At 61.5% G+C, this 57671-nt stretch carries 49 protein-coding genes and 1 pseudogene (1 of these 50 running past the window's edge); 23 read left to right on the forward strand and 27 right to left on the reverse strand.

Annotated features, from left to right (window positions below; translation table 11 throughout):
• Window positions 1-144 precede the first annotated feature (144 nt).
• The 14 genes from BMX62_RS06085 (at window position 145) to BMX62_RS06150 (ending at window position 15337) form a co-directional block, all read left to right on the forward strand.
• Complete coding sequence (locus tag BMX62_RS06085) at window positions 145-771, forward strand: CheR family methyltransferase (protein ID WP_274377159.1); 627 nt, start codon at window positions 145-147, stop codon at window positions 769-771.
• Window positions 768-1298: a chemotaxis protein CheD gene (locus BMX62_RS06090; RefSeq protein WP_090205955.1), complete on the forward strand. Its 531-nt coding sequence runs from the start codon at window positions 768-770 to the stop codon at window positions 1296-1298. The genes BMX62_RS06085 and BMX62_RS06090 overlap by 4 nt, the downstream gene beginning before the upstream one ends.
• A complete protein-coding gene (locus tag BMX62_RS06095) occupies window positions 1295-2374 on the forward strand; it encodes a protein-glutamate methylesterase/protein-glutamine glutaminase (RefSeq protein WP_090205958.1) in 1080 nt (359 codons plus the stop codon). Before BMX62_RS06090 ends, BMX62_RS06095 begins: the two co-directional genes overlap by 4 nt.
• A 119-nt stretch (window positions 2375-2493) precedes the next feature.
• A complete protein-coding gene (locus BMX62_RS06100; protein WP_090205961.1) occupies window positions 2494-4563 on the forward strand; it encodes a sensor histidine kinase in 2070 nt (689 codons plus the stop codon).
• Window positions 4564-4730: 167 nt separating this feature from the next.
• A complete protein-coding gene (locus tag BMX62_RS06105) occupies window positions 4731-5078 on the forward strand; it encodes an ATP-binding domain-containing protein (protein WP_338011471.1) in 348 nt (115 codons plus the stop codon).
• A 14-nt stretch (window positions 5079-5092) separates the two neighbouring features.
• Window positions 5093-5398: a hypothetical protein gene (locus tag BMX62_RS06110; protein WP_090205967.1), complete on the forward strand. Its 306-nt coding sequence runs from the start codon at window positions 5093-5095 to the stop codon at window positions 5396-5398.
• A gap of 114 nt (window positions 5399-5512) precedes the next feature.
• On the forward strand, window positions 5513-7309 hold the full coding sequence (locus BMX62_RS06115) for a sensor domain-containing diguanylate cyclase (protein WP_090205970.1): 1797 nt from the start codon (window positions 5513-5515) through the stop codon (window positions 7307-7309).
• A gap of 178 nt (window positions 7310-7487) precedes the next feature.
• Window positions 7488-9467, forward strand: a complete 1980-nt coding sequence (locus tag BMX62_RS06120) for a type I restriction-modification system subunit M (protein WP_090205972.1) — start codon at window positions 7488-7490, stop codon at window positions 9465-9467.
• Window positions 9468-9540: 73 nt separating this feature from the next.
• Window positions 9541-9729 carry a type II toxin-antitoxin system HicA family toxin gene (locus BMX62_RS06125; protein ID WP_420795809.1) on the forward strand — a complete coding sequence of 63 codons (189 nt, stop codon included), beginning with the start codon at window positions 9541-9543 and terminating at the stop codon, window positions 9727-9729.
• Window positions 9730-9766: 37 nt separating this feature from the next.
• Window positions 9767-10177 carry a type II toxin-antitoxin system HicB family antitoxin gene (locus tag BMX62_RS06130; RefSeq protein WP_090205975.1) on the forward strand — a complete coding sequence of 137 codons (411 nt, stop codon included), beginning with the start codon at window positions 9767-9769 and terminating at the stop codon, window positions 10175-10177.
• 132 nt (window positions 10178-10309) lie between these two features.
• The gene (locus BMX62_RS06135) at window positions 10310-10519 is read left to right on the forward strand and encodes a hypothetical protein (protein WP_025282312.1); all 210 of its coding nucleotides are present in this window, start codon (window positions 10310-10312) and stop codon (window positions 10517-10519) included.
• A 33-nt stretch (window positions 10520-10552) separates the two neighbouring features.
• Window positions 10553-11944, forward strand: coding sequence for a restriction endonuclease subunit S (locus BMX62_RS06140; protein WP_090205977.1), 1392 nt, complete (start codon window positions 10553-10555; stop codon window positions 11942-11944).
• Complete coding sequence (locus tag BMX62_RS06145; protein WP_090205980.1) at window positions 11941-12120, forward strand: hypothetical protein; 180 nt, start codon at window positions 11941-11943, stop codon at window positions 12118-12120. The genes BMX62_RS06140 and BMX62_RS06145 overlap by 4 nt, the downstream gene beginning before the upstream one ends.
• Window position 12121: 1 nt before the next feature.
• Window positions 12122-15337 carry a type I restriction endonuclease subunit R gene (locus BMX62_RS06150; RefSeq protein WP_090205983.1) on the forward strand — a complete coding sequence of 1072 codons (3216 nt, stop codon included), beginning with the start codon at window positions 12122-12124 and terminating at the stop codon, window positions 15335-15337.
• Between the two features lie 271 nt (window positions 15338-15608).
• Here BMX62_RS06150 and BMX62_RS06155 read toward each other — a convergent pair whose 3' ends face one another.
• Window positions 15609-16169 carry a tyrosine-type recombinase/integrase gene (locus BMX62_RS06155; RefSeq protein ID WP_090205986.1) on the reverse strand — a complete coding sequence of 187 codons (561 nt, stop codon included), beginning with the start codon at window positions 16167-16169 and terminating at the stop codon, window positions 15609-15611.
• A 345-nt stretch (window positions 16170-16514) separates the two neighbouring features.
• Here BMX62_RS06155 and BMX62_RS06160 point away from each other — a divergent pair, with 345 nt between their 5' ends.
• Both BMX62_RS06160 and BMX62_RS06165 read left to right on the forward strand, forming a co-directional pair.
• Window positions 16515-16772, forward strand: a complete 258-nt coding sequence (locus BMX62_RS06160) for a FitA-like ribbon-helix-helix domain-containing protein (protein ID WP_090205990.1) — start codon at window positions 16515-16517, stop codon at window positions 16770-16772.
• Window positions 16769-17194, forward strand: a complete 426-nt coding sequence (locus tag BMX62_RS06165) for a type II toxin-antitoxin system VapC family toxin (protein WP_090205993.1) — start codon at window positions 16769-16771, stop codon at window positions 17192-17194. Before BMX62_RS06160 ends, BMX62_RS06165 begins: the two co-directional genes overlap by 4 nt.
• A gap of 141 nt (window positions 17195-17335) precedes the next feature.
• Here the strand turns inward: BMX62_RS06165 and hrpA are convergent, their stop codons facing one another.
• The 7 genes from hrpA to BMX62_RS06200 all read right to left on the reverse strand — a co-directional run bounded on the left by hrpA (window position 17336) and on the right by BMX62_RS06200 (window position 28858).
• Window positions 17336-21205 (reverse strand): ATP-dependent RNA helicase HrpA, encoded by a 3870-nt coding sequence (gene hrpA / locus BMX62_RS06170; protein WP_090205997.1) that lies wholly within the window; start codon window positions 21203-21205, stop codon window positions 17336-17338.
• Between the two features lie 31 nt (window positions 21206-21236).
• Window positions 21237-21803, reverse strand: a complete 567-nt coding sequence (locus BMX62_RS06175) for an SPOR domain-containing protein (protein WP_090206000.1) — start codon at window positions 21801-21803, stop codon at window positions 21237-21239.
• Window positions 21803-23563: an arginine--tRNA ligase gene (gene argS / locus BMX62_RS06180; RefSeq protein ID WP_090206004.1), complete on the reverse strand. Its 1761-nt coding sequence runs from the start codon at window positions 23561-23563 to the stop codon at window positions 21803-21805. The genes BMX62_RS06175 and argS overlap by 1 nt, the downstream gene beginning before the upstream one ends.
• A 140-nt stretch (window positions 23564-23703) precedes the next feature.
• Window positions 23704-25917, reverse strand: a complete 2214-nt coding sequence (locus BMX62_RS06185; protein ID WP_090206009.1) for a primosomal protein N' — start codon at window positions 25915-25917, stop codon at window positions 23704-23706.
• 137 nt (window positions 25918-26054) lie between these two features.
• Complete coding sequence (locus tag BMX62_RS06190) at window positions 26055-27437, reverse strand: NAD(P)(+) transhydrogenase (Re/Si-specific) subunit beta (RefSeq protein WP_090206012.1); 1383 nt, start codon at window positions 27435-27437, stop codon at window positions 26055-26057.
• A complete protein-coding gene (locus tag BMX62_RS06195; RefSeq protein ID WP_050814270.1) occupies window positions 27438-27695 on the reverse strand; it encodes an NAD(P) transhydrogenase subunit alpha part 2 in 258 nt (85 codons plus the stop codon). It abuts the gene before it with no gap.
• A gap of 29 nt (window positions 27696-27724) precedes the next feature.
• Window positions 27725-28858, reverse strand: a complete 1134-nt coding sequence (locus tag BMX62_RS06200) for a Re/Si-specific NAD(P)(+) transhydrogenase subunit alpha (RefSeq protein ID WP_090206016.1) — start codon at window positions 28856-28858, stop codon at window positions 27725-27727.
• A gap of 377 nt (window positions 28859-29235) precedes the next feature.
• Between BMX62_RS06200 and BMX62_RS06205 the strand changes: the two genes are divergently transcribed.
• The 3 genes from BMX62_RS06205 (at window position 29236) to BMX62_RS06215 (ending at window position 31979) form a co-directional block, all read left to right on the forward strand.
• Window positions 29236-29769 (forward strand): HNH endonuclease, encoded by a 534-nt coding sequence (locus BMX62_RS06205; RefSeq protein ID WP_238375879.1) that lies wholly within the window; start codon window positions 29236-29238, stop codon window positions 29767-29769.
• Between the two features lie 303 nt (window positions 29770-30072).
• Window positions 30073-31182 carry a ferrochelatase gene (gene hemH / locus BMX62_RS06210; RefSeq protein ID WP_090206022.1) on the forward strand — a complete coding sequence of 370 codons (1110 nt, stop codon included), beginning with the start codon at window positions 30073-30075 and terminating at the stop codon, window positions 31180-31182.
• A gap of 32 nt (window positions 31183-31214) precedes the next feature.
• Entirely contained in the window at window positions 31215-31979 is a 765-nt protein-coding gene (locus tag BMX62_RS06215; RefSeq protein WP_090206026.1) for a competence/damage-inducible protein A, read from the forward strand.
• Between the two features lie 89 nt (window positions 31980-32068).
• On the opposite strand, the gene BMX62_RS06220 is transcribed toward BMX62_RS06215, so the two are convergent.
• The 8 genes from BMX62_RS06220 to gspK form a co-directional block, all read right to left on the reverse strand.
• A complete protein-coding gene (locus BMX62_RS06220) occupies window positions 32069-32656 on the reverse strand; it encodes a cytochrome b (protein ID WP_162273510.1) in 588 nt (195 codons plus the stop codon).
• A gap of 277 nt (window positions 32657-32933) precedes the next feature.
• Window positions 32934-33281: a P-II family nitrogen regulator gene (locus BMX62_RS06225; protein WP_090206033.1), complete on the reverse strand. Its 348-nt coding sequence runs from the start codon at window positions 33279-33281 to the stop codon at window positions 32934-32936.
• Window positions 33278-34795, reverse strand: coding sequence for a DUF1538 domain-containing protein (locus BMX62_RS06230; protein WP_090206036.1), 1518 nt, complete (start codon window positions 34793-34795; stop codon window positions 33278-33280). The genes BMX62_RS06225 and BMX62_RS06230 overlap by 4 nt, the downstream gene beginning before the upstream one ends.
• A gap of 247 nt (window positions 34796-35042) precedes the next feature.
• The gene (locus tag BMX62_RS06235; protein ID WP_090206040.1) at window positions 35043-37745 is read right to left on the reverse strand and encodes a hypothetical protein; all 2703 of its coding nucleotides are present in this window, start codon (window positions 37743-37745) and stop codon (window positions 35043-35045) included.
• A 429-nt stretch (window positions 37746-38174) separates the two neighbouring features.
• The gene (locus tag BMX62_RS06240; RefSeq protein ID WP_090206043.1) at window positions 38175-38930 is read right to left on the reverse strand and encodes a type II secretion system protein N; all 756 of its coding nucleotides are present in this window, start codon (window positions 38928-38930) and stop codon (window positions 38175-38177) included.
• Complete coding sequence (gspM, locus tag BMX62_RS06245) at window positions 38927-39418, reverse strand: type II secretion system protein GspM (RefSeq protein WP_090206046.1); 492 nt, start codon at window positions 39416-39418, stop codon at window positions 38927-38929. Before gspM ends, BMX62_RS06240 begins: the two co-directional genes overlap by 4 nt.
• Before the next feature lie 15 nt (window positions 39419-39433).
• A complete protein-coding gene (gene gspL / locus BMX62_RS06250; protein ID WP_090206049.1) occupies window positions 39434-40720 on the reverse strand; it encodes a type II secretion system protein GspL in 1287 nt (428 codons plus the stop codon).
• Window positions 40721-40722: 2 nt separating this feature from the next.
• Complete coding sequence (gene gspK, locus BMX62_RS06255; RefSeq protein WP_090206054.1) at window positions 40723-41652, reverse strand: type II secretion system minor pseudopilin GspK; 930 nt, start codon at window positions 41650-41652, stop codon at window positions 40723-40725.
• Between the two features lie 238 nt (window positions 41653-41890).
• Between gspK and BMX62_RS06260 the strand changes: the two genes are divergently transcribed.
• The 3 genes from BMX62_RS06260 (at window position 41891) to BMX62_RS06270 (ending at window position 46705) form a co-directional block, all read left to right on the forward strand.
• Entirely contained in the window at window positions 41891-43786 is a 1896-nt protein-coding gene (locus BMX62_RS06260; protein ID WP_090206057.1) for an SLC13 family permease, read from the forward strand.
• A 250-nt stretch (window positions 43787-44036) separates the two neighbouring features.
• Complete coding sequence (locus BMX62_RS06265) at window positions 44037-46178, forward strand: TonB-dependent receptor plug domain-containing protein (protein ID WP_090206062.1); 2142 nt, start codon at window positions 44037-44039, stop codon at window positions 46176-46178.
• 11 nt (window positions 46179-46189) lie between these two features.
• Entirely contained in the window at window positions 46190-46705 is a 516-nt protein-coding gene (locus BMX62_RS06270; RefSeq protein ID WP_090206066.1) for a hypothetical protein, read from the forward strand.
• A 263-nt stretch (window positions 46706-46968) separates the two neighbouring features.
• Here the strand turns inward: BMX62_RS06270 and BMX62_RS06275 are convergent.
• Window positions 46969-47829: pseudogene (locus BMX62_RS06275) on the reverse strand (IS5 family transposase); the annotation flags it as partial.
• A gap of 103 nt (window positions 47830-47932) precedes the next feature.
• Between BMX62_RS06275 and BMX62_RS06280 the strand changes: the two are divergent.
• Window positions 47933-48334, forward strand: coding sequence for a carotenoid oxygenase family protein (locus BMX62_RS06280; RefSeq protein ID WP_202906217.1), 402 nt, complete (start codon window positions 47933-47935; stop codon window positions 48332-48334).
• 19 nt (window positions 48335-48353) lie between these two features.
• On the opposite strand, the gene BMX62_RS06285 is transcribed toward BMX62_RS06280, so the two are convergent.
• The 10 genes from BMX62_RS06285 to BMX62_RS06330 all read right to left on the reverse strand — a co-directional run.
• Window positions 48354-48716 carry a type II toxin-antitoxin system PemK/MazF family toxin gene (locus BMX62_RS06285; RefSeq protein ID WP_090206074.1) on the reverse strand — a complete coding sequence of 121 codons (363 nt, stop codon included), beginning with the start codon at window positions 48714-48716 and terminating at the stop codon, window positions 48354-48356.
• Window positions 48716-48976 carry an AbrB/MazE/SpoVT family DNA-binding domain-containing protein gene (locus tag BMX62_RS06290; RefSeq protein ID WP_238375882.1) on the reverse strand — a complete coding sequence of 87 codons (261 nt, stop codon included), beginning with the start codon at window positions 48974-48976 and terminating at the stop codon, window positions 48716-48718. The genes BMX62_RS06285 and BMX62_RS06290 overlap by 1 nt, the downstream gene beginning before the upstream one ends.
• Before the next feature lie 178 nt (window positions 48977-49154).
• On the reverse strand, window positions 49155-50987 hold the full coding sequence (gene glmS / locus BMX62_RS06295; protein ID WP_090206077.1) for a glutamine--fructose-6-phosphate transaminase (isomerizing): 1833 nt from the start codon (window positions 50985-50987) through the stop codon (window positions 49155-49157).
• A gap of 133 nt (window positions 50988-51120) precedes the next feature.
• On the reverse strand, window positions 51121-52485 hold the full coding sequence (glmU, locus tag BMX62_RS06300; protein ID WP_202906218.1) for a bifunctional UDP-N-acetylglucosamine diphosphorylase/glucosamine-1-phosphate N-acetyltransferase GlmU: 1365 nt from the start codon (window positions 52483-52485) through the stop codon (window positions 51121-51123).
• 88 nt (window positions 52486-52573) lie between these two features.
• Window positions 52574-53002, reverse strand: coding sequence for a F0F1 ATP synthase subunit epsilon (locus tag BMX62_RS06305; RefSeq protein ID WP_090206084.1), 429 nt, complete (start codon window positions 53000-53002; stop codon window positions 52574-52576).
• 15 nt (window positions 53003-53017) lie between these two features.
• Window positions 53018-54400, reverse strand: a complete 1383-nt coding sequence (atpD, locus tag BMX62_RS06310; protein WP_090206088.1) for a F0F1 ATP synthase subunit beta — start codon at window positions 54398-54400, stop codon at window positions 53018-53020.
• 44 nt (window positions 54401-54444) lie between these two features.
• Window positions 54445-55305: a F0F1 ATP synthase subunit gamma gene (gene atpG / locus BMX62_RS06315; RefSeq protein WP_090206091.1), complete on the reverse strand. Its 861-nt coding sequence runs from the start codon at window positions 55303-55305 to the stop codon at window positions 54445-54447.
• Between the two features lie 14 nt (window positions 55306-55319).
• Window positions 55320-56861 carry a F0F1 ATP synthase subunit alpha gene (gene atpA, locus BMX62_RS06320; protein ID WP_090206094.1) on the reverse strand — a complete coding sequence of 514 codons (1542 nt, stop codon included), beginning with the start codon at window positions 56859-56861 and terminating at the stop codon, window positions 55320-55322.
• A gap of 13 nt (window positions 56862-56874) precedes the next feature.
• Window positions 56875-57411, reverse strand: a complete 537-nt coding sequence (locus tag BMX62_RS06325) for a F0F1 ATP synthase subunit delta (RefSeq protein WP_090206099.1) — start codon at window positions 57409-57411, stop codon at window positions 56875-56877.
• A gap of 10 nt (window positions 57412-57421) precedes the next feature.
• Window positions 57422-57671 carry the 3' portion of a F0F1 ATP synthase subunit B gene (locus BMX62_RS06330; protein ID WP_090206102.1) on the reverse strand. Its footprint extends 221 nt past the window's final position, so 250 of the gene's 471 nt are visible here — the last part of the coding sequence; its start codon lies beyond the right edge, outside the window; it ends in the stop codon at window positions 57422-57424.

Raw genomic sequence — 57671 nt, forward strand, 5'->3', positions numbered from 1 at the left:
GGTATCCGTTGCCCGGATTCGCCAAAATCACCACAAAATACCCTGATCTCACGGCTACTGGCGCTCGCAGCGTGAGGGAAATTCGGAAACTTCAGTGAATACTACAAACTGCTTAAAACTCACCCACCTGAACTTCAGATTGCCATCAATCTCCTAACAACCAATGAAACTTATTTTTTCAGGGAGCCCAGGCATTTTGAATTACTTCGAGAGCGGGTTTTGCCCGAATACAAGATAAAGCATCTTCGTGGATATTCCAACCCGTTGAGAATCTGGAGTGCTGCATCTTCCAGTGGTGAGGAGGCCTATAGTCTCGCCATGGTCTGTGACGATGTGCTCGGCACTATGGAATGGGAGATCCTTGGCTCCGATATCAATTCCAGCATCCTGGACAAGGCTCGTCTGGGACTTTATGAAATGTCACGGATCGAAGGCATCCCACAAGCCTATCTAAAGCGGTATTGTTTGAAGGGAATCGGCTCTCATTCCGGTCAATTGTTGGTTGATGCTTCGTTGCGGAATAAAGTCTTTTTCATGCGTTTAAATCTGAATGATTATCTTCCAGATTTGGGTGGGTTCGACATCATTTTTTTAAGGAATGTCCTGATTTATTTTGAAATGGCCACCAAGCAGAAGGTGGTGTCCCGTGTTTTGAAGCGGCTTAATCCCGGCGGCTGGTTTTTTGTCAGTCACTCTGAAAGTTTAAATGGCATTCAGCATGATCTGGTTCAGCAGGCTCCCGCAGTGTACCGTAAAGAGGCCGCAGCATGATGAACCAGGATGATGCAGTTCAGGATATTTTCCTGGGTCCGGGTGATGTGAGAATTGGAGATGCCAATATCCGTCTGCGTACCGTGCTGGGTTCCTGTGTTTCGGTAACACTCTGGCATCCCGTTAAAAAAATCGGCGGCATGTGCCATTACGTCATCGCCTCATCTCTGGTGTATCGACAGGATCAGGAAACCCGCTTCGCAGATCAGGCCATCAAAGTGCTGATTGAATCCATGCAGAAGGCTGGTTGTCCACACAACGAACTTGAGGCAAAGCTCTTTGGTGGCGGTTGCATGTTTGTGGACGAACGCACGGGGCAGTGCAGGGAGGGAACACGCGTATACACAGAAAATGTCATCAAGGGCAAGGCTCTGCTTGCCCAGTATGGCTTGAGCCTGAAAGCAGAGCATTCTGGAGGTGCGGGGCACCGGCAATTGGTGTTTGACATTCGCACCGGTGATGTCTGGCTCAAACACCTTCCCTTGCCGGAGGCTGCACAGGTTCCGGTTATGGAAAAAAATCCATGAAAAAGATCCGTGTCATGCTCGTGGATGACTCAGCCACAGTCCGTCAAGTGCTGTCCGAGGTGCTGTCCACGGCGCCGGATATCCAGGTGATCGGGACTGCCGCCGATCCACTGTTTGCCCTTCAGAAGATGAATCGCGACTGGCCGGATGTGTTGGTGCTGGATGTGGAAATGCCTCGCATGGATGGCATTACGTTCTTGAAAAAGCTGATGGCGGAGCGCCCCACGCCGGTGGTGATCTGTTCCACGCTCACCGAAAAGGGGGCCAGTACCACCCTGCAGGCCATGTCTGCCGGGGCCGTCGAGGTCGTTGCCAAGCCCACCCTGGGTGTGAAGCGGTTTCTGCAGGAGGCGCAGGATGACCTGATTCGCTCTGTACGGGCGGCTGCCCATGCACGTTCCAGGATGATCCTCCGGCAGGAGTCTGTGCCCCCAAAATTTTCCGCAGATGCGGTGGTGGCTGCGCCAGACAAGGTGACCCTGCATCAGACCACCGACAAAATCGTTGCCGTGGGGACTTCCACGGGCGGAACCCAGGCGCTTGAAGTCCTGCTCACCCGGCTGCCTCGCACCTGTCCCGGACTGGTGATCGTGCAGCACATGCCGGAGAAATTCACGGCGGCATTTTCCGACCGGCTGGATGGACTTTGTAACATCGAGGTCAGGGAAGCACGGAATGGTGACCGGGTGCTGCCGGGACTGGCCCTGATTGCGCCGGGTGGATTTCACCTGCTGGTGCATCGAAGTGGCGCACAGTACCAGGTCAAGGTAGAACAGGGGCCGGCGGTCAACCGGCATCGCCCTTCGGTCGATGTGCTGTTCCGTTCCGTGGCTCGCTGTGCGGGGGGCAATGCCCTGGGGATCATCATGACGGGAATGGGGGATGACGGTGCGCGGGGGCTTAGGGAGATGCGTGAGGCTGGTGCGTTGACCCTGGCTCAGGACGAGGCTACGAGTGTGGTCTATGGCATGCCCCGTGAAGCCGTGAGGATGCAGGCGGTGGACCGTAGTCTGCCCCTGCAGGCTTTATCCGAGAAGATTGTACATTTCGGGATGGGCAAGCTTCGCAGGGGGTGACTCTGGCATAAAATGTATAGTTAGTTAGGGTATAACATCTATAACGAAAGTTGTGATACCGCAGCCACCCCGCCATTCCTCCCGCGATTGAAAGCGCGGATTTCCTTGCGGAGGGATTGATGAAATCTTTGCATGATTCCTCCCTGGCGAGTACCGAACAGGGCTGTGCCGTTCGAGCGATTTTTGCGTTTTGGCAGCAGAACCTGCGCTCCGGGCAAACCCAGGCCGATCCATGTCTGCGCACGCTCTATGGTCATGCCAAGGACGGCCCTGCCCTGTCTGATATCCGAGCGCTTCGTGAGGCGCATGTCCATCCCGAGGATCGCGATCTGCTGGAGCAAAACATCCAGCAGGCGCTGGCAAACCCCGGTGAGCCATGGGATTGGGGCTATCGAATTCGCCATGTTGATGGCTCCACACGTTATCTGCGCTCGCGCGGGCGCTTTGAGCGCGATGCTCAGGGACAGCCCCTGATCATGGTGGGCATGGAAGAGGATGTCACCGATCAGGTGGAGCAAGGAAAGGCGCAAGAGGTGGCGTTGCATCGCCTCGAACAGACAGAGCGTATCGGTCCTATCGGTCACTGGGTGACCCATCCAGCCACGGGTGACTTGATCTGGTCACCCATGACCTATGAGCTATCTGGCTTTGATTCGGCGGGCAAGCCGGTCACCGTGCGGGGGGCGCTGCGGGATATGAGCGAACAGCGCGTCCTCCTGCGCCAACTGGCTGAGCACGAATTCAGTTACCAGGATCTGATTGAAAACCAATCACTACTGATCGAGCGCTACCTGCCCGATAGCACCATCATCTTTGCCAATCGCACCTTCGCCCATTACATGGGCATCCAGCCTGAAGCAGTGTGCGGCAAGCGCTGGCTGGACTTTTTGCCCGCGGAGCAGCGCGAACGTGCGCAGGCGCATCTGGCAGGCTTCACACCTGAGAACCCGGTGAGCAGCTTCGAAAACAGCATCCCGACCCAAGATGGCCAGTCATTCTGGGTGCTATGGACCAATCGAGCTTTTTTTGATGAACACGGCACGCTGACCCACTTCCAATCCGTGGGGGTGGATATCACCGAGCGCCATCGTGCGGAGGCTGCCGAGCAGCAATTGCGCAGGGAACTCCAGAGAAGACAAAGCGAACTGGAGGGGATCTTTGCCGCGGCCACCTCGGTTAGCCTGATCAAGGTCGATCTGGACTTGATTATCCAGGAAGTCAGTCCTGGCACGGTGGCCCTGTTTGGCTATTCGCGTGAGGCGCTACTCGGCCAACATGTCTCCATGCTCCACACTCAAGACCCTGTGGACGCAACGAATGAAGACCTACCCATCCGGGTTGAGACCGAGCTGCTGCGTCGTGATGGCAGCACCTTTACGGCTTGCTTGACCGTCCACCCGGTGTGTGATGCTCAGGGCAAGATGGTGGCCGCCCTGGGTGTTTCCTTCGATATCAGTGATCAGAAGCGGGCAGAGCGGGTGTTGGCCGAGGCGCTTGAAACCAGAACCCACTTCATGAACGCAGTCAACCATGACTTGCGTACACCGCTCAACACCCTCATGGGATTCGCGGATCTGCTAGCTGACACGGATCTGACCGAGGGCAAGCGCAGGGAATACAAGCATCACTGCCAGCAGGCAGGCAAGAAGTTACTGGCTCTTGTGGACTCGCTCCTGGAATTGAGTAGCCTTCAGGCGGGAGGGGGCCATGCAGTCGCTGAAACTTTCAACCTGCATGAGACGATTGAGTGGCAATTTCAAAATTATCATGAATTGGCCCGGGATCGCGGTTTGGCACTGGAGATTTTTATAGATCCTGCAGTGCCAGAGTGGGTCACTGGGGACGCCACCAAGCTGGACCAGTTGCTCTCCAATCTGGTGAGTAATGCCATCAAGTACACGAAGGAGGGCCGTGTGGACCTGAAGGTTCATGCCCAGGGGCAGGATGATCGGGTCACCTTTCTGGTCAGTGACACCGGAGAGGGGATTTCGCCGGAACGGCAGGAGCGGATCTTCAACGCTTTTGACCGGGGTGGCTATGAGGGTGAGCAGAAAGGCTTTGGCCTGGGGCTTACAATTGTGCGCGAACTGATTGATCTGCTCGGCGGGGAAATGGACCTTGACAGCACACCGGGGGTAGGCTCCACGTTCAAGCTTACCCTGCCTTTGCCCGCTGTATCCGTGCATTAGGCGCCTTCATGACTCTTACCACGCCCAGGCAGCGCGTGGCGCAGCTCACTGACTCCGCCACCACCCTTGATAGGCCCATCATGGCCGAGCGCACCATAAAAAAATTGTGCAAACTACCCCACAGCCAATAATGTCATCTCCCCCCTACCACACGGATTTCTGAATCCGTGAAGCCCTTCCGGCGACAAGCCCTGGATCTGGATGAGCAGGAGCTGAGCGTCTGTTTCGAGGGCCGCAGTGTGGTGTATGGGTTCGGCGAACTGGATGGCCTGGTTCCCGGCTATGCGGTCACCATCCACAAATCCCAGGGGTCTGAATATCCGGCTGTGGTGATCCCGGTACTGACCCAGCACTACCCCATGCTGCTGCGGAATCTGCTTTACACCGGCGTCACCCGAGGGCGGCGCCTGGTGGTCCTGGTGGGACAACCCAAGGCGGTGGCCATGGCGGTACGCAATGCATCGAGCCGCAAACGCGGGACCCGGTTGCGGGAATGGCTACAGTCGGAGGATTAGAAGGCGCCCAACTCATGCCAGACCTTTGCCAACTCTGTGGCCGGGCGGAAGTGCTCACCCGGCATCATCTGATCCCAAAAACCCGACACCACAACCGGCGCAACAAACGACTGTTCGACCGGGCGGAGGTTCGGACGCGGGTCATCTGGATCTGCCGCCCTTGTCACAGCCAGATCCATCGGGTTCTGGACGAAAAAACCCTGGAGCGGGAATACAACACCCTGGAAGCCCTGCGGGACCATCCCGACGTTCGAGCCTTTGTCCAGTGGATTGCCGGAAAGCCGGTGGGGTTCAAGCCCAAGGGAGGACGGCGGCGGTGATCTGGCTCAAAGGCCCATCATGGACGACCGATGGGTGAGCGCGTGAAAAAAAGCAGGTAAACTACCCCACAAGCAATAACGTCATCCCCTCCACCACACGGAGTGCCCCTACACATGGATCGTGGCCATTGGTACGGTCCCCAACACGCCTGCACCATTCCACCGCCCCCACCAGGAACCGGTGGCCGATCCTGGTTCCCGTTGGCCTGGATCATCATCCCCGCCATCCTGCTACTTTTCTGGTCCGGCCCCACCATTGCGGCCTGGGCCTCCTGGCCTGCTCCGCTTCAGGTCAGCGGCGAGGAACGCTTGGCCCTGGCCCCCGGCAGTCACGTGTATCTGGACAACGCCGGCCATACCCGGCCCGAGTCCCTGCTGAGGGATGGCCAGCCCGATTTCCTGCCGGTTCGGGCCACCTCCTTCAACCTGGGCATTCAACCCGGCGTCCTCTGGGTCGCCTTCGCCCTCGATGACCTGGACGCACGCCCCCGCCTGCTGACCTTGGACAACCCCTTGTTCGAGTCGGTCACCCTGTTCATCCTTGACCAGGACGGCCAGTGGCAAACCGTCCCTCGGCATCGGGCCGTGGATCGGGAGGGTCAACTCCGTCCCGCCTGGCGGCATCGATTCCAGATCCCCGCCCATACCCCGGCCAGCCACTGCCTGCTGCGGGTGGAGACCATCCAGAGCCTGCGTTTCCATGCCGAGATCCAGACCCACGAAGGGCATCAGGCCCAGGCCACCGGCTTATGGCTGGCCCAGGGGGCTTACCACGGCATTATCCTGGCCATGGCCCTGTACAACCTGTTCCTGCTGATCACCCTGCGGGATACCAACTACGCCTGGTACATCGGCTTTGTGCTCTCCACCGCCGGCTACTTCCTGTTCCAGCGAGGGCTGCACCTGGAATTACTGCCCACGGTCACACCTCAGACCACCCATTTGCTCATGTTCCTGTGTCTGGCGCTGCTGTCGGTGTTCGTGCTGGGATTCTGTCGTCGTTTCCTGCTCACCCGCCAGCGTGATCCGGTCTGGGACCGCTGGCTGCTTCTGGCCAAGGGGCTGCCGGTGATCGGCATCCTCCTGCATCTGATGGACGCCTCGTTCAGCGTATTATTCTTCTCCCTGAGCCTGCTGCTGATCATCGTCCTGGTGATCGGTGTCACGGTGCGCAGCCTATGGCGCCACCGGTTCCGCCCGGCCCTGTACCTGCTGCTGGCCTGGGCCGTGATGATCCTGGGCGCCCTGCTGTTCATCCTCGCCGCCCTGGGCCTGCAACCCAATACGACGTTGACCTACTACGCCATTCAAGTGGGATCGGCCCTGGAGGTGATCATGATGTCCCTGGCCCTGGCCTGGCGCATCCGGGTCTTGCAGGCAGAGCGGGAAGCCCTGGCCCGCCGGGGGATGCATCTGGAACGGGTGAGTCAGACCGATGCCCTCACCGGTCTGTACAACCGGCGCCATCTGGAACGCCTGCTGCCGGAAGCCGTGGCCACCGCCCACCAGAGAAGTGCGCCACTGTCCCTGGTCATCATCGACGCTGACAACTTCAAGCAGATCAACGACACCCATGGCCATCAGCAGGGGGATCAGGTACTGATCCGCATGGCCCATGTACTGGCCGACACGGTACGCCGGGGGGATACGGTCTGCCGTTATGGGGGCGAGGAGTTCGTGGCCCTGCTGCCCGGTGCCGATGACACCACCGGGCGGCAGATTGCCGAGCGGCTGCGGCAGGCCGTGGCCCGGATGCCCAGCCCCCTGGACGAGGACATGGCCACTCACACGGTCAGCATCGGCCTGGCGACCCTGCGACCGGGAGAGCGGGCCGAGGATCTGTTCCTGCGGGCAGACCGGGCGCTGTATGTGGCCAAGACTGGGGGGAAGGACCGGGTGAAGGTGGGGTGAGGCTGTTCCGCGTTGATGCAATCATGCTGGTATGGCATAACAGTCCCATGACCCATTGCCGGTCCTAGTATCCCACCCCCAAGGAGTTCTCATTGCACATGGATCGTCCCCCCGCCAATCTCCCACCATCTGCTGAACCGGCCCCAGGTTGCCGGGGAAAGCCCTGGGAAAACGTGCCATGAACACCGAAAACCACACCCAACTCGCCGCCTTCATCTGGTCCGTGGCGGACCTGCTGCGCGGGGATTTCAAGCAGTCCCAGTACGGTCGCATCATCCTGCCCTTCACCCTGCTGCGGCGCCTGGAGTGTGTATTGGAACCCACCCGGGCCAACGTGCTCAGCGCCGCCCAGGAACACCAGAGCAAACCCGACCCGGTGCGCGATAAGCTGCTGCTGCGGGCGGCGGATCAGCCCTTTTTCAATGCCTCGCCCCTGACCCTGGGCACATTGTCCGATACCCAGACCGGCGATGACCTGATGAGCTATGTGCAGTCGTTCAGCCGGGATGCCCGGGAGATCTTCGAGCACCTGGAGTTCGAGGGATTTATCCAGCAACTGAGCGCCAACAACCTGCTCTACCAGGTGGTGCAGCGCTTCGCCGCCATCGACCTGAGTCCGCAACAGCTCTCCAACTACGGCATGGGGCTGGTGTTCGAGGAACTGATCCGCAAGTTCGCGGAAAGCTCCAACGAAACCGCCGGGGAGCACTTCACCCCCAGGGACATCGTGCACCTGACCACCTCCCTGGTCCTCACCGGCCAGGAAGACCGGCTGCAACCCCACCGGATCATCACCGTCTATGACCCCACGGCAGGCACCGGGGGGTTTCTCTCCGAGAGCGACGAATACATCCAACAGGTCAGTCAGGGGGTGACCGTCTCCCTGCATGGCCAGGAACTCAACCCGGAGTCCTACGCCATCTGCAAGGCGGACATGCTCATCAAGGGCCAGGCGGTGGAGCAGATCAAACTGGGCAACACCCTTTCCGACGACCAGCTGGCGGGCGAACGCTTCGATATCATGCTCTCCAATCCTCCCTTTGGCGTGGAATGGAAGAAGGTCCAGAAGGCGATCACCGACGAGCACACGCAGAAGGGCTTTGATGGGCGCTTCGGTCCCGGTCTGCCCAGGGTGTCCGATGGCTCCCTGCTGTTCCTGATGCACCTGGTGAGCAAGATGCGCCCCCGCCAGGAGGGTGGGTCACGCATCGGCATCATCCTCAACGGTTCACCCCTGTTCACCGGGGGAGCCGGCAGCGGGGAATCGGAAATCCGCCGCTACCTGCTGCAGCACGACCTGGTGGAGGCCATCATCGGCCTGCCCACCGATATGTTCTACAACACCGGCATTGCCACCTATGTGTGGATTCTCTCCAACCACAAGCCCGCCGAGCGCCGGGGCAAGGTGCAACTGATCAACGCCACCGGTCGAGCCAGCAAGATGCGCAAGTCCCTGGGCAGCAAGCGCCAGTATGTGGCCGATGGCGACATCAACGAGATCGTGCGCCTGTATGGCGCCTTTGGGGAGGCGGAAGAAAGCCGGATCTTCCCGGTGGAGGCCTTCGGCTACCGGCGCATCACCGTGGAACGTCCGCTGCGGCTGAATTTTCAGGCCAGCCCGGAGCGCATCCAGCGACTGCTGGAGGAAAAGCCGATCCAGAAGCTCGATGGCACCACCCGCCTGGGTATCCAGGCCGCCTGCGAGCGGCTGGATGCCGAACGGGTCTACACCAACCGCGATGCTTTCCTCAAGGATCTCAAGGCGGCACTGAAGGCCCTGGACCTGAAACTGGGCGCCCCCGTGATGAAGGCCATCCTGGGCGCCCTGTCCGAGCGCGACCCCGAGGGGAGCATCTGCACCGACAACCAGGGCAATCCGGAGCCGGACACCAGCCTGCGGGACAATGAGAACGTGCCCCTGGGGGAATCCGTGTTCGACTACTTCGAGCGGGAGGTGAAGCCCCACGTCCCCGATGCCTGGATTGACGAGGGCAAGCGCGACCCGTTGGACGGGGAGATCGGCATTGTCGGCTTTGAGATCCCCTTCAACCGGCATTTTTACACGTTCACCCCGCCCCGCCCGCTGGAAGAGATTGACGCGGACCTGAAGGCTTGCACGGATCGGATCAAGCGGATGATTGAGGCGCTGTCGGCGTGAGCCATGGGTTGTCATTTCGTTGAGGGAACATAACCCCAGAGGCATGTTTACATGGTAGTGTTGGGAAAGGAGCATGGCGGTGCAGAGCAGAGACCTGATCAAGGCACTGGAAGCTGACGGCTGGTATCTCGACCGTATCAAGGGCAGTCATCACGTCTTCAAGCATCCAACCAGGCCCGGATCGATTCCAGTGCCACACCCGAAGAAAGACCTGCCCATCGGCACCGTCAACAGCATCCTGAAGCAAGCGGGGCTGAAGTAGCCTCGCGTCCAGGTTTCCCCTGTGCAGGAGAGAGAGTATGCAGTATCCCATCGCCATCGAATGGGGTGACGAGCACACCGCCACCGGCATCGTGTTCCCGGATATTCCCGGTGCGATCACCGCCGGCGATACTGTAGAGCAGGCCTATGAGATGGCCGTCGAAGTCGCGCATATCCAGTTGGAAGAACTCGCCTCGGCGGGGAAGGCGATTCCCATGCCCGGGAATATCACCGAGCACCGCCAGAACCCCGAGTTCGCCGGCTGGGGATGGGGGTTGGTCGAGATCGACATCACCCCCTATCTGGGCAAGACGGAAAAGGTCAACGTCACCCTGCCTGGCCGTGTGGTGAAACAGATCGATCAATATGTGAGCCTGCACGGCATCAAGAGCCGATCGGCCTTCCTGACCCGAGCCGCGCTGCATGAGCTGGAGCGTAACGCCAAATGAGCTTTCCGAGATATCCCGGGTACAAACACCACAACACCCCCAAGCCTATCCCGCAGTCTGCTCTGGAGACGCTCAAATCGGGGGATCACTTCTTTCCGGTAACCTGCCCGCGCAGGAATTCAGGAGATATCCATGCTGCATACGATTGAAGTGGAAATCGACAGCCAAGGCCACATTCAACCGCTGGAGCCGATGCCCCGACTTCCGGCGGGCAGGGGCCTGTTGACTCTGCTCACCCCGCCTGCCGATGAGGCGACCCTGCTGGCCGAAGCCGCCCTGGCCGAGGATTGGTCCAAAGCCGAAGAGGATGAGGCATGGGCACATTTGCAGCCGGGCAAGTAGTTGTCCTGCTGTCTCATCTGTAGAGCATCGAAAATGAGTTTTCCGAAATATCCCGAGTACAAGGATTCCGGGGTGGATTGGTTGGGGGAAGTGCCGGCGCATTGGTCAGTTAGGCGGATTCGGTACGTAGCAGATATCAATCCGTCAAAATCCGAAGCACGATCATTAGCGGGCAATAAGAAAGTCAGTTTTATCCCCATGGAATCGGTGGGGGAAGACGGTACGCTTGACTTAAAACATGTGCGTCCACTGGAAGAAGTTATCGACGGATATACCTATGTTCGTGATGGTGACGTCACTTTCGCCAAGATCACGCCTTGCTTTGAGAACGGTAAAGCCGCTTTGATGGAAGGGCTGGAGTCGGGTATTGGCTTCGCCACCACGGAATTGACTGTTCTTCGGCCAAAACCGAAATGCTCAACCGGCGAATTCCTTTTTCGTGTTGTCCATTCAGGGCCTTTTCGACTTCTTGGCGAGGCACGCATGTATGGGGCTGGCGGACAGAAACGGGTGCCGGATGATTTTGCCAGAGATTTCACGATTGCTTGGCCACCACTGACCGAGCAGGCCACCATCGCCGCCTTCCTCGACTACGAAACCGCCCGCATCGACGCCTTGGTGGAGGAGCAGCAGCGCCTGATCGAACTGCTCAAGGAGAAGCGCCAGGCGGTGATCTCCCATGCCGTCACCAAGGGGCTTGATCCCGATGTGCCGATGAAGGACTCCGGGGTGGAGTGGCTGGGGGAGGTGCCGGCGCATTGGGAACTCACACGTATCGGCTGGATCACCTCCGAGCTAACTTATGGCTTCACAAACCCTATGCCTACAGAGGATGACGGGCCAAAAATGCTCACAGCCAACGACATTGGCTGGGGTGAGATTTTTTATGACACAGCACGGAGTACCTCAGAGTTTGCGTTTAAAAAGCTTCTCACAGATAAGAGCCGTCCTCGACGTGGTGACTTGCTGCTTACGAAAGATGGGACCTTAGGTCGTGTAGCTGTGCATGATGGCCGGCCTGCATGCATTAACCAATCAGTAGCACTTATAAGAACTGCTTGCGTGGCTGATCCTGATTACTTATGTGCGTTATTACAGGCGTCATGCTACCAGTCTCAAATGATTTTCGAGGCTGGCGGGACGACTATTAAGCACATATATATAACTAGGTTTGCAAAAATGCCAGTAGCGTTACCGCCACTGCATGAGCAGGGAAAAATATTAGAAAAGATGAAGAGTGAAGATGCTATATATTTGTCTCTGATTGCAGAAGCTGAGAAGTCAGCAAAGCTTCTAGGGGAACGCCGCTCCGCCCTCATCTCCGCCGCCGTCACCGGCAAGATCGACGTGCGCGACTGGCGGCCACCCGACAATGCAGCTGCCGCCCCTGCCAAGGCACTGCTTGCCCAAGAGGCACAGTCGTGACCCAACTGCCACCCGATACTCAGGAAATGCTCGACAGCCTTCGGTCTGCGGTTGCGGAGGCCCTGGAACGCAAGCGACGGCTTGGGGAGTATGCCGTGTTCTGGGAAGACGGAAAGCCTGTTCTGGTGGGCGAGGATGCCCCGCCGTATCCTGAACCCGATCAACAACGAGGATGACATGGCCGACAGCCGCGAAACCCAGTTCCAGCAGGACATCATCAACGCCATGGAGTCGGGCGGCTGGACAGTCGGCACCGCCAGCGGCTATGACCGGGCCTCGGCCCTCTATACCGAGGATCTGCTGGGATACATCCAGGACGCCTGGCCCGAGCGCTGGGAGAAGTTCTGCAAGGCCAACCCCCAGGCCCCGGACACGGTGTTGGTGCAGAAGGTGGTCCGTGAACTGGAGCGGGCCGGTACCCTGGAGGTGCTGCGCCACGGTTTCAAGGTACCGGGGGTCAAGTTCGATCTGTGCAGCTTCCAGCCCGACCACGGCATGAACCCGGATTCCCTCGCCCGCTTCCGGGCCAACCGCCTGCGGGTGGTGCCGGAGGTGTCCTATTCGCCCCATGCCCGCGAGAAAGGGCAGGGGAGTGAGAGCTACAACCCGCGCCTGGACCTGGTGCTGTTCGTCAACGGCATCCCCACCGCCACCCTGGAACTCAAGAGCCAGTTCAAGCAGACGGTGGAGAATGCCAAGCGCCAGTATCGCAAGGACCGGCCCGTAAAAGATCCGGTGACCCGCAAGCCGGAACCTCTGCTCACCTTCAAACGCGGCGCCCTGGTCCATTTCGCCGTCAGTCAGACGGAAGTGGCCATGACCACCCGGCTGGCCGGCAAGGACACCCGTTTCCTGCCCTTCAACCGGGGCACCGAGGAAGGCGGGGCCGGCAATCCGCCGCCCGCCGATGCCCAAAGCTATGCCACCGCCTACCTGTGGGAAGCGGTCTTCGCCCCGCAGGCCTGGCTAAAGATCATCGGCCGCTTCCTGCACCTGGAGCAAAAGACCGAGGAGGATTTCCATGGCCGCCGCCAGACCAAGGAGACGCTGATTTTCCCCCGTTACCACCAGTGGGAAGTGGTCAACCGGCTGATTGAGGCCACCCGGGCCGAGGGACCGGGACGGCGTTATCTGGTACAGCACAGCGCCGGGTCGGGCAAATCCAACTCCATCGCCTGGGCCGCTCACCAGTTGGCCAACCTCTATGCCGAAGACGGCACCAAGCTATTCAACTCGGTGATCGTGGTCACCGACCGCACGGTGCTGGACAGCCAGCTGCAGGAAACCATCTACCAGTTCGAGCATGCCCACGGTGTGGTCTGCCCCATCACCCGGGACATGGGCAGCCAGAGCAAATCGGAGCAACTGGCCGAGGCCCTGGCCAACCACACCCGCATCATCATCGTCACCCTGCAGACCTTTCCCGCCCTGTTCGATGCCCTGGACAAGCGCCCCAAGCTGGCCCAGGGCCATTATGCCGTGATCGCCGATGAGGCCCATTCCTCCCAGACCGGCAGTGCCGCCAACAAGCTCAAGGCCCTGCTGGCGGCAGCGGGAGAAGCGGAGCAGGACGATACCGGCGAGATCAGTGCCGAGGCCCTGCTGGACGCCGCCGTGGCCTCCCGTCGCCCCAGTGAGCGCATCAGCTATTACGCCTTCACCGCCACCCCCAAGGCCCGGACCCTGGAACTGTTCGGTCGCCCACCGGACCCGGATCGCCCCCCATCGGCGGACAACAAGCCCGAGCCGTTTCACCTGTATTCCATGCGCCAGGCCATCGAAGAGGGCTTCATCCTGGACGTACTGCGCAACTATGTGACCTACAACACCGCCTGGAAACTGGCCCATCCCGAGGGGGAGACACAGGAAGTGGAATCCAAAAAGGCCTCGCGCACCCTGGCCCGGTGGGTGCGCCTGCACCCCTACAACATCGCCCAGCGGGTGGAAGTGATCGTCGAACACTTCCGCGACAACGTGCGTCACCTGCTGGATGGCCAGGCCAAGGCCATGGTGGTCACCGCCAGCCGTCAGGAAGCGGTACGTTACCGGTTGGCCATGGGCCGCTACATCCAGGACCAGGGCTATGAGGATGTTCACCCCATGGTGGCTTTTTCCGGCACTGTGCCGCCGGATGAGGAGATCCCCGAGGAAGTGACCGAAACCAGCCCCCTGCTCAACCCAGGGCTGAAGGGCCGCGACCTGGCCAAGGCGTTCGACACCGACGAGTACAACGTGATGATCGTCGCCAACAAGTTCCAGACCGGTTTTGATCAGCCCAAGCTGTGCGCCATGTATGTGGACAAGAAGCTGCAAGGAGTGGACTGTGTGCAGACCCTCTCCCGCCTGAACCGGCTGTTCCCCGGCAAACAGACCTTCATCGTGGACTTTTTCAACGATGCCCAGGAAGTGCTGGAGGCTTTTATCCCCTACTACCGCAAGGCCGAACTGGCGGACGTGTCCGATCCCCAGGTGGTGTTTGACCTGCAGCGCAGCCTGGATGCCAGCGGCATCTACCAGTGGCCGGAGGTGGCGGGCTTTGCCCAGGCCTTTTTCGATCCCAAGGCCCCGGCAGCCAACCTCAGCTACTACTGCCGCCCGGCCCAGGAGCGGTTCCGGCAACGGTATCAGGCCATTCTTGATCAACAGCGCATCTGGCGAGAGGCCCGTGACCAGGCCGAGCGAGACGGCGACGACAAGGGGCTAAAACGCGCCCAGCAGGAACTCAAGGATGCCGGCACCACCCGCGATGAGCTGGACCTGTTCCGCAAGAACCTGGCCAGTTTCGTGCGCACCTATGAATTCCTCAGCCAGATTGTCACCTTTGACGATATCGAATTGGAGCAGCTGTGCGTATTCGCCCGCCACCTCCACCCGCTGCTGCGCCTGGACCGACTGCTGGATGATGACGCCATCGACATCAGCGAACTGGAACTGACCCATTACCGCCTGACCAAGCGGGAGGAACAGCGCCTGCGTCTGGAGGATTCGCAAGGGGATTACGGCCTCAAGCCGATCAGCGAGGTGGGATCAGCAAAGCCCCACGACCCAGAAAAACAGCGCCTGGACGAGATCATTGAAAGGCTCAATGATCTTTACGGCGCCGAAGTCAGCGACGACGACAAGCTGCACTTTGCCAACGGCATTGCCGACCGCATCGAGCGGGATGAGGCAGTGATGGCCCAGGTGCGCAGCCACAGCGAGGCCCAGGTGATGCATGGCCTGTTCCCCAAGAAGGTCACCGATGCGGTACTGGATGCCCTGAGCGACCATGAAAAGCTCAGCCTGCCGGTGCTGGAGGATGAAAAAGCCGGGAGGGCGTTTGCGTTGTTGATCTTGAAGTTGCTGGCGGGGCGGTCGGGGGGGCGTCGGGGGGGCGAATGCAGATCAGTTTGATGGGGTTGTCGAAAAACTTTGACGAGGTGTTCAACGAGAAGAGAAGTGCAAAGCTGCTTTCCATCACCTTATGAGCAGTTGCTACGGTGGTGGGCGAGTGTGTGTCAGATGTCGGAAACGCCGCATTGATGGGGTAGACCCAACAGTCGTGTCACCAGCCGCCATTTTTCTCAAGGCAGGATCAGCTGAGTGTTCATGTCGAGTTCGAAGGCCCGCACAGGCCAGTTTCCCAGCGGCCAGCATATGACGCGACTGCTTGTTCTACCCCTGCTTACAGACAAAACTCATCCGCCAACGCCTGCACCTCCTCCTGGGTGATCCCCAGGTAGCGCATGGTCACCGCTGGACTGCTGTGATTCAGAGTCATGCAGATCAGTTCGATGGGCTTGCCGGCGTTGTGCATGGCCCAGCCCCGGGTCTTGCGCATGCTGTGGGTGTTCAGCCGGAGGTCAATACTGCGCCTCTCCCCCACGGCCTTGAAGGCGCGGGACACCACGGACCGGGATAGGGGCTTGCTGAGTGCCTTGGCCCGGTTGCTTTCGCCTTGAAACAGGTAGACATGATCCGGGTGTTCCCGCCGGCGCCGGTCGATGACCTCCCGGGCGGCGGCATTGATGCGGATGATCCGGCGCTTCTTCGTTTTCCCCTCGACCAGCTCCAGGGTATCGCCGGCTACTTGGTCGTAGCGCAGGCTGAGCAGGTCACTGATCCACAGCGCCAGGTTGATACCGATTTTCCAGATGTCGGCGTATACCTGACCGTGGCCATCGGCTAAGGCGTACTCGATGCGCCGGATCTGCTCCGGGGTCTTGGCGGCTTCGACGTGATTCATGGGGCGGGACTCTAATTCACAAAAATGCGTATAGCGCATAATGAGTGAAGTAGAGTCGGGGCGCAAGGGCGGATGTCAGGCGGAATGAGGGTTTTCTAGTTCACACAATTAAATTATGTGAAGTAGAGGCACGACCGGCAAGTCTTGTTCTGCTGGCCATGACCAACCGTCGTGGTACGGATCCGTATGCCCGGTGGTGTGGGCGGACAGGTGCCAGCCTCCCTCCGATCCGATATGAGTCCATCGGGGACAGATTCCGGTTCTGGACTCTCACGTTTGCAAGGCACTTGCCAGTTGATTGCGTTTATATGAAGATGCAATCAATGAGGTCTTAGGAGTGACAAGATGGCAAGCGTGACCGTAAGAAATTTGCCAGATGAGGTACACCGTGCGATTCGCGTGCAGGCCGCCCATCACGGCCGCAGCACCGAGGCGGAAATACGCGCCATTCTGGAAGCCGCAGCCCGGCCGCCCGAGCGCGTCAAACTCGGTTCCATGCTGGTATCCATCGCCCGCGAGGCAGGTGAAATGACCGATGCCGAAGTCGAGCACCTCAACCAGCTCCGCGACAAGACGCCGGCGTCACCGACGAGTTTCGAATGATCGTCCTGGATACCAACGTCATTTCAGAGTTGTGGAGGGTCGAGCCGGATCCCAATGTGCTGGCCTGGATCGACGCACAGACGATTGAAACGCTCTATCTTTCGGTCATCACCGTGGCCGAGCTGCGCTATGGTCTTGCCACGATGCCAGAGGGCAGGCGCCGCACGATCTACCAGGAGCGTCTGGAGCATGATGTGTTGCCGATTTTTGGGGACCGCGTGCTGCCCTTTGATCTGGCTGCCTCTCAAGCCTATGCCGACTTGATGGCGCGGGCGAGGACGGGAGGGAAGGCAATTGGCCAGGCGGATGGTTATATCGCCGCCACTGCCGCTGTTCACGGTTTGATGGTCGCAACACGGGACGTCAGCCCTTTCGATGCGGCTCATCTGAAAACCATCAATCCCTGGGAAGTCGGGGCATGACGGGGCTTCCGGGACCAGGAAAATCGGCAAAACGAACGAGTTGAGCCTCCAGAAAGCTGCAGTGCATCAAAACCACGACCTGCCGATGAGCCGGGCGATGGCCCCATCAGGGCGAGGGACCGCGGGCGGTTTGCGGGCTGATCACGCCCGATCCAGACTCTTGCGCAGATCCTCCAGCCGCTTCACCGACACCTTCTCCACCGTCCCCAGTTCCTGAGCAAACAGGGACACCCGCAGTTCTTCGATCAGCCAGCGGTAGCGCGACCAGTCGCCGCCGGTGCGCCCCGCCGCCCGACGGGCCTTGCAGTCCTCCCACAGGGGTTCCAGGTCCACCCGGGCGCGCCGGTCCTTGTCCGGGGCATGGTCCAGCCGTTCCATGCGCCGTTCGATGGCCGCCAGATAACGGGGATACTGGGCCAGCCGGTCCGGCGGCGTTTCCAGCAGGCAGTGGGGATGGATCAGGTGTTCCAACTGGTCCCGGATGTCTCCCGCCGCCTCCACCCAGGACAGGGGCAGGGCGCCCTTGAGGCGGGTGCGGATGCGCTGGTAGGCGGTGAGGATCTCCCCCGCCAGAGCACATAGGGCATTGGCCGCTGCCACCAGTTCGCCCCGGCCCGCTTCCAGACGCTGCTCAAAGGCTGCCGCGTCCCTGGGCCAGGGCTCGGCCATGAATACCCGCTCCACCGCCGCAAATACCAGATCATCCTTGAGAGCCTCGCAGCGATCCACCGGGTTGTACTGCAGGCACAGGCGCTGAATGTCCGGCAGACTCCGGTACAGGTACTTCACCGGCTCCCTTGCCCCCAACATGAACAGCCGTCGCAAACCGGCCCGGTGGATGGTCGCTGCCCTGGCGGGACTGTCCGCCAGAATCAGGGCTACCCGGTCGCCCCGGTCTTCCAGGGCCGGATAGCCCCGCAGGGTGGCCCCGTGCTGCTGGAACGCCACATGGTCCGCCAAAGGGCCAAAATCCCAGTCCGTCAGGCCATCCCGCTCCCTGTCCTCGGGTCGGTGAGCCTGAAAGCTCTCCACCGCCCGCCCGGATAACTGATCCTTGAGGGCTTGAAGATCCCGGCCACTCACCAGGGTCTTGCCCTGGGGGTCCACCACCCGATAGCGCATCTGCAAATGGGGTTCGAGCCGCTCCGGCTGCCATTGATCCAGGGGCACATCGGTGCCGGTGATCTGGCGCAGGGCACGGGTCAGGGCCGGGATCAATTCGCCCTGGGTGACTTCCAGCCGGGCCAGGGCCGCCCGGGCAAACTCCGGGGCCGGCACGAAATTCCGGCGCAGGGATTTGGGCAGGGTCTTGATCAGGGCGGCGATTTTTTCCTCCAGCAGTCCCGGCACCAGCCAGTCCCCCCGACCAGGGTCCAGGGCATTGAGGGCCGCCAGGGGCAGGGTGAGGGTGACGCCGTCTGCCTCGTGGCCTGGTTCAAAACGGTAACTCAGGGGCAACCGCAAGCCATCGCTCTCCAGCACGTCCGGGAAGCGCTCCCCCCCCAGGTCCGGGGCCTCTCGCTGCAACAGGGTATCCCGGTCCAGATGCAGTATCGTGGCGTCGTCCCGTTCTGCCTGCTTGCGCCAGCGTTCAAAGCCTGCACCATCATGGATCTGGGGCGGCAAACGACCATCATAAAAGTCGTAGAGCACCTGCTCGTCTGCCAGCAGATCCCGGCGCCGCCCACGGGCTTCCAGGTCCTCGATCTCCCGGATCAGGGCCTGATTATGGGCCAGGGCCGGGGCACGGCTGCGCAGCCGACCCGCCACCAGACCCTCGCGGATGAACACCCGACGGGCATCCGCCGGGTCCACCCGGCCATAGTTCACCTTGCGTTTGGGATTGACGATCAATCCGAACAGGGTCACCCGGTCCCAGGCCGCCACGGTACCCCGACGCGGCTCGAAATGGGGTTCATAGTAATGATGCTTGAGCAGATGCCCCGCCACCGTTTCCAGAAATTCCGGACGGATGGCGGCGCATTCCCGGGCGTAGACCCGGGTGGTCTCGGCGATCTCGGCGGCCATGATCCAGGCCGGGGTGCCCTTGAACAGCCCGGAAGACGGGTGGATATGAAAGCGCCGGTTGCGGGCGCCCAGATAGTCGTGCTTTTCCGTCTTCACCCCCACCTGGGTCACCAGCCCGGTGAGCAGGGCCCGGTGGATGGCCGCCGGATCAGCCGGTTCCTGGTTTTCCTTCAGGTCCATCTCCCGCAGGCTCTGGCGTAGCTGGCCGTGCAGGTCCTGCCATTCCCGCATGCGGACAAAAGACAGGAAATGCTCCCGGCACCAGGCCCGCAGCTTGGCCTTGGAGAGATGGCGGGACTGTTCCCGCCAGGCGGCCCACAGCTTCAGGTAACCCAGGAAGTCCGATCCCGGTTCCCGGAATCGGGCATGGGCTTCGTCGGCGGCCTGACGTTTCTCGGCGGGGCGTTCCCGCGGGTCCTGGAGGGCCAGAAAGGCCACGATCAGGGTCACTTCCGCCAGGGCCTGCTCCCGGGCCGCCGCCAGCAGCATGGCCCCCAGGGTCGGATCCACCGGCAGCCGGGCCAGTTGCCGGCCCGTGGCGGTGATGCGGTGGGCATCGTCCACTGCCTGCAGGGTCTGCAGCAGCTTGAAGCCGTCCCGGATCAGACGGGTGTCCGGCGGCTCCACGAAGGGAAAATCCTCCGGATCGCCCAGGTTCAGGTGGGCCATCTGCAGGATCACCGAGGCCAGGTTGGATCGCAGGATCTCCGGGTCGGTGTACGCCGGACGAAGCTGGAAATCCTCCTCGCCGTAGAGGCGGATGCAGATCCCCGGCCCCAGGCGCCCGCAACGCCCCGCCCGCTGGTTGGCCGAAGCCTGGGAGACCGGCTCCAGGGACAGGCGCTGGATGCGGGAGCGCCAGGCATAGCGGGCGATACGCACCAGCCCCGAATCGATCACATAGCGGATGCCCGGCACGGTGAGGGCGGTTTCGGCCACGTTGGTGGCCAGTACCACCCGCCGGCCGGTGTGGGGGGCAAAGACCCGATTCTGTTCCGCCGCCGACAGCCGGGCGTAGAGGGGCAGGATCTCCGTATGCCGGGGATGGTGCTTGCGCAGGGCCTCGGCGGCTTCGCGGATCTCCCGCTCTCCGGGCAGGAACACCAGGATGTCGCCGGGACCGGCCTGGGCCAGTTCATCCACCGCCGCCAGCAGGGCCTCGTTCAGATCCCGGTCGGTGTCGGCGTCATCCTCGCCGGTGACCGGGCGGTAGCGGATCTCCACCGGGTAGGTGCGGCCAGGGACTTCGTAGACGGGGGCATCGGCGAAGTGGCGGGCGATGCGTTCCGGGTCCAGGGTGGCGGAGGTGATGATGAGCTTGAGGTCCGGCCGCCGGGGTAGCAGACGCTTGAGATAGCCCAGCAGGAAGTCGATGTTGAGGCTGCGCTCGTGGGCCTCGTCGATGATGAGGGTGTCGTAGGCACTCAGCAGCGGGTCCGAGCGCAGTTCCGCCAGCAGGATGCCGTCGGTCATGAGCTTGACCAGGGTGCGGGGGCCGACATGATCGGAGAAGCGCACCTTGAAGCCCACCTGCTCCCCCAGGGGGCTGTTCAGTTCCTCGGCAATGCGGCTCGCCACCGAGCGGGCGGCGATGCGCCGGGGCTGGGTGTGGCCGATGAGGCCATCGGTCCCCCGGCCCAGGGACAGGCAGATCTTGGGCAGCTGGGTGGTCTTGCCCGAGCCGGTCTCGCCGCAGATCACCACCACCTGATGGGCCTGGATCAGACCAGCAATTTCCTCCCGATGGGCGCTGACGGGCAGATCGTCGGGGAAGTTCGGCGAGGGCAGGGCCTGGCGGCGTTGTTCACGGGCCAGGACCGAGGCTTCGATCCGGCCATTCAACCGCTCCAGCAGGCGGTCGGCGGGCTTGCCGGCCTGGATTCGGCGACGAGCGCGGTCCAGATCCTTGTGGAGGGCGTCATGGTCCCGTGTCAGGCAAAGGGGAATGCGTGCGGCGAGCTGATCGGGGTCCGGGTGAGACATGGGGACGTGTCGGTATGGAGCACTGACGCCGTCAAGCGTCAGGCACCCGCACCATGATGGTCTGGACCTGATTGGCATGCAGTCGCTCCCGCATCCGGTTCAGGTTGTCCAGATCGGTGAATGGTCCCACCTGTACCCGGTGCCAGGTGTCCCCATTGACGGTGACCGGCTGGATACGGGCCTCCACGCCCATCATGGCCAGACTGGCCCGCAGGCGGTCGGCTTCCTGCTGGGCACGAAAGGAACCCGCCTGTAGCAGATAACGACCAGGCTGTTGCACCGGTGCTGGCGGAGGCGGTGGGCCACCTGGGGCAGTACGGGGCTGAATCTGGGGTTCAGGCACCACCACCTCCAGTTCCGGCAGCAGGGTGTAAAAGTCGAAACGCGGGCGGGCCGGCCCCGAATCCGATGCCTCCTGGGCTGGGGTGGCCACGGGTGATTCTTCGGGGGCGGACTGTTGGGTCTGCAGATACACCACCAGAGCAATGAACAGACCGATCCCCAGGCCAGAGGCGCCCCAAATCCAGCTGGGCAGAGGCGGGCTTTCCTCCTCCACGGGCCGGGTGCGGCTGGCCTGGCGCCGGGGCTTGGCAGCCATTACATCTCCTCGGGCGCACAGACGCCCAATAATTTGAGACCGTTGGCCAGTACCTGTCGCACCGCCAGGATCAGGTTGATACGGGCATCCCGCAATTGGGCATCATCCACCAAAAACGGATGGGCGTTGTAGTAGGTGTGGAAATCATTGGCCAGATCCCGCAGATAGTTGGCCACCTGATGGGGTTCCTCCGCCAGGGCGGCGGCCTCCACCATTTCAGGATAATGGGCCAGACTGGCCAGCAGGGCGGATTCATGGTCTTCAATGAGCCGGTCCAGATGGGCCTGACCGTGGGTTTGATCGTGGGTCATCCCCCTGGCCACCATCTGGCGCAACACGCTGCATACCCGAGCATGGGCATACTGGATGTAGTACACCGGGTTATCGTTGGACTGGGATTTGGCCAGATCCAGATCAAAATCCAGGTGTTGTTCGCAACGGCGCATGACGTAGAAAAACCGGGCGGCATCATTGCCCACTTCCTGCCGCAGTTCCCGCAGGGTGACGAAACTGCCGGAGCGGGTGGACATCTGCACCCGCTCGCCACCCCGGTAGAGAATGGCGAACTGCACCAGCAGCACATCCAGACGGGCATCTTCCCGGCCCATGGCATGCAGTGCCGCTTTCACCCGGGGCACATAGCCGTGATGATCGGCGCCCCAGACATCAATCACCCGGTCATAGCCCCGGTCGAACTTGTCCATGTGGTAGGCGATATCCGAGGCAAAGTAGGTGGTCTGGCCGTTGTCCCGCTGTACCACCCGGTCCTTCTCGTCGCCATATTCGGTGGAACGAAACCACAAGGCCCCGTCCTTTTCATACAGGGCACCCTGGTCCTGCAATTGTTTCAGCGCCTTGTTGACGGCGCCCTTGTCGGTCAGGGAACGCTCCGAGTACCAGGTCTCATAGGTGACGCCGAATTCCGCCAGATCATCACGGATGTCATCCAGGATGACATTGAGGCCCAGTTCAAAGACATGGCGGTAGCGGTCGTCCCCCAGCAGGGTTTTGGCCCGCTGGATCACCGCGTCGATGTATTCTTCCTTGTCGCCGCCGTCCGGCTCATCCAGTGGCAACCCTTCCATCAGCACCTGGGCGGTCACGGCATAATCACGGCCATGTGTCTGGAACAGGGTGTCGGCAATGTCCCGTACATAGTCCCCCCGGTAGGCATTGGTGGGAAAATGGAACTGCACCCCGCACCGTTCCAGATAACGCAGCCAGACGCTGGTGCCGAGAATGTCCATCTGTCGGCCTGCATCATTGACGTAGTATTCCCGGTGGACTTCAAAACCCACTGTCTCCAGCAGGTCTGCCACTGCCGCACCGTAGGCGGCGCCGCGACCATGTCCCACGTGCAGGGGGCCGGTGGGATTGGCGGAGACAAATTCCACCTGCACCTTCTTGCCGGCGCCCAGACGGCTGCGACCGTAGGCTTCTCCGGCTTCCAGCACCTGGGTAATCACCCTCAACCGGGCGCGGCGACTGACGAATAGATTGATAAAACCCGGACCGGCGATCTCCACCTTGTCCAGGATATCCGATTCGGGCAGATGGTCGATGATCAACTGGGCCACGTCCCGGGGTTTGCGACCCAGAGGCTTGGCCAGTTGCAGGGCCAGGTTGGTGGCAAAATCACCGTGGGCCTTGTCTCTGGTGCGCGTCAATTGAACCTCCACCGACCGGTCGGCGGGCAGGGTGCCATTGCCGGTGAGGGTGTGGAGGGATTGTTCGAGCAGGGCCTGTAATTGAGGTTTCAAGGTTTCGGTATCCGAAGAAGAACAAACGGCGGGAAAATCTCAACGAGGGCAGATTCTATCGAGAATGGCAAGGGGGGTGAATACCCTTGCCGGGATGAGGGCGCCAGGAAGCCATCAAAAGAAGAAAGAAAAGCAACGGTTTATTGCAAATCCACCGGGTCCACATCCACGGACCATCTGACCTTTCTGGCGCCGGGTAATCGGGGAAGATCGGGCAGCCAGATGGCCAAAGCCTTGCGCAGATCCCGCCGTTGGTCTGCCTGTAGCAGCAGGTGGGCCCGATAGCGTCCCGCCTTGCGTTCCATGGGTGCTGGCGCCGGTCCCCAGGCCTGTACTCCCTGAGGATTTTTCGAGGTCAGGGCCTGAGACGCCCCCTCCAGAAACACTCGGGGGGCCTCGGCATCTGCCGCTTCTGCCCGCAGCAGCGCCAGGGCGGCGTAAGGGGGCAGGTGAGCTTCCCTGCGCTCGGCCAGGGCGGCCTGGGCAAAGGCGCCATAGCCTGCCCTGAGCAGGGTCAGCAACAGGGGATGGTCCGGGTGATGGGTCTGGATCAGCACTTCTCCGGGTCGGGCGCCGCGACCGGCCCGTCCAGCCACTTGGACGATGGTCTGGGCCAGACGCTCCACGGCCCGGAAGTCGGCGCTGAACAGTCCCTGATCTGCCTCCAGAATGGCCGCCAGGGTCACATTGGGAAAATCATGGCCCTTGGCCAGCATCTGTGTCCCCACCAGAATACGGTGCTGGCCGCTGCGTACCCCTTCCAGCGCCGAGGCCAGGGCGCCTTTGCGCCGGGTGCTGTCCCGATCAATGCGCACCACCGGCCAGGCAGGAAAATGCCGTCGCAGGGCCTGTTCCACCCGTTCGGTGCCCTGACCCCGGCCTACCAGGGGGCGACTGCAGCTCGGGCATTGGGCGGGCACGCCGGTTTCATGGCCGCAATGATGGCACCGCAGGCGGCGGATGCCTGCATGCCAGGTCATGCGGGCGTCACAGCGGTGGCAATCAGCCACCCAGCCACATTCATGGCAGATCAGGGCCGGGGCATACCCCCGCCGGTTGAGAAACAGCAGCACCTGACCATCGTCTTCCAGATGCTGTTGTATCCGATCCAGCAGCGGGACCGACAAGCCCTCGTCCATGAACTGACTGCGCACGTCCAGCAGCTTCAGGCGCGGCGCCGAAGCGCCGCCGGCCCGGCCCGGCAGGGACAGATGCCGATATTGCCCCCGTGCCACGTTGGCCAGGCTCTCCAGAGCCGGAGTGGCCGATCCCAGCACCACCGGCACCTGTTCCCGATGGGCGCGCATCACCGCCAGATCCCGGGCGTGATAGCGGAAACCGTCCTGCTGCTTGAGGGAGGGGTCATGTTCCTCATCGACAATGATCAAACCGGGCCGTGCCCAGGGGGCAAAGACCGCCGAACGGGTACCGATCACCACCCCGGCCTCGCCGCTGCGGGCGCAAAGCCAGGCGCAGAGGCGTTCGCTGTCATTGAGTCCAGAGTGCAGTACCGCAATGGGGATATCCAGACGCGCCCGAAAACGGTCCAGCAATTGAGGGGTGAGGGCAATCTCGGGCACCAGCACCAGGCACTGACGGCCACTGGCCAGCACCTGCCGGATCACCTGTAGATAGACTTCGGTCTTGCCGCTGCCGGTCACCCCTTCCAGCAGATGGCCGGTGAATCCGTCCAGACTGGCCACAATGGCCTCCACCGCCTGTTGCTGGGCGGCGTTGAGGGCAGGGGCCGGGGCCGGTGGGGTATCCACCTGGGTCAGACAGGAACGGGCGTCTATCTGCACCAGTCCCTTGTCCACCAGTGCCTTGAGCGATTGACGGGGATCGGTGTCCTGCTGGGTTCTGAGCTGTTCCAGGGTCAGGGCTTCCTGTCTGTCCTGCAACAGGCGCAGCAGGGCCGTCTGGCGAGGGGCGCGGGGCAGACTGGCCGGATCGGTGCGGCGGCCTGCCTCGGTCAGGGTGCAATACTCGATACCCTGAACCTGGGCCGGCTTGCCCTGACGCAGGGCCACGGGCAGGGCAGCGGCCATCACCTCACCCAGGGGATGCTGATAGTAGTCGGCGGCCCAGGTGAGCAGGTTCAACAGCAGCGCGTCAAGCAGTGGCTCGGCGTCCAAAGTGGCCACGATGGGCCGTAGCCGGTGACTTGGCACATGGGATGCCTCGCTGTGACCGATGACCACCCCCACCATCTGACGCCGACCAAAGGGCACCCGCACCCGGGCACCGATGGCAGGCAGGTTGGCCTCATCGGGAGCCGGCAGATAGTCGAAATACCCCTGCACGGGGGTGGGGACGGCAATCTGGAGAATGGGGGTGGCGGAGGACTGGGGCATGGTGGCGAATGATGCCACATCCGCCCGATGATAAAGCTGCTCTCCCCCTGGCGGGAGAGGGGTTGGGGTGAGGGAGTAAAACGAAAAAAGCCCGGCGATGACGCCGGGCCTTGTCACTTTCCTTTGCGGGATCGGGATTAACCGATTTCCTTGATGCTGGAGATCAGCTCGCTGGCGGCCTTCTGGCCGTCGCCGTACAGCATGCGGGTGTTGTCGGCGAAGAACAGATGGTTCTCCACGCCGGAGAAGCCGGCACCCTTGCCACGCTTGATCACGATGACGTTCTTGGCCTGGTCCGCGTTCAGAATCGGCATGCCGTAGATCGGGCTTTCCGGGTTGGAACGGGCCACCGGGTTCACCACGTCGTTGGCACCGATGACGATGGCCACGTCGGCGGTCTTGAACTCGCTGTTGATCTCATCCAGGTCGTAGATGATGTCGTAGGGCACGCCGGCTTCCGCCAGCAGCACGTTCATGTGACCGGGCATGCGGCCCGCCACCGGGTGAATGGCGAACTTCACCGTCACGCCCCGCTCCTGCAGCAGCTGGGTCAGTTCCCAGATCTTGTGCTGGGCCTGGGCCACGGCCATGCCGTAACCGGGGACGATGATCACCTTGTCGGCAAACGCCATCATCACGCCGGCGTCGGAGGCCTCGATCTCCTTCATGGTGCCGGTCACTTCGGACTGATCACCACCGCTGGTTTCGCCAAAGTGGCTGAACAGCACGTTGGAGATGGGACGGTTCATGGCCTTGGCCATCAGCTGGGTCAGCAGGGTACCGGCGGCACCCACCACGATACCGGCAATCATCAGCGCGGCATTGTCCAGCACCAGACCCTTCAGGCCCACGGCCAGACCGGTGAGGGCGTTGTACAGGGAGATCACCACCGGCATGTCCGCGCCGCCGATGGGCAGGGTCATGAGGATGCCGAAGGCCAGGGCCAGGAGCAGGAACACGGTCAGCAGGGCACCGTTCACCTGGGCGCCGCTGAAGCTGATGATGATGCCCAGCAGCACGGTGGCACCGAGTACGCCCAGGTTGATCTTCTGCTGCATGTCAAAGCGCAGGGACTTGGTGATCAGGCCCTGCAGCTTGGCGAAGGCGATCAGGGAGCCGGAGAAGGCCACGGCGCCGATGATCACACCCAGCACGGCGATGAACTGGATGGTCCAGCTCAGCTCGTAGGAACCCATCAGGGCCACGATGCCGATACCGGCGGCCGCGCCGCCGCCCATGCCGTTGTACAGGGCGATCATCTGCGGCATGTCGGTCATGGCGACGCGCTTGCCGGTGTACCAGGCCAGACCGCCACCGATACCGATGCCCAGGATGATCAGCAGGTAGTTGATGAAACCCCGGACTTCAGGGTGCAGGAAGGTGACCACCGTGGCGATGACCATGCCCCAGCCGGCCCAGACGATCCCGCGACGGGCGGTGACCGGCGAGGCCATCTGCTTGAGGCCGACGATGAACAGCACCGCCGCCGCAAAGTAGGCTACGTTGATGATGAAACCCATTTACTTGGCCCCCTTGCTGGACTTGAACATCTCGAGCATGCGCTCGGTCACCACGTAACCACCCACGGCGTTACCGGCGGCCAGGATCACGGCGATGAAGCCCACCCACATCTGGGCCGTGGTTTCGGCGTGGCCCAGGGCCACCATGGTACCCACCAGCACGATGCCGTGGATGAAGTTGGAGCCGGACATCAGCGGCGTGTGCAGGATCACCGGCACCTTGGAAATGACCTCGTAGCCGGTGAAGGCGGCGAGCATGAAGATGTAGAGTGCAACAAAACCCTCGATCACTTTTGATCTCCTTCCACAAGGCTGCGGGTTGCGTCGTGCTTGATCTCACCGTCGTGGGTCAGACAGCTCTTGGCGATGATCTCGTCGTTCCAGTCCAGGTTCAGCTTGCCGTCGGCGAGCACGGGGGACAGGAAGTTGAGCAGGTTCTTGGCGTACATTTCGCTGGCGTGCAGCGGCACCTGGCTGGGCACGTTCAGGGGGCCGTGAATGGTCACGCCGCCCTTGGTGACGGTCTTGCCGGGCTTGGTCAGTTCGCAGTTGCCGCCGCCCTCGGCGGCCAGGTCGATGATGACCGCGCCGGACTTCATGCCGTCCACCATCTTCTGGGGGATCAGCATGGGCGAGGGGCGGCCGGGGATGGCGGCGGTGGTGATCAGCACGTCGCACTGGCTGATGAACCTGGCCAGGGCTTCCTGCTGTTTTGCCTTTTCCTCGTCGGTCAGTTCGCGGGCATAGCCGCCTTCGCCTTCCGCCTTCACACCCAGATCCAGGAACTTGGCGCCGAGGGATTCCACCTGCTCCTTGGTGGCGGAGCGCACGTCATAGGCTTCGACGATGGCGCCCAGGCGGCGGGCGGTGGCGATGGCCTGCAGGCCGGCCACGCCGGCACCGATCACCAGTACCTTGGAGGGACGGATGGTGCCGGCCGCGGTGGTGAGCATGGGAAAGAAGCGGCAGGACAGGTCCGCGCCCATGATGGCGGCCTTGTACCCGGCCACGGCGGCCTGGGAAGACAGGGCATCCATGCTCTGGGCACGGGAGATGCGGGGAATCAACTCCATGGCGAAGCTGGTGATCTTCTTCTTCTGCAGGGCCTTGACCACATCCGTGTTCTTGTGAGCATGGAAGAACCCGATGAGGGTGGCCCCATCCTTCATCATGTTCACTTCTTCCTGGGTGGGCGGGGCCACCTTGACCACGATGTCGGCTTCCGCCATCAGGGTCTTGGCATCGTCCACCACGCGGGTGTCGGCATAGGTCTCGTCCGGGAACTGGGCATCGCGCCCGGCACCCTTCTGGATCATCACTTCAAGACCCAGTTTGGCAAAGCGCGCGGCGACCGTGGGGTCCAGTGCGACGCGCCGCTCGCCCTGGGCGGTTTCTTTGGGTACGGCTATCTTGATCGGCATGGATTGACTCCGTCTGCCCGTGCAGGGGTAATGGCCGGATGACGACCGATCCTGACGATGAGGACTGCAACGGTTTTTGGGTGGATGCGAACCAGTTCGGGCGCCGCCGTCAGGCGGGGATGCCCAAAAACAGAGCATGGTAGCGGAATTTTTCCAGCCTTTGAACATCCAATGTCGATCATGTTGAAATCCGGATACGAAAAATCGTGTCGGACCCTGCCGAACATGGGGACTCAGGTCAACGAATCAACGGCTTGATAATTGCTTTCTGGGTCCGTTTGCGGCAGAGTCGGGCGGTGCCGGTATAACCTCCCGAGGGTGCAGAGGTGTACGAGTTCAGTCAGCAGGTACTGCGAACTGACGCATCGGGCATGCCGATGGAATGGATCGATTATCAGCATGCGGTGCGGCTCTACCACGCTGAGCAGGTGGCCTACACCTGTGGTGGCCTGCTATATCGGGTTCGGGGTGGCATCAATGCCCGGACTGGCCGGCGCAGTCTGGTGGAGGTGAACTCCATCATTGCCACTTACGGTACCCACAAGGCCGTCAGTCGGGCCTATTCACCGCCACTCAACAATGCGGCCTTGTTCAAGCGTGACGCTCATCTATGTCTTTATTGCGGCAATCACTTCCACCACCGCGACCTGTCGCGGGATCATGTCACCCCCATCAGTCAGGGGGGCCAGGATCTGTGGTGCAACGTGGTGACCGCCTGCAAGCGCTGCAACAATCACAAGGCCGGTCGCACACCCGAGCAGGCTGGTATGCAATTGCTGGCGGTACCCTTCATGCCCACCCATGCAGAATACATCTATCTGCAGGGACGGCAGGTGCTGGCAGACCAGATGGCATTTCTGCAGGCTCATTTTCCACGCACCAGTCCCCTGCGACTGCGTCCACGTCAGTAGTGCGCCATTTGGCGGATCATCGCGGCGCTGGACCCCAGAGCGGGAACGGGTGTCCCTTGGCCCGCCTTGAGGGGGCGGTCCGTCTATCCGCGGGGCTGTGCCCTGGTGCCGATGCCACCCTGTGGCCGGACCGGCAGCTTCGTCTTCCATCATCCTGGGGGAAGGATTCAGATGGCGCTTGAAGCAGGCAGGGGTACACTTGGCCTTCACGGTCCCACATTGCGGGGAGAGGGTGATACCCTCCCTTCCGGGGATGGGCACACCGCCAGGGGATTGTCTTCAAACCATGAAGCAGAACAAGCCATGACCTATATTGGCGAACCAGATTACCGGCATGGGAGTCTCCACGGCCTGGGAGTGCTCATCACCAACCTGGGCACACCCGATGCCCCTACGCCATCGGCCCTGCGTCGTTATCTCAAGGAATTTTTATGGGATGAACGGGTGGTGGAGGCACCACGCCCCCTGTGGTGGCTACTGCTCAATGGCCTGATCCTCAACACCCGCCCTCGGCAAAGTGCCGCCAAATACGCCCGCATCTGGGGCAAGGACGGCTCCCCCCTGCTCACCATCACCCAGGCCCAGGGCAAGGCAGTGGCCCAGCGGGTGGCCGCACGGCTCCACGGACCGGTCAAGGTGGTCGTGGCCATGCGGTATGGCAACCCATCCATCCGCGCCGGCCTGGAGGAATTGCGTCGTGCAGGGGCCAGACGCATCCTGGTGCTGCCCCTGTATCCCCAATATGCTGCTTCCACCACGGGGTCCACCTTTGATGCCGTCACCCGCGCCCTGAGTGCATGGCGGTGGGTGCCTGAAACCCGTTTCATCATGGGCTACCATGATGACGGGGCTTATCTTGATGCGGTGGCAGCCAGTATCCGTGAACATTGGGCGACCCACGGCCAGGGTGAGCGGTTGCTGTTCTCCTTCCACGGCATTCCCCGGGATTACCTGGACCAGGGCGATCCCTACCATTGTTACTGCCAGACCACGGCCCGCCTGGTGGCAGAGCGTCTGGAACTGCCGGAAGATCGCTGGCTGGTTTCCTTCCAGTCCCGTTTCGGCAAGGCCCAGTGGCTGACTCCCTACACCCTGGAAACCATCGTGGGCCTGCCCGGTCAAGGGGTCAAATCCCTGGATGTGGTCTGCCCTGGTTTTTCCGCCGATTGTCTGGAGACCCTGGAAGAAATCGCCGACGAAAGCCGCGAGGCCTTCATCGAGGCTGGTGGCGAGCGGTTCAGTTATATCCCCTCCCTGAATGCCCGCCAGGATCATGCCGATGCCTTGGCCGACCTGATCTGTCGTCATGCCCAGGGCTGGCCCGAAGCCGATGAGCACTATGATCGGGAAGCCCAACGGGAAGCCGGTGAACTGGCGCGGGTCAGGGCGCTGGCCATGGGCGCAAAGCACTAAAAAGCACTAAAGCGGGATCAAGGGGATAATAAATGCAGATCGGTGGCTTGATTATCGGTGATGAACTGCTGTCCGGCAAACGCCGGGACCGGCATATGGAATTTCTCATCACCGTACTGGCCCGGCGAGGGATGGAACTCTCCTTTGTCCGTTTCGTGGGGGATGACCCGGATCTGCTCACCCAGAGTTTGCAGCAGACCCTGGACACCCAGGCGCTGGTGTTCAGTTTTGGCGGTATTGGCGCCACCCCCGATGACCGCACCCGGCAATGTTTTGCCCAGGCCGCCGGTGTGTCACTGGATCTACACCCGGAAGCGGTGGCCATCCTGGAAGAACGGTTTGGTGAACAGACTTATCCCCATCGTATCCGCATGGCGGAACTGCCGCTGGGCTGTACCCTGATTCCCAACCCGGTGAATCAGATTCCCGGGTTTAGCATGCGCCACCATCACTGCGTCCCTGGTTTTCCTACCATGGCCTGGCCCATGGTGGAATGGGTTCTGGACACCCATTACACCCATCTGTTCTCGACAGTGCCGGTCATCGAGCGTCTGATCCTGGTCAGTGATACCCCCGAAAGCGATCTGGTGCCCTTGATGGAGTCGGTGCTGGAACGGTTTCCGGCCATCCGGATGGCCAGTTTGCCTGCCTCGGCCCACGGGTGCCGGGAGGTGGAACTGGGCATCAAGGGACCGGCCGATCAAGTGGCCGAAGCCACCCGATGGGTGATTGAAGCCCTCAATCAGGCCGCCCGGCCCTGGGTGGAAAAACCTCAGTTGTCCCGTGCCGATGGCTAGCATCCATTGGCCAAGGCGGGGTCTGCACCATAAAAAAGCCGGGCATCTGCCCGGCTTTTTTATGGCAATGATGAAGGTGGCGCGGTGGATCAATTCATGAGGCTGATACGGGTGGTCACCCAATCCCGCCGGACACGGGCATGATACATTGCCGCCGACACATGAAGAACCACCAGCCCCATGATGCACAGGGCCACTACGGTATGGGCCAGGAACAGGGTGCGGGCCAGTTCCGGGTCTGGTGCGATAAAGCCGGGTAGCTCATAGGTGCCAAAATTAACCGGATGCCCGGCAGCAGCCGTGGCCAGCCAGCCGATCACGGGCATGGCAATCACCAGCACATACAGCAAGAAATGCACCAGACCGGCAACAACGTGCTGGGTACGGGTCAGGTCGATGGCATATCCAGGCGTACCCTGACTCACCCGCACCAACAGGCGCAGCAGCATCAGCCCCAGAATCACGATGCCCAGGGTTTTATGCCCCATGTAGGCGTAGCCGGCCATGTCGGCACCCACCAGCTCCACAAGACGTTCATAACCCAGCAGACCCAGGGTCATCCCCCCCATCAGGGCCATGATGAGCAGGACAGCAATCATCCAGTGCAAAAGACGCAGGGAATAGGAATAACGGGGCAGGCCGGAGGCCACACCAACAGTCGGATAGGCAGTGCTCATGTTTGCTCCCTTGTGGGTTGTCATCAGCTTGAGTGCGGGCCGACAAAGATCTGTGCCCCCTTGAACCCGTCTGTGTTCGGTGCAGACGCGATCATGCCGACCCGGAGAAATACCACGAATGAACGATCCATCCCCAAACCGCTGCGGTGGTTACCAGCAGGTTTGGCACGGACCCGCGTTCATGCCCATGCCGACTACAATGTCACGACAGCCATTTGGGTGCAACTGTTGGTGGGGCGAATCATCCGGCGGTGAATCTTTCCCCCGGAGCCACAATTTAAAGATCGTCCTTGATCTGCGCCTCGAAGCGCTCAAGCTGTCGCGTGTCAATGCCGGCAATATGATCCAGCGGCACGGTAAAGACCACCCCCTTGGAATGCCTGGCCAGTTCCAGCTCTATCGTCAGCGCCTTCATGACCCGCAACGACAGCTTTTTTTCCAGCACGCAGATCAGCACACTTTGGGAACCCTCGTAGGTGAGTCCAAAAAAGGTCTTTTTTTCCTTGGCACCCACCCCGCGGGCGTCCAGCATCGTGACTCCACCGGCTCCGGCCTGCTTGGCGACATCAATGGCTTTTTCCTCAAGCTCATCGGCAACGATCGCAACCAGTACTGCAAATTTCATGGGGCAGACCCTCTCCACCGCTTGGCAAATTCGACCGTGATGGCGTAAAGCATCACGGATATTATGGGAAAGATAGAGGCGAACGCGATCAGACCAAAACCATCGATCATCACGTTGCGCCCCTCGATATGTGTGGCCAAACCGATACCCAGGGCTGTCACCAGTGGCACAGTCACTTCGGAGGTGGTCACACCGCCCAGATCATAAGCCAGGGCTACAATGTATTTTGGTGACAGGAACGTCAGCAGAATCACCACCGCATAGCCTGCCATGATGTAGTAGTGGATGGAGTCACCGGCAATGATACGATGCACGCCAATGGTGATCCCGACCGCCACCCCCACAGCCACCAGGATGCGGATCACGCTGCCACTGAGTTGACCCTTGGCAGCCTCTTCGGCCTTCTGGCCAATGGCAATCAGGGCAGGTTCGGCCATGGTTGTGGCAAAGCCAATGGCAAAGGCAAACAGATATACAAACAGCCAGCGGTCCAGTCCGATCAGCTGTTCAGCCATGGTCTGGCCGATGGGAAACAACCCCATTTTCAGGCCCACCACAAAGGCGTACAGACCGACAATTACCAGCAGGAATCCGCCCATGACCTTGTGCAGATGGGCAATATGCTTGCGGATCACCAGATACTGAAAAATCAGGACAACCGCGATGATCGGCAATACGTCGCGGAACATGATCATCAGGTCGTACAACATGCCCAGTATCACACTACCGCCGACCTCCTGGACCACCTCAGTGACCACCGGGTCCGCCATTGTCTCCACAAGACCCTGGGTGACTTCCCGAGCCTCGCCAAAGCTATACACGATGATGCCGTAAATCTGCACCGAGATCATCGGCACCATGACCGCCAGCCCAACCAGTCCGAAACCATGAATCAGGGGATTACGGCCTCGCACCGAAACCGCCAGGCCAATCCCCAGGGCCGCGATCAGGGGGACTGTCACGATATTGGTGGTCACACCACCGGAGTCATAGGCCAACCCAACGATTTCCTCCGGGGCAAAAAAGGTCACCACCACCACAACGATATAACCGATGATCATGTACCAGTGTAGACTGTGCCCAAGCAGAATCCGCACCACCCCCAAGGCCACCACCAGCCCGACGGATACCGCCACCAGCAGCCTGAGCACCACGGCACTGATCCTGCCCTCGCTAATGATCTCCGCCTGACTTGCAACCGCAATCAATGCAGGTTCTGCCACCACAGCGGCAAATCCCAGACAGAAGCCAAATATCATCAATAAGGGCAGGGAGCCTTTACGGGCGAACTCATTGGAGAGGTTCTTGCCGATGGGAAAAATGCCCAGTTCAAGCCCCTGCAGGAACAACGCCACTCCCAGCACCACCACCAGCAGGCCGATGGCCATGGGCAGCCATTGTTCCGGAACCTGACGGATGATCAGAAACTGGAATATGCCAACCACCAGGATGATCGGCAGCAAATTGCGAAACGCATGGTTCAGTAAGTGCAGAAATTCCCTGAGTTGATTCACGAGCGTGGCTTTTTCTGTTTATAAGGACGGGATGGCTCAGGCTTTGCTGTGGCTGTTTTCCGGGCGATCATCCAGAAGGGTTTTAGCGGTTGGGGTGTTCACCGGAAAGTGCTCAAGGTGCAATCTTTGTTGTCTTGAGCCTGGAAATGAAGATACCACAACCGTCGAACTGGCGGTTGATGCCATTCCCGTCCATCTTGATGCTGGCGGCTCAAAACCGCCAGACAGGCCCACTGCGCCCCGGATCCTAGCCCCTGACATCCAGAAGGTTGGGCCGATCCGGGTGATTGAGTGCCTCTTTGAATGCATCCCAAACGGACGGATGATTCCCGCGAGGCAAGGCACCTTCAAGAGGTTGCCTGAAAGGATTTTTCGATCCGCCGATCGAAGGATTTTCCGGCAGATTGATCGGTTGAAACGGGGCAAATTCCGGTTGGCCCGATGGCGGATTCCCAGCCATAAACAACCCGTCCTGGGCGGCGGGTGTCAATGGAGCCAACTCCGGTTGGCCCGATGGCGGATTTCCGGCCATAAACAGCCCTTCCTGGGCAGCGGGTGTCATTGGTGTGGGCAGCGGGCCTCCCATGCCGCCCCCCGGAGAGGGAACCGGATCAATCTGCCCGGCAGGATTTGTGGCCCCCGTGGGCAGGTGACCATCGGCAGGCATGGTATGTGGTGATCCAGGACCAGGATTGATGCGCCGTGGCCCACCGGAAAGCTGCTCTGAAATGGACTGTAATTGCCCACTGGCATCCGTGGCGATTGTCTCCAGGCTGCGGATGAAGTCCGGGTGAAAGGTGTAGTCTCGAATCGCCATTTCCAGATCACGGATGACATCCTGCAGCACCTGCTCCACCAACCCCTGCACCTGCTCGCCGTGGCCATGGGTTTCGATCAGTTCCTGTACACCTTGCCGAACCGCGGCCATCACCTGACCTACGGTTTGGTGCACCTCTCGCCGGTCGTCCTGATACACATCATAGAGATCCGCATTGTTGGACAACATGTCCCGAATCTGACCACGGAACAGATCCTCAAGCTGGCTCCCCACAGATCCGCCAATGGCCAAACCGTCCATCACCTCGCCATCCACGGTCACGGTGCCTGCCCGGCTAAATGCTTCCTCTACCAGTCGATTCGCCTCGGCCTCCACATCCATACGCCTGGGACCCGATGGCATCGTCCCCACCAGTTGCTGCAACGGCTCCGAATCCGGTTCAGGTACAGTCTCCCCGACCTGGGCCGGCTCCGAAGCCCTCTGACGGGCGGCTCCCACCATAATCTGATCCACCCGGGCCGTAAATCTGGATACCGCCTCTCCAATGGCAGCGATGGCATGTTCCATGGCTTCTGGATCACCAGATAGCAACGCTTCGGTCACCTGGGTTCCCATGGAATGGATCACATTATGGATACTGGCAGCCACTGAACTCATGGTATCCACATCCAGTTCATCCATGACGGATTCCAGCTTGTCTTGAATCATGGTGAACCCAGAATCCACGGCTTCCTGCAGCGGGGCCACATGGCCAAACCCCTCCCCGGCGTAGCGGTCCAGGGTATCTGTAAGAATAGCCTGCGCCCTATCCAGATAGACCCCGGCAGACTCCTGCAGACTGGAGAGTTCATGGGGCGTTCCCCAGTCTTGAAAATCCCGATGGGAAATACTTTGCAGATTATGCACACCGCCTCTGGCGCTATAGGCGATCCTGGTGCGGGTATCCTCCACAGCAGACTGGATACGATCCACCTGGTGCTGCCAGCTGGAAAGATTCATGAAACCTGCATTCAAATGCCGGCTCATCTGAGTCAGACTGTGGCTGAACCGGCTGACCACCGAACCATCGGACTCTGCGCCTCCTACCCCCAACTGCCCTTGGGCTGTGTCCCTGAACGCATCCAGATACCCAAAGATATGTTCTTCCACCATCTGACGTTCTTCTGCTGACACATGGTTGTTGGCTTCCAGTTCATCCAGGGCAGACCCCACCCGCTCCTTGAACCGGGCCACCGCCTGGTCCATGTCTTCTTTGCTGCCATCACTGTCATTGAACCGATCAATGACCCAACGGAGTCCCCCGCCCAACTGCCTAAAGATCGCTGACTCAGAGCGCACCGGTTCCGGTGCAAACTGGCGCTCTATCCTTGACTCCATTCGATCCAACTGAGCCAAAAAATGAGACTCATAGAATTCGTAGGTCCTTTGCGTCATCGTTGGCCTTAGATCCCCCAGCAAACCGATCACAGCCTCCTGGGTCTCAGCGAAGATGGTTTGGGCTTCTTCTTGCGTCAATGGCCCATTCTGGAGGCGTCCATCGGCCTCATCGAGGAGGTCTCGAAGCTGGTCCACCACAAAACTGGGCCGGGGAGTGATGATATCTCTGCAATCTTCGTATTCCCGGATGGGGCCAGATGACCTGTCGGGACAGGTCCGGTCAGGCCGGTAATTACCATCCACTGCCTGGTAGATGGTATGGGAGGAAGACAGGATTTCGTAGGCCTTCCAGATTGAACCAGACGCGTTGGCAAGCCGGGGAACCTTGGCCGCTGCACGGGCCACTTGCCCCGTCCGGGCCAGTTCACCTCCGGGGATGACGGATATCCCGCTTAATCCAGCGTTCACATAATCCCCATCCATGGCATATAGACTCATGTTGGCAAGGTTGAACGGAATACCCACAATGGGGACAAGTCCCACCACACTGAACGACAGATGGACTGCATCCTTGCTGCCTTGAGGTAGATCGTGCCAACCATCTGCTTGCCGAACATCCCGAACAAAGGTGGTTACATTGGAATTGATGCCATCGTAAAGGGCCTCCCCACCCTGGTGAATCGCTTTTCCTGCCCCGGCCAGTGTATTGCCAGCCGCACTCCCTGCCTGTTTAAGGCCACCACTGATCTGGTTGCCGGCCTGCTGAATGCCACTTGCGATTTTATTCCATACCATGACTGGTCCTCCCGGATCTGGTGAGGTTCAGCCAAAAGCCGTTCTTGCGCTGGGCCAGCCAGCAGATGGCCAGAAACCGTGGGATTAGCAGTAGAGATGGGGAGTTACCGTGGCAGGAGCAAACCAACACCCCGGGCCGGCGATGCCCAAAGCGGGCTTTCCGGCACGGCCCATGCCTACCACACCTCAGGAGAAGTTCTGGCAGCGACAGGCCGTGTTTTGACAGGATAGAGTTACAAGTCATGGCAGTAACTCCCGGGTATGTCTTTTACTTCGAGTATAGTTCATTCCCGGATGAAATTTGCGGTTTCCCTCAATCTCCAATCCTCTGTCACAGCCGGATCATCGCCCTGGCAAAGACACAGGCTCACGCCTGGAAAACACCTCTTGCAGGAGAAACGATGAAGTGATGAACCGGGGGCCGACGACTCAAAAGCGTCCAGACAGATTCAGGGGAATCCGGCCTTCCCGATCCGGTCGCCCCAGAAATCCCAGGGCCTGGGATAATTCCTGCCGGGCACCTTCCCGAGTCCCCAGCCGCAGATGCACCTGATAGGCTCCGTCCGGGGTCAGTGCTGCCGTTCCCTCTGCAAACAGCGGGCCGCCCTGATCCTGAACAACAGCCTGCAGATGACCCGCTTCGGTGGCGCGCAAGGTCACACGCAGATCCCCCAGGGGGAGAGGTTCGGGCAGCCCCATAGCTGCATTGAGCCAGCCCACCACGCCAGTCGCCTGACCAAAACGCCCCTGCCAGTCCAGTTCCAGATGGGCAATATCTGCCAGCACCCGGCCCTGGACGATCAGCGGAACATTCAGACCGGCCTCAGCCAGGGCAGCCGCCGGCAGATCCGCCCGCAGGTTCTGCACACCCAGGCCCGAGGGCTGAATACCCAAACGGGCAGTGGCCTTGCCTCCCGCCAGTTGCAGCCGGACATCCAGCCGCAACTCACCCCGTAGCAGCGCCAGGGGACGGACTTGCCACTGCAGGTCCGACAGCATCAGCCCATTCACCCGGACCTGCCGGGCCTGGCCTTGCCAAAAGGTGCCAGAAATGCCTGCCAATTCAACATGTTCAGGCACTTTGCCCCGGTCATCAAGCCATTGCCATGCCAAAGACGCCGGCAGGGTCAGCAGCAGACATATCAGGTAAGCCATGACGCCCAGACCAGACAGTGCCGCCTTCACGCCTCCGGCCCCTCCAGCACCAGCCGTACATTGACCCGACCCGCCTCAGATTGGCGGTCCACCACCAGACCGGTCACCTGAATGCCGTATTCCTGCACCAGCCCGTCCAGCCAGCGCAACAGGTCGTCAAAAGCGACATGCTCCATCCAGACCCGAACCGTGCCGGCCCCCTCTGGCTGGACCCGGCGCAAACCGGAGGCCAGATTGGCCTGTCGGGCCGTGGCATCCACCAGCCCCAGCAGGGACTGCGCCCCTTGAACCCTCGGCAGATCACTGGACTGACCCCGGGCAGCCTGCACCTGTGCCGAAGCCGCCATCATCCAGTCCAGATCATTCTGGAGCCGTTCCACAGTGCGGGCCGCATTGTCCAGTCGATCATTGAGCGGCAGCCAGATCAGGCCGTAGGGCAGGATCAGCAGCAACAGCAGCCCCCCAATAATGAGCGTTCGCCGGTCCCGGGATGAGCACGCTTGCCACCATGAAATCATCGACACCTCGACGGTTTAAAAGGAAGAATGCTGATGACTGCGAATCAAGATACGGCTGTCGACCCGGTCCTCCCGGGTACTGGCGGATTGAATATCCACACTCCAGCCTGGATTGGATTCCAGCCGTTGCCGCAGTCGGTCCAGGCTTTGCAGATCAGCCAAATGCAGGTCCAGATCCAGTCGACCGGGCTGATAACGCAGGCTCTGGATCACCAGTCCAGACTCGGCAGCCAGCACCGGGCCAGTCGCCGTGAGCAGGGCGACCAGGCCCGATGCTGCCGGGTCATTCCCCTGATTCTGCTGCAGGCTGTTGAGGGCAGTCTGCATTTGACGCCGGGGGTCCACCACCCGACTGCCGGGGAAAGTCTGCTGGAAAATCCCGGTGATGTGTTGCGCCAATCGTTCCTGCTCCGCCTGCAGGCTGCGTAGCTCCCATCCCAGGGCGATGAACTGGACCAAGGCCAGCGCCAGCATCAGGGCCGCCACCAACCGCCAGGGGCGCCACTGTTGCCCCAAACCATCACGAGGATTAAACGGACCACAGGCCAGATTGAACGGGGGAGATGGGGGCCAGGTCTTGACGATGATTGCAGCCAGGGTTTCAGCACTGACTGTCTGCCTGATCTGGATGCCGAAGGTCTGTCCTGAGGATGCTATGGCTTCATCTACGGGCCAGGGCGGACCATGGCGGTGAATTTCCAGGAATTGGGGGCGTTGTTCCGGTGGCGTTTCATGCCACTGCAGCTGCAACAAAAAGGCTGCATTATCCCGTTCCATGGCCAGACCATCACCATCAGCGGGATTGAGCCAGGCCATGGGGCCTTCCAGCCAGACCGTCCAGCCCTGTTGTGTCTCGGGTAAAACCGCCGTCTCGGGTACTATCTCACGGGGTTCAAGCCCCTGTTGACGCAGCGCATCCTGCCAGATTGCCATGTCTGCCATCGCCACCACTGCTACCCGCAGACGACCTTGTCGATCCCAGGCACCGGGAACACAGTGCAACCCCTCCACATCATCTGCCAGTTGATCCTCCAGGGCATAGGGTAACGCCTTCAACATGGCCCGACGGTTGCGGGTGGGCATTGCCACCCGGGTCAGCATGACCTTGACCCCAGGCACCAGCAGGATCAGGCGTCCTTCCGGCAGGGATTTTGCCAGTGTATCCAGGGGCGCCGGGGCCGAGTGCTCCACAGTGCCATCCATCCTCACCCACAAAGCCGCCCAGGGTGCTTGGGCATCATCGGGATCAGTGGGCCGTAAAAAAACCGGGCTGGGGTTCACCGCAGACCTCCATTGCATCATGTTCACGGATCGCAGGCGGTCTGTTCCCGCAACAGCACCTGCTGCTCCAGGCTATCGAGTACGCTACACAGCAAGAAGCGCCGCCCCGCCAACTCCGTGCGCACCATCAAACGAAAGTATCGGGACGTCACCGCTTCTGCCTCCCCCTCCCCGCCAAAGGCCCGTTGCAGGATATCCGGGGCCATTTCCAGATTCATGGGCGCCATTGTATCCGGCAAAGCGGTTACATAGGGCGCCAATGCCTGCCAGACAGGAGGTGTCACCCCGGCCACCAGGCGTAATTCGGTGGCACTGACCATCGGCTGGTTTCCACTCAGGTAGGGGGGGTCCAACGACCGATACACCGGAGGGTCCGTGGATGGATCAAACCAGTCCAGTATCTGGGTCAGCAGGTATTCCGGGTCCAACCGCAACTCCGGGGATGCTTGAGCAATATTTTCCAGCAACCGGATAAACCCCTGTCTGGAAGCCTCATCCTTGCGGATTAACCCATTGAGATTGAAGCGGCAATGTAAATCCTCCACCCAAATCAACAACTCGGCCCCTTCCAGATCAACCGGGATCACGGGTGACAGGCAGGCTTCCCAAGGCAGTTCTCCTGCCTCATTCCGCTCACCCAGCAGTTGCAGGGCATAGGTTTCTGCGCCCAAGGACAGGTGGTAGGCCTGATCGTGGGTAAGGATATTCGTGGTCCGGCGGATATCCAGATGCTGCCGGGTGGCCATCGACACCGCAACAATGGTCGCCAGGGCCACCACCAGCAACGCGGTGATCAGGGCGACGCCGCGTTGAGTGGCATGCCCCTGATCACGCCATGACAGACAATGGGCCCACTGGCGTTGTGGTCGGTATGGCAGTGGGCTGAGGCGAGGGCTGTGGACACGTTGACAAGAAGTATCCGGGGGTGTACGAATCGGGTCTGTGGCACGCATCGGCGTATCTCCGTGGCCTTCTTTTGGCTCTGTGGCTCTAAAGAGACACGATCTTGCCGGCGCATGTCCACCCCCATCTTCCCCTATCTTGCTGTTTCACAAGGAAATAAAGGGTGAAAAACGTGGGGATATCCCGTCGTTTTCCGGTGCGCCAGCTCAACAATCCTTTCCACCAAGGCTTTGATTTCAAGATCAAGAGCAGGTTGCCCCATCCCTGACACAACGGACCTGACCCCTAATGACACAGGATCAATGGCTCATTCTGACCATCCTGACCGCAACGGTCGCCATGTTCTTGTGGGGTCGCTGGCGCCACGACATGGTGGCGGCCGGTGCCCTGCTGGCCTGCGTGGTGGTGGGCCTGGTACCCGCCCGCGAGGCCTTCGCCGGGTTCGGCCACCCGGCGGTGATCACGGTGGCCTGTGTGCTGGTGCTCAGTCGCGGTCTGCAGACGTCGGGGGCCGTGGACGTGCTGGCGCGCACCGTGTTGCCGGCCCAGTCCGGACGCATGCTCAGTCTCATGGCGCTGATGGGCCTGGGGGCCTTCCTGTCGGGGTTCATGAATAATGTGGGGGCCATGGCCTTGCTCATGCCGGTGGCGATCCATCTGTCCCAGCGACTCGAACTCACCCCCGGTCAGGTGCTCATGCCGCTGGCCTTTGGCACCATTCTCGGCGGCATGACCACACTGATCGGCACCCCGCCCAATCTCATCGTCTCCGGTTTTCGCGCCGAAACCGGACTGGGCAGTTTTACCATGTTCGACTTTGCTCCCATCGGGCTGGCCGTCGCGCTGGCGGGTGTGCTGTTCGTTGCCCTGATCGGCTGGCGGCTGGTGCCGGCGCGCAAGCAGTCAGGCATCGAGGGCTTTGAATCCGGCGCCTACATCACCGAGGTGCGCGTCCTGGAAGACAGCAAGGCCGCGGGCATGCGGCTACGGGAGATCGAGCATGCGCTGGCCGATGTGGACGCCCAGATCATCGGTCTGGTCCAGGGGGAGGTGCGCATCATCGCCGCCAATTCAGGGCGCAAGGTGCATGCTGGCGATATCCTGATGATCGAAGCCGAGACAGATGCATTGACCGATATGCTGTCCATCCTGGGCCTGAAGCTGGAGGAGGAGGTCAAGCCCGAGAAGAACGAAAGCCCCGAAGCGGATGCAAAGGCCGATGCCGCCGCGGCCAAGGATAAAAAAGGCAAGGATGCGGACACGGCCGGGAAACGGGACGACGGCGACGGCGATGACACCGAGGCCGCCGAAGCCCCGCTGAAATCCGGTGACATCGTGCTGATGGAACTGGCGGTACTGCCCAACTCGCCCCTGTCCGGACGCTCGGCCAGCGACATCCTCCTGCGCACGCGCTACGGAGTGAACCTGCTGGCCTTGTCCCGGGAGGGCAAGCGTTCGATGAAGCGGCTGCGTTCGATGGCGATCCAGTCGGGCGACCTGCTGCTGATGCAGGGTCCGCCCGAGTCCATCTCGGAATTTGCCTCCGACAATGCCTGCGTGCCCCTGGCCCAGCGGGAGCTGCGCATCCCCAACAAGCGCAAGATCTGGGAGGCCAGCCTGATCATGCTGTTCGCGGTGGGCGGTGCCGCCTTCGGACTGCTGCCGGCGGCAGTGTCCTTCGCCATCGGGGTGCTGGCTTCCATGGCCCTGCGCACCGTGCCGCCGCGAGCGGTGTACGATGCCATCGACTGGCCGGTGATCGTGTTGCTGGGTGCCCTGATCCCGGTGGCGGGGGCGATGGAGGCCACCGGCACGGCGGACCTGATTGCCCGCCTTCTGATCGAGAACGTGGCGCAGGGTCATGCCGTTGTCGGGCTGGCGCTGATCCTGGTGGTCACCATGTTCCTGTCCGACCTGATGAACAATGCCGCCACCGCCGCCGTGATGTGTCCCATTGCCATCGGCACCGCCGCCGCGCTGGGCGTGAGCCCCGACGCCTTCCTGATGGCGGTGGCCATCGGTGCCTCCTGCGCCTTCCTCACCCCGATCGGCCATCAGAACAACACCCTGATCCTCGGTCCGGGCGGTTTTCGCTTCAGCGACTACTGGAAGCTGGGCCTGCCCCTGGAGATCATCGTGGTGGCGGTCTCCATACCCCTGCTGCTGGTGGTGTGGCCGCTGTGAGGAGGGAAAGAGGGAAAGGTGTCTGCGACTCAAGCTTGATCTCTTCACGCTGACCGGGTGCTGGATTTTGCAAACGATCAATGACAGCACCGAAAAACACAGTAAAATTAATATAAAAAATAACGATTATCAATATTTATACTGATAGCGTGATACGATCCGCCAAGCCAGCCATCCGATCATTCGGCAAAGCCAGCCAGGCCATCCACTACCCGAACCCGACCCCGGTTCCAGGCCTGGAGAATCCTGCATGCAAGACAGCACGCCCCGCCACGGCAAGCGTACCGCCGACACCCAGGCGGATCACTTCCGTCAAGCCTCCCGTCGGCTGCCCCTGATCGGTGCCTCCGTCACCCTCTCGCTGCTGGCCGGCGGCGGAGCGCAGGCCCAGGATACCGGCGAGATCGTGACCCTGGAGGCCGTCACGGTCACCGCCGGCACACGCACTGAACGCAGCCTGGAACGGAGTCCCGGCACCGTGGAGGTGATCACCCGGGAAGACATCCAGCGCAGCGGTTCGGTCCTGCTGGCCGACATCCTGCGCAATCATTCCGCCCTGTTCGTCAGCGCCGAAGGCCTGAGCCTTTCCATCCGCGGCGCGGCGCGGGAGGACACGGTGTTCCTGATCAACGGCCGCCGTGTACTGGGGGAACCCAGCCGTCGCTACGAGCTCAACCGCCTCACCGCCGGCCAGATCGAGCGCATCGAGATCGTCAAGGGGCCGGGCAGCGTGTTGTACGGTTCCGATGCCATGGGGGGCGTGATCAACATCATCACCCATCAGCCGGGCGAGGGCTTCGGTGGCAGCGTGGACGTGCAGGCGGGTGTCCGGGACGGGGGTGGCGCGGAACGCTACACCGCCGCCGCGAATCTGTACGGGGGCGATGCGCTGACCCAATTCAGCCTTTTTGCCAACGCCACGACCCGCAATGCCTACGAGGTGGGAACCACCGCCGATGTACGGGTCACCGGCAACCGGGTGCCCCCCTCCACCCACGGCAATGCCAATTCCCCGTTGCGCAACATCCAGGACCAATACCGGTTCGATGAACAGCGTCTGGACGAGGCGGACGTCTACAACCTGGGCATCATCCTCAACCGTCGCCTGACGGACACCCTGGAGGCGGAACTGGAACTGGGCTGGATGGAAGAAAACCGCACCCGGGACTACGTGAACACGGGACGAACCAATACCCACTACACCAACAACGCCAACGGTCAGATCTTCCCCGCCTTCAACGTGCCCACCCGCTGGACCGACGACAACCAGCGCACCGATCTGGCCGCCGCCCTGAACTGGCAGCCGGATGGGCATTTCAACGTCAATTACCGGATTCACCACAGCCGCTACGAAAAATCCCGCTCGGTGACCGCCCTGCCCTGGGAAGACCTGGGGTTTGCGGCCCGGGGGGACTCCAATACGGCAGAACGCAATACCACCACCCAGGTCCTGACCAACGAACTGCTGGGGACCTGGCGCCCGGACGACCGGCACACCCTGCTGGCCGGCGCCGAATATCGGGACATGGATGGACGCTGGGACGGCGGCCTGTTCGTCCAGCACGAATGGCAGGCCACCCAGCGCCTGGATCTGGTCTATGGCCTTCGCTACGACGAGACCTCCGTGGGCGAGGACAACACCTCCGCCAAGGTGGGCGGCGTACTGGCCCTGACCGGTGATACCCGGCTGCGCTTCAACTATGCCCAGGGCTTCAAGGTGGCCGAATCCCGCAGTTATGACGTCATACAGGTCAACCCCAACGGCACCCTGATGCTGGGCGCCCATGTGGAGGACGCGGACGTGGGCAAGACCCGCCACGACCTGAAACCCGAACGCAGCGAAACCTTCGAGATCGGCCTGCTGGGTCGCCTGGGTCCGGGGCGTTATACCCTCACGGCGTTCCACACCGATTTCCGGGATCGGGTGGAGCGGGTGACGGAACAGCCCGCCGATGTCCCATACATCACCTTCCGCAACGTGGGCGAGGCGCGGATCAAGGGTATTGAAGCCGGCCTGAACATGCCCCTGGGCCAGCAGCTGGATCTGGCCCTGTCGGCCACCTGGCTGGATGCGGAAAACCGGGATACGGGCCTGACCCTGAGCGGCACCCCGGAAAACGTGGCCGTCGCCGGGCTGAACTGGACCCCGAATGATGCCCAGATGTGGCAGCTGCGGGTACGGCACGTGGGTGAGCGCTATCTGGATGCCGCCAACACTGACAAGGACGAGGCCTACACCGTGGCCGACCTGAACGCCAGCTTCCATCCCGCCAGCTGGCGCAGACTGGAGCTTTACGGCGGCATCGACAACCTGCTTGACCGGCGCAACGACACCAGCCTGTTCTCCGATCCGGGCCGCTATTACCGGATCGGCCTGCGGTATTTCCTCTGAGGACACACAACATGCCGGATACACGCCATCCCCGCATCCCGCGCCCTCGCCTGAAGGGCGCGGCGGCCACCGTCTTGCTGGCGCTGCTGCTCCAGGCCGGGACGGCCTGGTCGGACACCCGCCAGGAAATCATCCTGCCGCCGGCGGATCGGGATCATCTGCTGGAACACATGCGGGAGTTTCTGCAGGCTTCCAACGGCGTGCTGCGGGGCGTGCTGGACGAGGACATGGACAAGGTGGTGGAGATGGCCCGCCTGACCCTGCCCATGAGGATCAGGGACCCGGAGGCCCACGACGTGGAACTCACCCGGGACCATACGGGCCGAACCCGGCCCGAGAGGATGCAGGCGGTGATGCCGCCCCACTGGGGGAGCATGATGCGCCAGATGCGTCAGGAGTTCATGCAGATCGCGGAGGATGCCCGTCAGGGCGCGGACGGCACCCGCATCCTGCAGCGCCTGCACGGCGCCCAGGAAGTCTGTATCGCCTGCCACGAAGCCTTCCGGCTGACACCGTCGGAAGGCTGAACAGGCAAGGGACGCGGCATGGGATTGACGCCAGGGGTTTGTGGGATGAAAATAAAGTTTCATCATTGGCGCGACGACAAAAGGAAATTACCTCGCGCCCAAAATACACAAAAAAACCTTAAAAATCAATTATTTATATAAATAAATTCATGACCAACCAAGTCACCCAATCTTCGCCGGGATGATGACCAAAAGCGTTAAAGTATCATCATAATTTTTGTCTAAGGAAGTGCTGAACAAAAGGGCGTTTTCGGTATCCCAGCGTGCCGGAACAGGTTCTTCACCACGTGGAACGGATGCTCAACGATCGCCCGCACCTGCGCCTTGGAACGCTCTTCGGCACGGGCCGCGTCACGTGCGGGTCCCTCCGGCAGCTTGCGCACCTCGCTGCGTTTCTTGGCAATGACGAAACTGAGGTCTCGGTCCTGGATCTCCGCACGCTTCTCGAGACCAATGTACCCAGCATCCGCATGCACGCTGCTCTCCTCACCATGCAGGAGGTTCGCGGCCTGCGAGATGTCGCTGACGTTCGCGGCCGTGCCGACGACCGTGTGTACCAGTCCCGACACCGCATCGACACCGATGTGTGCCTTCATGCCAAAGTGCCACTCGTTCCCCTTCTTGGTCTGGTGCATCTCCGGATCCCGCGCCTTTGCTCGGTTCTTGGTCGACGGCGGTGCCGCGATGATCGTGGCGTCCACGATCGTCCCCTCGCGCAACAGCAGACCTTGGGCTGCCAGATGACCCTGGATCGCCTCGAAGATCACCCGGGTCAACTCATGCTTCTCCAGCAGACGACGGAAGTGGAGCAGCGTGGTCGCGTCCGGAGCTCCCTCGCGGCTCAGATCAATCCCGACAAAGGCCCGGATCGACTGGCTGTCGTACACCGCGTCCTCGGTCGCCTCGTCGGCCAATCCGAAACACTGCTGCACGACGTACATGCGCAGCATGCGTTCGATCCCGATCGGCGGCCGGCCCCGTTTCCCCTTCGGGTAGAACGGCTCAATCTGCTCGACCAGCAGCGACCAAGGCGTCGCCGCTTCGATCTGCTCCAGAAAGCGCTCTCGGCGCGTCCGCTTCTTCTTGGCGGCGAACTCCAACTCGGAAAAGCCCATCTGCTTCATGCACTTGCCTCCGGATTGCCTGGTCGCCATTATCTCATGGACACTCGGTCCAAGCACTCGCTGAGGCGCTGCGGGGCGAAATTAAATCAGCGTTTCCTTAGACGTGTCCTCCTCCTTTCCCAGGCTTTGCCTGGCGCAACTGGAGTTACCCCGCATCCATGCCACCCGATGCGGTGGACGGGACTATCGTTACGTCTACGGAACCGGCAACCATGTCCCCGGGGCGCTGATGGATGAACTGGTGAAGCTGGATGTCGGACGCGGCACGCACCTGACCTGGAGCGAAGCCGACGGCTACCCCGGCGAACCGGTGTTCGTGCCCAGACCCGGCGCCACCGAGGAGGACGATGGCGTGCTGCTGAGCGTGATCCTGGACGCCGCCGCCGGCACCAGTCACCTGCTGATCCTGGATGCCCGCACCCTGGAGGAACGGGCGCGGGCCACCCTGCCCATCCCCCTGCCCTTCGGCTTTCACGGAGCGTTCCTGCCCGATCACGCCGGGTAGGTGGCGTTTGCAAACGGGGTCAGGAAACGAATTTCTCAATCACGCTGTCCGCCCCGATCAGGGGGAGAATGCGGACCAGCACCTGATCCATTACGCCGTTCTCGGCCTTGGTGATGAAATCGGCTTTCCGGTCTTTCCAGGACAGGGTCTGGATCAGGCTTGACGCGACTACGGAAGGCTTGTCCAGATTACTCACGGGAACCTCGGTGGCAGTACCGCGAATGCTTGTGCTGATTGGGCAGCAGATCAGCAATCCAGTCTGCCCGTTGTACTGCCTGGATGACAATACCAGCGCTGGTCGGTATTTTCCGATCTCCTTGCCCTTGGTGGGCTCGAAGTCCAGCCAGACAATATCGTTTTGATCAGGAACGTACTGAACCATCAATCCCCCACCTCGGCCGAGGAGGGTCGGGCAAGCTCGTCCGCGTGAGCACCATGGGCATCAAGCCCTTTCAGCAGCTCGGCTTCCGAGAAGGGAAGGTTGACCTTGCGCGGCGCCTTCTCGGCAGCCTCGATCACAATTTTTCCGGCCTTCACATCAATGGTGATCGGGCTGGAAATGTCCAGTTTGGCTTGAGCCAAAATCTTGCTGGACAGGCGCACAGCCGCGCTGTTTCCCCAACGCTTGATTTGGCTTTGCATATCACCCCCCCGGCCAACCGCCATGGACGCACAATGGGCCTACCATAGTCGGCATGAAAACAGGTGTCAACATATGTATCTACCTGCCAGACAGATTTCAATTCCCGCAATCCTGACAACGGTTGTGGGATGAAAATAAAGTTTCATCCCACACAAATAGGACCGAAGACGCCGCCCCCTACTCCACCGTCACTGACTTGGCCAGGTTACGGGGCTGGTCCACGTCGGTGCCCTTGAGCACGGCGGTGTGATAGGCCAGCAGTTGCAGGGGGATGGTGTGGATGATGGGGGACAGCCAGTCGTCCACCGGCGGCACCGCCAGGCTCTGGATGGCGCCGTCGTGACCCAGGGCTTCCACGTCGTCGGTAAAGACCAGCAGATGACCACCCCTGGCCCGGACTTCTTCCAGGTTGGACTTGAGCTTTTCAAGCAGGGCGTTGTTGGGAGCGACCACCACCACGGGCATGTCCGCGTCCACCAGGGCCAGGGGGCCATGCTTGAGTTCGCCGGCGGGATAAGCCTCGGCGTGGATGTAGGAGATTTCCTTGAGCTTGAGGGCACCTTCCAGGGCAATGGGGTAATGGCAGCCCCGCCCCAGGAACAGGGCGTGCTGCTTTTCCACCAGGCTCATGGCCAGGCGTTCGATGGGCGCGTCCAGATGAAGCACCTTTTCCATCACCGCCGGCAGGGTGCGGAGCTGTTCCACGAAATGCCGGATGCGGGCGGCATCCAGGCCGTGATGACGGCCCAGGGCCAGGACCAGCAGGAACAGGGCCACCAGCTGGGTGGTGAAAGCCTTGGTGGAGGCCACGCCGATCTCCGGCCCGGCATGGGTCATGAGGACCATGTCGGACTCTCGCACCAGGGAGCTTTCCGGCACGTTGCAGATGGCCAGGGCGCCCAGGTAGTCATCTTCCCGGGCCTGCCGCAGGGCGGCCAGGGAGTCGGCGGTCTCGCCGGACTGGGAGATGGTCAGCAACAGGCAGTCGGGCAGTACGGCATGGCGGCGATAGCGGAATTCACTGGCCACTTCCACCCGGCAGGGCAGACCCAGTAGACCCTCGATCCAGTAGCCGGCCACCATGCCCGCGTGGTAGCTGGTGCCGCAGGCCAGGATCTGCAACGACTTCACCCGCTTGAGCAGGGCCTCGGAGTCAGGGCCCAGGATGCCTTCCAGCACCCCGTCACCGGACAGGCGGCCCTCCAGGGTTTCGGCCACGGCCCGGGGCTGTTCGTGGATCTCCTTGAGCATGAAGTGCCGATAGCGGCCCCGGTCGGCGGCCCCGGCAGTGAGGCTGCTTTCGGTGAGTGGCCGTTCCACCGGCTGCAGTTCGGCGTTGAAAAGTCGCACCTGATCCCGGCGCAGCTCCGCCAGATCACCGTTTTCCAGATAGATGAAACGCTGGGTCACCGGCAGCATGGCCTGGATGTCCGAGGCGATGAAGTGCTCGCCAATGCCCACGCCGATGATGAGCGGGCTGCCCTGGCGCACGGCGATGAGGCGGTCGGGCTGATCGCGGGCGATCACGCCCAGGGCGTAGGCGCCGGTGAAGTGGGTCACCGCCCGTTGCACCGATTCCAGCAGATCCAGCCCCTGGAGGCAGTAGTCCATGATCTGGTGGGCGATCACCTCGGTGTCGGTGTCCGAGGTGAAGGTGTAGCCCTTGGCCTTGAGTTCACCGCGGATCTCGGCGTAGTTCTCGATGATGCCGTTGTGGACCACGGCAATGTGGTCACGGCTCATGTGAGGGTGGGCGTTGTATTCGGTGGGGCTACCGTGGGTGGCCCAGCGGGTGTGGGCGATGCCCAGGGTGCCGCGCAGGCCGTCACCGGCCAGGCGCTGGGCGAGGGCTTCCACCTTGCCCACGGCCCGTTCCCGCTGCAGGCCGGCATCCGGGTTCAGGACCACCAGACCGGCGGAGTCGTAGCCGCGGTATTCCAGGCGGCGCAGACCTTCGATCAGGATGGGTTCCACATCACGCTGGGCGATGGCGCCGATGATTCCGCACATGGTGGGTCTATCCCTCTGCTGGTCTTCGGGTCCCTCTCCGAGCCGGTGGGGTCGGAGCGAGGGGTGGTTTGACGGGGTGGCCGAATTTTTGTGTACGGCTACCGTCCACTCGGGGAAGAAGGGCGTTTTCTACTCAGCGCTTCTTCACCGGCCGCTGCCAATCCGGGCGGGTTTCCTGGGGGGCGCGGGTCAGGGTGAGCTGGCCCGGCGGGGCCGGCTGGTTGATGGTGGAACCGGCGCCGATGGTGGCACCCTCACCGATGGTGACCGGGGCCACCAGGGCGGTGTTGGAGCCGATGAAGGCGTGGTCGCCGATCACCGTCTGGTGCTTGTTCACCCCGTCGTAGTTGCAGGTGATGGTGCCGGCACCGATGTTGACCTGGCGGCCCACCCGGGTATCGCCCACGTAGCTCAGGTGGTTGATCTTGCTGCCCTGCCCCACCCGGCTCTTCTTGATCTCGACAAAATTGCCCACATGCACCCCGTCGTCCAGTTCGGTGCCGGGCCGCAGACGGGCGAAGGGACCGATGGTGCAACCGGGGCCGATGCGGGCATCCTCGATCACGCTGTGGGCGCGGATCACCGCACCAGGACCCACATGGGCATGGGTCAACACGCAGTGAGGGCCGATATGCGCCCCCTCCCCCAGCACCACATGACCTTCCAGGATCACGTTGACGTCCAGGGTGACATCCCGGGCGGCGGTGACGGTGCCGCGGATGTCCAGCCGGGCGGGGTCCATGACGGTGACGCCGGCGCGCATCAGGGCCTCGGCCTGACGCCGCTGATACAGGCGTTCCATGGCCGCCAGTTGCACCCGGTCGTTGATGCCCATGAACCCATCGGCATCCGTGGCCGGGATCACGGTCACCGGGGCGCCTTCGGCCACCGCCAGACCGATGCAGTCGGTGAGATACAGCTCACCCTGGGCGTTGTCCGGCGAGAGCTGGTCCAGCCAGCCCGTCAGGGCGGCGCGACGGGCCGCCATGAAACCGGTGTTGACCTCGTTCACGGCCTGCTCGCTGGCGTCGGCATCCTTCTGCTCGACGATGCGCAAGGGCCTGCCCTGGTCATCGCGGATGATGCGACCATAGCCGGTGGGGTCCGGCAGGATCATGGACTGCACCGCCAGGGCGTGGTGGTCCAGGCCGTCCAGCAGGGCCTGTAGATTGGCGGCACCCACCAGGGGGACATCGCCGTAGAGGATCAGCACCCGGTCATCGGGACCGGCCACCGGCAGGGCCTGGGCCACGGCGTGGCCGGTACCCCGCTGCTCCCGCTGTTCCACCCAGGTGACGGGGGCGTCGGCCAGTCGCTCACGGACCTGATCGCCGCCATGGCCATGGACCACCGCAAGCCGGTCGGGCCTGAGTGAGCGCGCGGTATCGATCACGTGGGAAAGGAGTGGGCGTCCGCCCAGGGGATGCAGCACCTTGGGCAGTGCTGATCGCATGCGTGTGCCTTGCCCGGCGGCAAGGATGATGATGGTGGTTGCCATGGTCACCCGCAGGTCCTGCCTTGGGTTATGCGCGCAAACGAAAACACGGCCATGCCGATGGCATGGCCGTGGGTTTCCTGGATAGTGCTTACTGGTTGGTGTTCTTGCGCAACTTCTGGATCATGCGCAGGCGCGCCGCGGCCTCGATCAACTCCGACTGTGCCTTGGCATAGTCGAAATCGGCCCTGCGGTTGGCCAGGGCATCTTCCGCCCGCTGCTTGGCTTCCAGGGCCTCGGCCTCGTCCAGATCCTTGGCACGAACCGCCGTGTCCGCCAGTACAGTCACCACATGGGGCTGCACTTCCAGCAGACCACCGGAGATGAAGATGTGATGCTCTTCTCCGGAATCGGACACCCTGACCCGGATTTCACCGGGCTTGAGCAATGCCACGAACTGGGAGTGACGAGGCAAAATACCCACCTCGCCCTGTTCTGCCGGCGCCACCAGCATGTGAGCCGTACCGGAGTAGATGGACTCCTCCGCGCTCACAATATCGACGTGAAACGTCATAGCCATGGGGTGCCCCCGATTTTACTTGTTGAGCTTCTCCGCCTTCTCGACGGCCTCTTCGATGCTGCCCACCATGTAGAAGGCCTGCTCGGGGAGATGATCGTACTCGCCGTTGACGATGGCCTGGAAGCCGTGAATGGTGTCCTTGAGGGACACGTATTTGCCCGGTGCGCCGGTGAACACTTCAGCCACGAAGAAGGGCTGGGACAGGAAGCGCTGAATCTTACGTGCGCGAGCCACCACCAGCTTGTCTTCTTCGGACAGTTCGTCCATACCCAGGATGGCGATGATGTCCTTGAGTTCCTTATAGCGCTGCAGGGTGTTCTGCACGGCACGGGCGGTGTCGTAGTGCTCCTGACCGATGACCAGCGGGTCCAGCTGACGGCTGGTGGAGTCCAGCGGGTCCACGGCCGGGTAGATGCCCAGCTCGGCGATCTGACGGGACAACACCACGGTGGCGTCCAAGTGAGCAAAGGTGGTGGCCGGAGAGGGGTCGGTCAAGTCGTCCGCGGGCACGTACACGGCCTGGATGGAGGTGATGGAACCCTTCTTGGTGGAGGTGATGCGCTCCTGCAGCACACCCATTTCCTCGGCCAGGGTCGGCTGGTAACCCACGGCGGAAGGCATACGGCCCAGCAGTGCGGATACCTCGGTACCGGCCAGGGTGTAACGGTAGATGTTGTCGATGAACATCAGCACGTCACGGCCTTCGTCACGGAAGTATTCGGCCATGGTCAGACCGGTCAGGGCCACGCGCAGACGGTTGCCCGGCGGCTCGTTCATCTGGCCATACACCAGGGCCACCTTGTCGAGCACGTTGGAGTCTTTCATTTCGTGGTAGAAGTCGTTCCCTTCACGGGTACGCTCACCCACACCGGCGAACACGGAGTAGCCGGAGTGCTCGATGGCGATGTTGCGGATCAGCTCCATCATGTTCACGGTCTTGCCCACGCCGGCGCCGCCGAACAGGCCCACCTTGCCGCCCTTGGCGAAGGGGCACAGCAGGTCGATCACCTTGATGCCGGTTTCCAGCAGTTCGGTGGAGCCTGCCTGCTCTTCGTAGCTGGGGGCTGCCCGGTGGATGGACCAGTGCTCATCGGCCTTGACGTCACCGGCGTTGTCCACCGGCTGGCCCAGCACGTCCATGATACGGCCCAGGGTGGCCTTGCCCACGGGTACGGAGATGGGCTTGCCGCTGTTGGTCACCTTGATGCCGCGGCGCAGGCCGTCGGAAGAACCCATGGCGATGGTACGCACGATACCGTCACCCAGCTGCTGCTGCACTTCCAGGGTCAGGCCGACCTCCTCCACCATGAGGGCATCGTAGACCTTGGGCACGGCGTCACGGGGGAACTCGACGTCCACCACCGCGCCGATAATTTCAACGATGTTTCCAGCACTCATGTTGATAATCCTCTAGTCTCTCAAATCTTGAACCGGGGTCGGCCTCAGACCGCTGCGGCGCCGCCGACGATCTCGGAGATCTCTTGGGTAATGGCTGCCTGGCGGGCCTTGTTGTAGACCAGCTGCAGCTCATGGATGAGATCCCCGGCGTTGTCGGTGGCGGACTTCATGGCCACCATGCGGGCAGCCATTTCACAGGCAACGTTCTCGACCACCGCCTGATAGATCACCGACTCGATGTACCGGGTCAGCAGCGTATCCAGTACCGGCACGGTGTCCGGTTCGTAGATGTAATCCCAGTGATGCTTGAGCGCCTGCTCGCCGGTCGGCACGATGGGCAGCAGGGTGGTGACCTTGGGCTGTTGGCTCATGGTGTTGACGAACTCGTTTTCCATCAGGATCAGCCGATCGATACGACCTTCGTCGTAGTGATTCAGCATGACCTTGACGGTGCCGATGAGGTCATTCAACCGGGGCCGGTCGCCCAGGTTGCCCACATTGGCCACGACTTCGCCACCAAGGCGCCGGAAGAATCCGAGCGCCTTGTTGCCGATCAGGCACAACTCGATCTCCGCGCCCTGATTGCGCCATTCGGTCATGGTCTGCACGGTCTTCTTGAACAGGTTGATGTTCAAGCCGCCGCACAGGCCGCGATCGGTGGAGACGACGATGATACCCACCCGCTTGACCTCGCGTTCCTCCAGGTAGGGGTGCCGGTATTCGGCATGGGCCATCGCCACGTGCCCCATTACCTGACGGATCTTGTCGGCATAGGGGCGGGTCGCCAGCATGCGGTCCTGCGCCTTGCGCATCTTGCTGGCGGCCACCATCTCCATGGCCTTGGTGATCTTCTGAGTATTCTTGATACTCTTGATCTGGCCGCGGATCTCTTTTGCGCCTGCCATAAGTCAGCTCCCGGTTACCAGCTGTGGTTTGCCTTGAAGTCTTCCAGGGCAGCCTTCATGCCGGCCTGGATCTCATCGCTGTAGTCGCCCTTCTCATTGATCTTGGCGAGCAGTTCCGCCTGGCTGGAGCGCAGGTAGTCGTGCAGGGCGTGTTCAAAGTCCACCACCTTCTTCACGTCCACGTCGTCCAGGTAGCCTTGTTCGGCGGCATACAGGGAGAAGCCCATCTCGGCAATGGAGAGCGGGGCATACTGCTTCTGCTTCATGAGTTCCATGACCCGCTGGCCACGCTCCAGCTGTCTGCGGGTGGCCTCGTCCAGGTCGGAGGCAAACTGCGAGAACGCAGCCAGCTCGCGATACTGGGCCAGGGCCAGACGCACACCACCACCCAGCTTCTTGATGATCTTGGTCTGGGCTGCACCACCCACACGGGACACGGACAGACCGGCGTTGATGGCCGGACGGATACCCGAGTTGAACAGGTCGGTTTCCAGGAAGATCTGACCGTCGGTGATGGAGATCACGTTGGTGGGCACGAAGGCCGACACGTCACCCGCCTGGGTTTCGATGATGGGCAGGGCGGTCAGGGAGCCGGTCTTGCCCTTCACTTCGCCATTGGTGAAGGCTTCCACGTACTCGGCGTTGACGCGGGAGGCACGCTCCAGCAGACGGGAGTGCAGGTAGAAGACGTCACCCGGATAGGCTTCACGGCCCGGCGGACGGCGCAGCAGCAGGGAGACCTGACGGTAGGCCCAGGCCTGCTTGGTGAGGTCGTCGTAAATGATCAGGGCGTCTTCACCGCGGTCACGGAAGTACTCGCCCATGGCGCAACCGGCGTAGGGGGCGATGTACTGCATGGCGGCGGAGTCGGAGGCGGTGGCGGCGACGATGATGGTGTGATCCATCGCGCCATGCTCTTCCAGCTTGCGCACCACGTTGGCAATGGAGGAGGCCTTCTGGCCCACTGCCACGTAGATACACTTGATGCCGGTACCCTTCTGGTTGATGATCGCGTCGACGGCCACGGCGGTCTTGCCAGTCTGGCGGTCGCCGATGATCAGCTCACGCTGACCCCGACCAATGGGCACCATGGCGTCGATGGCCTTCAGACCGGTCTGCACCGGCTGGTCCACGGATTTACGGTCGATCACGCCAGGGGCAATCTTTTCAATGGGAGAGCTGTGAGGGGTCTCGATGGCGCCCTTGCCGTCGATGGCCAGGCCCAGGGAGTTCACCACGCGACCCAGCAGGGCCTCGCCCACCGGGACTTCCAGAATACGGCCAGTACAACGGGCGGTGTCACCTTCCTTGATGTGCTTGTAGTCACCCAGCACCACGGCGCCCACGGAGTCCCGCTCCAGGTTCAGGGCCATGCCGAAGGTGTTGCCGGGGAACTCGATCATTTCACCCTGCATGACATCGGCCAGACCGTGCAGGCGGACGATACCATCGGACAGGCTGACCACGGTGCCCTCGGTGCGTGCTTCCGCCGCGGACTCGTAGCTCTTGATGCGCTGGCTGATCAGTTCACTGATTTCAGACGGGTTGAGTTGCATATTTCGAATCCTCTTAGCGGCTCAGATTGGAGGCCAGGCGCGTCAAGCGCCCACGGACTGAGCCATCGATGACCAGATCTCCCGCGCGGATGATGGCGCCGCCGATGAGGCTGTCGTCCACTTCGCAGACCAGCTCCACTTCCTTGCCGAGCCGCTTTTTCAGGGCAGCGGCGATGGACTTTTGCTGTTCTGCGTCCACCGCCTGGGCGGAAATTACGGTGGCTTCCACCTTGTTTTCGGCGGCGGCACGCATCACCTCAAACAGGGCGGTAATCTCCGGCAGCAGCGCCAGCCGGCCATTTTCCGCCAGCAGGCGGATAAAGTTCTGGCCGCTGTCATCCACCTTGCCCTTGCACACATCAAGAAAGGCCTTGGCGATCGTCTCGCGGGTGAGTTTGGGGCTGTCGAGTAAGGCGCGCATGTTCGGGTCGTGGGCGACCGCCGACATGAAGGCCAGCTGGTCGGACCAGCCGGCCAGCTTGCCGGCATCCCGCGCAACCTCGAACACCGCCTTGGCATAGGGCCTTGCGGCCGTCGTGTTTTCAGACATGGCGGCTCACCTAGATCTGGCTCACCAGGTCTTTGATCACCTGATTGTGGGCCTTGGCGTCGATTTCCTTCTTCAGGATGCGTTCAGCGCCGGAGATGGCCAGGGTACCCACCTGCTTGCGCAGTTCTTCACGGGCACGAATGACCTCCTGGTCGATCTCGGACTGGGCCGCCACCTTGATGCGATCGCCTTCCTGGCGGGCGGTGTCCTTGGCGGACTCCACGATCTCGTTGGCCCGCTTCTGGGCCATGGCGACGATG

Source organism: Ectothiorhodospira magna (assembly GCF_900110965.1).
GTDB lineage: Bacteria > Pseudomonadota > Gammaproteobacteria > Ectothiorhodospirales > Ectothiorhodospiraceae > Ectothiorhodospira > Ectothiorhodospira magna.

Bases quoted from the DNA above. Each gene is read 5' to 3' on its own strand.
- BMX62_RS06195 (WP_050814270.1), bottom strand. From the start codon at position 27,695: ATGCTCGCCGCCTTCACCGGCTACGAGGTCATTTCCAAGGTGCCGGTG.
- BMX62_RS06120 (WP_090205972.1), top strand. From the start codon at position 7,488: ATGAACACCGAAAACCACACCCAACTCGCCGCCTTCATCTGGTCCGTG.
- gspL (WP_090206049.1), bottom strand. From the start codon at position 40,720: ATGATGCAATGGAGGTCTGCGGTGAACCCCAGCCCGGTTTTTTTACGG.
- BMX62_RS06285 (WP_090206074.1), bottom strand. From the start codon at position 48,716: ATGGTTCAGTACGTTCCTGATCAAAACGATATTGTCTGGCTGGACTTC.
- gspM (WP_090206046.1), bottom strand. From the start codon at position 39,418: ATGATTTCATGGTGGCAAGCGTGCTCATCCCGGGACCGGCGAACGCTC.
- BMX62_RS06190 (WP_090206012.1), bottom strand. From the start codon at position 27,437: ATGGGTTTCATCATCAACGTAGCCTACTTTGCGGCGGCGGTGCTGTTC.
- BMX62_RS06225 (WP_090206033.1), bottom strand. From the start codon at position 33,281: ATGAAATTTGCAGTACTGGTTGCGATCGTTGCCGATGAGCTTGAGGAA.
- BMX62_RS06150 (WP_090205983.1), top strand. From the start codon at position 12,122: ATGGCCGACAGCCGCGAAACCCAGTTCCAGCAGGACATCATCAACGCC.
- atpG (WP_090206091.1), bottom strand. From the start codon at position 55,305: ATGGCAGGCGCAAAAGAGATCCGCGGCCAGATCAAGAGTATCAAGAAT.
- BMX62_RS06290 (WP_238375882.1), bottom strand. From the start codon at position 48,976: ATGCAAAGCCAAATCAAGCGTTGGGGAAACAGCGCGGCTGTGCGCCTG.
- BMX62_RS06235 (WP_090206040.1), bottom strand. From the start codon at position 37,745: ATGGTATGGAATAAAATCGCAAGTGGCATTCAGCAGGCCGGCAACCAG.
- BMX62_RS06200 (WP_090206016.1), bottom strand. From the start codon at position 28,858: ATGCCGATCAAGATAGCCGTACCCAAAGAAACCGCCCAGGGCGAGCGG.
- atpD (WP_090206088.1), bottom strand. From the start codon at position 54,400: ATGAGTGCTGGAAACATCGTTGAAATTATCGGCGCGGTGGTGGACGTC.
- glmU (WP_202906218.1), bottom strand. From the start codon at position 52,485: ATGGCAACCACCATCATCATCCTTGCCGCCGGGCAAGGCACACGCATG.
- BMX62_RS06185 (WP_090206009.1), bottom strand. From the start codon at position 25,917: ATGCCCCAGTCCTCCGCCACCCCCATTCTCCAGATTGCCGTCCCCACC.
- BMX62_RS06260 (WP_090206057.1), top strand. From the start codon at position 41,891: ATGACACAGGATCAATGGCTCATTCTGACCATCCTGACCGCAACGGTC.
- BMX62_RS06155 (WP_090205986.1), bottom strand. From the start codon at position 16,169: ATGAATCACGTCGAAGCCGCCAAGACCCCGGAGCAGATCCGGCGCATC.
- BMX62_RS06270 (WP_090206066.1), top strand. From the start codon at position 46,190: ATGCCGGATACACGCCATCCCCGCATCCCGCGCCCTCGCCTGAAGGGC.
- BMX62_RS06110 (WP_090205967.1), top strand. From the start codon at position 5,093: ATGCCAGACCTTTGCCAACTCTGTGGCCGGGCGGAAGTGCTCACCCGG.
- BMX62_RS06160 (WP_090205990.1), top strand. From the start codon at position 16,515: ATGGCAAGCGTGACCGTAAGAAATTTGCCAGATGAGGTACACCGTGCG.
- BMX62_RS06325 (WP_090206099.1), bottom strand. From the start codon at position 57,411: ATGTCTGAAAACACGACGGCCGCAAGGCCCTATGCCAAGGCGGTGTTC.
- BMX62_RS06175 (WP_090206000.1), bottom strand. From the start codon at position 21,803: ATGGCTGCCAAGCCCCGGCGCCAGGCCAGCCGCACCCGGCCCGTGGAG.
- hemH (WP_090206022.1), top strand. From the start codon at position 30,073: ATGACCTATATTGGCGAACCAGATTACCGGCATGGGAGTCTCCACGGC.
- BMX62_RS06100 (WP_090205961.1), top strand. From the start codon at position 2,494: ATGAAATCTTTGCATGATTCCTCCCTGGCGAGTACCGAACAGGGCTGT.
- BMX62_RS06205 (WP_238375879.1), top strand. From the start codon at position 29,236: ATGGAATGGATCGATTATCAGCATGCGGTGCGGCTCTACCACGCTGAG.
- BMX62_RS06135 (WP_025282312.1), top strand. From the start codon at position 10,310: ATGCTGCATACGATTGAAGTGGAAATCGACAGCCAAGGCCACATTCAA.
- glmS (WP_090206077.1), bottom strand. From the start codon at position 50,987: ATGTGCGGAATCATCGGCGCCATCGCCCAGCGTGATGTGGAACCCATC.
- atpA (WP_090206094.1), bottom strand. From the start codon at position 56,861: ATGCAACTCAACCCGTCTGAAATCAGTGAACTGATCAGCCAGCGCATC.
- BMX62_RS06215 (WP_090206026.1), top strand. From the start codon at position 31,215: ATGCAGATCGGTGGCTTGATTATCGGTGATGAACTGCTGTCCGGCAAA.
- BMX62_RS06140 (WP_090205977.1), top strand. From the start codon at position 10,553: ATGAGTTTTCCGAAATATCCCGAGTACAAGGATTCCGGGGTGGATTGG.
- BMX62_RS06220 (WP_162273510.1), bottom strand. From the start codon at position 32,656: ATGAGCACTGCCTATCCGACTGTTGGTGTGGCCTCCGGCCTGCCCCGT.
- BMX62_RS06130 (WP_090205975.1), top strand. From the start codon at position 9,767: ATGCAGTATCCCATCGCCATCGAATGGGGTGACGAGCACACCGCCACC.
- BMX62_RS06265 (WP_090206062.1), top strand. From the start codon at position 44,037: ATGCAAGACAGCACGCCCCGCCACGGCAAGCGTACCGCCGACACCCAG.
- BMX62_RS06125 (WP_420795809.1), top strand. From the start codon at position 9,541: ATGGCGGTGCAGAGCAGAGACCTGATCAAGGCACTGGAAGCTGACGGC.
- BMX62_RS06095 (WP_090205958.1), top strand. From the start codon at position 1,295: ATGAAAAAGATCCGTGTCATGCTCGTGGATGACTCAGCCACAGTCCGT.
- hrpA (WP_090205997.1), bottom strand. From the start codon at position 21,205: ATGTCTCACCCGGACCCCGATCAGCTCGCCGCACGCATTCCCCTTTGC.
- BMX62_RS06090 (WP_090205955.1), top strand. From the start codon at position 768: ATGATGAACCAGGATGATGCAGTTCAGGATATTTTCCTGGGTCCGGGT.
- BMX62_RS06165 (WP_090205993.1), top strand. From the start codon at position 16,769: ATGATCGTCCTGGATACCAACGTCATTTCAGAGTTGTGGAGGGTCGAG.
- BMX62_RS06115 (WP_090205970.1), top strand. From the start codon at position 5,513: ATGGATCGTGGCCATTGGTACGGTCCCCAACACGCCTGCACCATTCCA.
- BMX62_RS06305 (WP_090206084.1), bottom strand. From the start codon at position 53,002: ATGGCTATGACGTTTCACGTCGATATTGTGAGCGCGGAGGAGTCCATC.
- gspK (WP_090206054.1), bottom strand. From the start codon at position 41,652: ATGCGTGCCACAGACCCGATTCGTACACCCCCGGATACTTCTTGTCAA.